Consider the following 46300-nt stretch of genomic DNA (forward strand, 5'->3'; position numbering starts at 1 on the left):
GGTAAGTGGTGCGAACACCCGTTCGGTGCGTGAGTTTTTACAAAGTGGGTGTGAGCCGTTGCAAAGTGCGCGTGAGACGGCACTGTTCGACACCTCGCGCGCGGGTCTGTCACGGTGGTGAGAGTCGTGTCGTCGACCCGCCGTCCCCCGTCCTCGAGCTCCGCGGCGAGCCGCCTCCGGCTCGCGCTCGTCGCCGTCATCGCGCTGGGCGCGATCGCGTTCGTGCTGACGCAGCGCGGCGGCGACGGGGCCGGCGAGCGCGCTGACGGCGGCCGCGCCGCGCCGCCGCCGAGCACCGACAGCGCCCCCGCGAGCAGACGCGACCCGTTCGCGTTCGACCCGTCGCGCGCGCAGCTGTTCGAGCAGCGCGCGGCGTTCGGCAGCGCGCACCCGCTGTACGCGATGAGCCCCGGAGGCGCACCCGCGACCGCGGCGCGCGTCGTGCAGCTGCGCCCGCTGATCGAGGCGGCGACGCGCGGCAGCGACGTCGACCCGGCGACGCTGGAGGCGATCGTCGTGCTGGAGAGCGCCGGACGGCCGGACGCGATCGCCGGGACCGACCTCGCCGGCGCCGTCGGGCTGACGCAGATCCTCGCCGAGACCGGCACGAGCCTGCTCGGCATGCACGTCGACGTCGCCGCCAGCACGCGGCTGTCGCGCCGCCTCGGCCGGGCGCTCGCACGCGGCGACCGCCGCGACGCCGCGCGGCTGGAGGCGCGCCGGCGCCGCGTCGACGAGCGCTTCGATCCGCGCAAGGCGCTGACGGCCACCGTGAGATACCTGACGATCGCGCGCGAGCGGCTCGGCCGCGACGACCTCGCGGTCGTCTCCTACCACATGGGGATCGGCAACCTCGAGCAGGCGATCGCGGCGTTCGGGCACCGCGCCGGCACGCCCAACCCCAGCTACACGGAGCTGTTCTTCGCCAGCAGCCCGACCAGCCACGCGGCGGCGTGGAGAGTGCTGTCCGGGTTCGGCGACGAGTCGTCGCTGTACTACTGGAAGATCCAGGCCGCACGCGACCTGATGGCGCTGCAGCGCAGCGACCCGAGAGCGCTGCGACAGCTGTCGGCGCTGCAGACCGCGAAGGCGTCGAGCGAGAACGTGCTGCACCCGCCCGGCGCCGGCGAGGCGTTCGCCGACGGCGACGCGCTGCGAGCCGCCTACGCCGACGGGACGCTGGAGCGGCTGCCGCGCAACGCGGCCCAGCTGGGTCTGCGGATCGACCCGCAGATGGGCGAGCTGGCGCCGCGCCTGCACGAGCCGAAGGCGCTCTACCGCGGACTGCGCCCGGACGCGCTGCGGCTGCTCGTCGAGCTGGCCGCCGGCACGCGCCGGATCTCCGGCGTCGCCGCGCCGTTGACGATCACCAGCACGGTCCGCTCCGAGCGCTACCAGGAGCGCCTCGCGCGCAGCAACATCGAGGCGACGCACGCCTTCTCGATCCACACGACCGGCTGGACGTTCGACATCCTGCGCCGCTACGCGAACGGCGACCAGGCGCAGGCGCTGCAGTTCATGCTCGACCGCCTGCAGCTGCTCGGCGCGATCACGTGGGTGCGCGAGCCGGCCGCGATCCACGTCACCGTCGCGGGCGACGTGGATCGCTTCCTCGGCCGGTAGCGCGTCCTACAGCAGCCCGCGCACCTTCGCCGCGACCGCCTCCGGCGTGATGCCGTACTCGCGCAGCATCACCTCGCCGGCCGCCGAGGCGCCGAATCTGTCGACCGAGACGGAGGCGTCGACCCAGCGGTCCCAGCCCATCCGCGTGCCGGCCTCGACCGACACCTTCGGCTGGTTGGGCGGCAGCACGCTGTCCTGGTAGGCCTGGTCCTGCGCCTCGAACAGCTCCCAGCTCGGCATCGCGACGACGCGCGCGACGACGCCGTCCTCGGCCAGCAGCTCCGCGGCGGCGATCGCGACGCCGACCTCGGAGCCGGTGCCGACGATCGTCGCGACGGCGCCATCGGGGTCCGTCAGCGCGTAGGCGCCTCTGTCGAGGCTGCGCGCCGGCGGATAGACGCCGCGGTCGAGCGTCGGCACGTTCTGACGCGTGAGGATCAGCACGACCGGGCCGTGGATCTCCTCGATCGCGACGCGCCACGCCTCGGCCGTCTCGTTCGCGTCGCTGGGACGGATCACGGTCAGGTTGGGGATCGAGCGCAGCGACGCTATGTGCTCGACCGGCTGGTGCGTCGGGCCGTCCTCGCCGAGCGCGATCGAGTCGTGCGAGTAGACCCACAGCGTGCCGATGTTCATCAGCGCGGAGAGGCGGATCGGCGCGCGCATGTAGTCGGAGAACTGCAGGAACGTCGCGCCGAGCGGCTTGACGATGCCGCCGTGCAGCGCGAGGCCGTTGACGGCGGAGCCCATCGCGTGCTCGCGGATGCCCCAGTAGACGTTGCGCGTCGCCTGCTCGCGGCTGTAGGGGCCGTCCGCGTCGATGCCGGTCTTGACGCTCTCGTTGAGGTCCGCGGAGCCGCCGACCTGCGTCGGCAGGAACGGCGCGATCGCCTGGATCGTCGCGTGGCTGGCGGAGCGCGTCGCGACCGCCGGCTGCTCCTTCGCGTCGTAGACCGGCAGCGCCGCGTCGAGGCCGGGCAGCGGCGTGCCGGCCCACGCCAGGTCCCACTCGGCGGCGCGGTCGGCATCGGCGGCGCGCCAGGTCTGGAAGCGCTCCTCCCACTCGGCCTGCAGCTGTGCGCCGCGCTCGACGGCGCTGAACTGCTCGTAGACGCCGTCCGGGATGAAGAAGTTCTTGTCCGGATCCCAGCCGAGCACCTCCTTCGTCGCGCGCACCTCGTCCTCGCCGAGCGCGGCGCCGTGGGCCTTCGGCGTGCCGCCCTTGTTCGGCGCCGGGTAGCCGATCGTCGATCTGACGCGGATCAGCGACGGTCTGCCCGTCTCCGCCTGGGCCGCGGCGACGGCGGCGCGCAGCGCGGCGAGGTCGTTGACGTCGTCGACGTCCTGCGTGTGCCAGCCGTACGCGTCGAAGCGCTTGTTGACGTCCTCGGTGTCGAACGCGAGCGAGGTTCTGCCGTCGATCGAGATGTGGTTGTGGTCGTAGAAGAAGATCAGGTTGCCGAGCCCGAGATGGCCGGCGATCGAGGCGGCCTCGGCGCTGACGCCCTCCATCAGGTCGCCGTCGGAGCAGATCCCGTAGATGTGGTGGTTCTGCACCTCGCTGCCGTACCTCTCGCGCAGGAAGCGCTCCGCGAGCGCGAAGCCGAGCGCGTTGCCGAAGCCCTGGCCGAGCGGCCCCGTCGTCGTCTCGACGCCGACCGTGTGGTGGTACTCCGGGTGGCCCGGCGTGCGCGAGCCCCACGTGCGGAAGTGCTCGATGTCGTCGAGCGAGACGCTGTCGTAGCCCGACAGGTGCAGACAGGCGTACAGCAGCATCGAGCCGTGACCGGCGGACAGCACGAAGCGGTCGCGGTCAGGCCAATGCGGATCCTTCGGGTTGTGCCGCATCACCTCCGAGAAGAGCAGGTAGCCGACCGGCGCCATGCCCATCGGCATGCCGGGGTGGCCGTTGCCGGCATGCTGCACCGCGTCCATCGCGAGCGTGCGGATGGTGTCGACGGCGAGCTGCTCGGAGGTGGACTGGGGCGCGGTGGTGGCCATTGGCATCCAGAAGGTCGGCGCGGACGGAGGAAAGGCGTGCACCGATGGGCGGGGCACGCCAGCCGGAAGCGTATCCCGTCGCGGTACTGGATTCGGCCCGATCTGGACGCGACCGGCGCCCGTGCGCGCGGGGGCGGTTAGCCTGCGACGTTCGACGGAGGCGAAATCAGGGGCGCTGCGAGTCGTGAGCACTGGGACGGGCGAAGTCGTACGGACGCCGGAGGAGCGCTTCGAGGCGCTGCCGGACTTTCCATGGAGACCGCACCACCGCGAGGTCGGCGGGCTGCGGCTGGCGCATGTCGACGAGGGCGACGGGTCGCCGATCGTGCTGCTGCACGGCGAGCCGACCTGGTCGTTCCTGTGGCGCCACACGCTGCGCGAACTGCGCGCCGCCGGCCACCGCGTGATCGCGCCCGACCACGCCGGCTTCGGCCGCTCGGACAAGCCGACGGCGCTGGACTGGTACTCCTACGACCGTCACACGACGCTCACGGGCGAGCTGCTGGAGCGCCTGGACCTGTGCGACGCGACGCTCGTCGTGCACGACTGGGGCGGACCGATCGGCCTGCGGCTCGCGGCCGAGCAGCCGCACCGGATCGGCCGGATCGTCGTGACCGACACGGGCCTCTTCACCGGTCACCAGAAGATGACGGCCGCGTGGGAGGCGTTCCGCGGCTTCGTCGAGCAGACCGAGGACCTGCCGGTCGGAATGCTCGTGCGCGCCGCCTGCCACAGCGATCCCGGCGACGCCGTGATCGCCGCCTACGACGCGCCGTTCCCCGATGCCGCGTCGAAAGCGGGGGCGCGCGCGTTCCCGCTGCTGATCCCGCGCACGCCGGACGAGCCGGGCGCCGCCGCCGGGCAGCGGACGCTCGACGCGCTCGCCGCCGACACGCGCCCGCTGCTGGTCATGTGGGCCGACTCGGACCCCGTCATCCCGCTCGCGACCGGAGAGAAGTTCGCGGCCGCGCTCGGCGGCGAGGTCGGCCACGTGCTGCCGCAGGCGGGCCACTTCCTGCAGGAGGACCAGGGCGCGCTGCTCGGGCGGCTGATCGCGGACTGGCTCGCCGCATGAGCGCCGTCGCCGCCACCGACCTCGGCTTCGCGATCCGCTTCCACGACGCCGCCAACGCGCTGCCGGGAATCCGCGCGCTGAAGCCGGTGATGCTGGAGCAGCTCGCGCTGCGACGCGACATGCAGGTGCTGGAGATCGGCTGCGGCGCCGGTGACGACGTGCGCTCGTTCGCGAGGCGCGTCGGCCCGGGCGGGCGCGTCGTCGGGATCGACAGCTCGCCGGCGCTCGTCGCCGAGGCGGCGCGCCGCTCGGGCGGTCGCAATCTGCCGGTCGCGTTCCACGTCGGCGACCCGCTCGCGCTCGAACTGCCCGACGGCGGCTTCGACCGCGTCCGGATCGAACGGGTGCTGATGCACGTCGACGGGGCGCCGGCGCAGGTGCTCGCGGAGAGCATGCGCGTGCTCGCGCCCGGCGGGCGGCTCGTCGTCTTCGACTTCGACTGGGACGCGCTCGTGGTCGAGGGCGCCGACCGCGAGCTGACGCACCGGATCGTGCGCTCCTACGCCGACGCGATCCACAACGGCCAGGTCGGCCGGGCGCTGCCGCGGCTGCTGCGCGACGGCGGCTTCGCCGACGTCAGCGCGCTCCCGCATGGCGTCGAACTGCCGTACGACTTCTTCAGCTGGCTCGTCTCCAGCCACCTCGACGCCGCGCTGGCCGCCGGCCTCTTCACGCCCGAGGAGCTGATCGCGTGGTGGGACCAGCTCGACCGCGCGCACGCCGCCGGCGGCTACTTCGCGGCGCTGCTGGGGTTCGTCGTCGTCGGCACCAAGCCGCAGGCGCGGCCGCGCGGATCGGACGTCGCGGCGATGCCCTCGCAGGATCCGAGCGCCTGACCGCCGAGATCGCGGCGTTCGTGGGCTGCACGCGATCGTGCGAGAGCGCAGCGTGCGGCGTGGGAACGTGTTCTGGCTGTGATGCGCCGTCTGGTCGTTCTCGCCTCGCTCCTGCTGCTCTCCTCAGCCGCACCCGCATTCGCGAGCGGCGTGGGTGACTTCGAGCAACCGGTTGCGGTCGGTGGTTCCGCCGCGGCGGCAGTGGCAGGAGTTCGTACGACGCCGGTGCTGCGCGCGCCGCATGCGTTCGACCTGCTCGGTCTGCGCTGGCGCGGCGGCGGCGCGGATCCGCACGTCGCCGTGCGCGTGCAGCGCGCGAGCGGGCGCTGGAGCCGCTGGGGCGAGATCCCGCCCGCGGAGGACGCGTCCGCGGACCCGCGCGCGAACGCGGGCGTCAGCGGGCCGCTGTGGACGGGGCGCGCCGTGCGCTACCAGCTGCGCGCGCGGGCCTTCCCGCGCGGTCTGCGGGTCCACTTCGTGACGGTGCCGCGGACGCGACTCGCCCGCACCGCGCAGGCCGCTCCCGGCGAGCGGCCCGAGATCGTGCCGCGCTCGGCGTGGGATCCGACGAACGCCTGCCCGCCGCGCGCGGCGCCGCGCTACGGCCGCGTCGACTTCTCCGTCGTGCACCACACCGAGTCGCTGACGAGCTACAGCCGGGCGGGCGCGGCCGCGATGGTGCTGGCGATCTGCCGCTTCCACCGCAACGGCAACGGCTGGCTCGACATCGGCTACAACCTGCTCGTCGACCGCTTCGGGACCGTCTACGAGGGGCGCGCGGGCGGTGTCGAGCAGCCCGTCATCGGCGCCCAGGCGGGCGGCTGGAACAGCGTCTCGACCGGCGTCGCGGTGATCGGCAGCTTCTCCAGCAGACCGCCGCCGGCCGCCGCGCAGGAGGCGCTGACGCGCGTGCTCGCGTGGAAGCTGTCGCTCGCCGGCGTGCCGGCGACGGGGACGATCGCGCGGACGTCCTCCGGCGGCGACGAGAACCGCTGGCCCAGCGGCACGAACGTCCGCTTCGCGCGCGTCAGCGGGCACCGCGACGCCGACAGCACCGACTGCCCAGGCGGCGCGCTCTACGCGCTGCTGCCGCGGCTGCGGGCCGAGGTCGCCGCCCGACTGCCGGCGCCGGCCGATCTGCTGACGAACTCGCCGTTCGGCGGCCCGCTGCCGCAGGGCGGCCCGGCGTATCTGACCGGCCGCCTCGCGCTCGCCGACGGCCGCCGGCCGGCGGGCGTACGGCTGTCGCTGCAGCGACGCACGAACGAGACCACCGATTGGACCGAGATCGGCACGCTCAGGACCGCCGCCGACGGAGTCTGGTCGGCGACCGTGCCGGTCAGCGTCGACGGCAGCTTCCGCGTCGTCGGCGAACAGCTCGGGCTCGCCTCCCCGACCGCCCGGGTCCAGGTCGCGGCAGGTGTCAGCCTGCGCCTCTCGCCGCAGCTGCTGCGCCCTGGAAGAACGGTGAGGTTGAGCGGCGCGACGCGGCCCGCAAAGGCGCGCGTCACCGTCGTGGTCGAGCGCCAGCTGCCGAGCAGCCAGCGCTGGACGCGTGTGCGGCGGTTGACGCTCGACGCCGTCGCGGGCCGCTACGAGACCGTCCTGCCGCTCGCCGCAGCCGGCACCTACCGCTTCGTCACGAGCGTGCCCGCCGACGGCGACAACGCCGCGGGTACCGGGCCGGTCCGCACCGCGAAGGTGCTGCCGGCCCGGTCGCGCTGACGCGCCCGAGCGGCCGGGCCTAGTCGAACTGCGGGATCCGCACGACGCTCGGCGACGGGGACGCTCTGTCGAAGGTCAGCCGGAAGCTGTCGCCCGGCATCGCCGGATACGCACCGGCGCCGGCGCCGATCGTCGTCCATGTCGTGCCGCCGTCGCGCGACAGGTCGACGGCGGTGAACGCTGTCCCGCCCGTCATCGCGTAGCCCGCGGGGTAGACCTCGGCGTGCGTGACGATCGTCTGATCTCTGGCGAGCACGATCGGCACGGGACTCGTGTACGCGCCGCCGCCGGGCGGCACCAGGCCGCGCGCCACGACCTGGGCGCTCCCGGCGGTGCCGCCGAGCACCACGCTCGACGGGCCCATCGCCGCCAGGTCCCAGTCGTTCATCCAGACGCGGCCGTCGATCGGGCCGAGGATGCTCAGCGCGGTCGCCTGCGGGTCGCTCATCGCGATCACGCTCGTCGTCGCGATCGTGCCCGAGACCGGCGCGGCGCTCGCCTCGAACAGTCTCACGCGGCCCGGCCCCGAGTTCTCGAAGGCGACGTCGAACGTCACGCCCTGGATGTCGAGCCACAGCCGTTCGTCGGGGTGGCCGACGGTGTCCGGGTTGAACAGCTGGAGCCCGCGCCACTGCACGTTGCCCGTGCCGGCTCTGACGGCGTCGAGCACGATCTGCAGCCCGTCGATCTCGATCTGCACGTCGGCGTCGGCGATCGGCGCGAAGCGGCAGCCGGCGAGCGTGAGGTTCGTGGTGGCCCTCGACGTGAAGCGCTCGACGATGACGCAGTCGCGCAGCGTCACGCGCGGCGGCGCGCCGGAGATCGCGAACGCCGCGTCGCCGGAGATCGGCGGCAGACCGTCGCGGCTGGGCGAGACCGCGACGCAGCGGACGTACTCCAGCGGGCCGTGCGGTCTGCCGGTGATCGGCTCGCCCTCGGCGGGCGCGAGCCCGCCGACGCCGCAGCCGAACCCGCGCATGACCTTCGTCAGCGTCGGCGTGCGGATCGCCGTGCAGTCGACCCAGCGCAGCAGCTGGGCGTCGGCGTCGAGCGGCTCGTTGTAGTTGTTGTGCGTGTAGCCGATGTTGAAGGCGCCGTCGATCGTCGCGCGCGAGACGACCGCGTCGGTGACCGCGTTGACCTCGATCCCGACGTCGGCGCTGTTGCGGCCGATGAAGCCGTCGACCGTCAGCTTCTCGATCCGCACGCGGCCGCCGACCTGGAGGTTCGCCGAGCCCAGCGTGGCCGTCGGCGCTTCGAGGCGGTCGTGCGAGCAGCGCTCGATGCGGATCTCGCCCGCGGTGAGGTTCGGCGGGAAGAAGCGGTCGTCGCCGCCCGTGTTGCTCTCGAAGCCGCCGATGTAGAAGCCGTTCGCCCCGCCGAGCGCGTGGCAGTCGGCGGCGTAGAAGCTGTTCAACCGCACCGTGTCGTCCAGCTCCGCGACGGCGAGCGCGAGCCAGACGAACGGCCGGTGCAGTCTTCCCTCGACCCGGCCGGGCGGGAGGTTGATCGCCTCGCAGCGCTCGAGCCTGACGTCCCCGAAGCTGATGTTGCGCTGCTGCCCCGACGCGATCGTGCCCAGCAGCGCCGCGGCGGAGCCGACTCTCTGCGCGCCGTCGATCAAGATGTCGTGGACCCACAGGTCACCCACCGCCACCCCTCTGGTGGGATCGGCGTTCGCTGCCAGCAGCAGCGACTGCGCGGCGGCGGTGAACTGGATCTGAGACCCGGCGCCGTCGATCTCCAGCAGGCCGCTGTGGCCGAGCGGCAGCGTCACGGCGGTCGCCCCGACGCTCGACTGCCACAGCGTCAGCGTCGTGAAGTCGATCACCACGCGCGCCCGTTCACCGGGCGTCAGCCAAGCGGCGGCGGCGTCGACCGCCTCCTGGACCTTGTCGATGCTTCTCGTCGCTGCGGTAGCACTTACGAGGAAGGTTCTCATGGTGCGACGACCGTAATTTGGCGCGCAAACCTCCAGGTGTGGAAGTTGTTATGCGTCGATGGTCGGTAACAAGCGGCGCTCGGTCAGCGCCAGCCGCCGGTCTCGCCCTTGTAGAGGCCGTCGCCTCTGAGCACGAGCCGCCAGGTGCGCGAGAGGATCCTCAGGTCGAGCTTGAGCGACTGATGCTCGACGTACCAGAGGTCCAGCTCGATCCGCTCGCTCCACGGCAGCGAGGCGCGGCCGTTGATCTGCGCCCAGCCGGTCAGTCCCGGCTTGACCTTCAGGCGGCCGCGCTGGCGCTCGCTGTACTGGTCGACCTGCACCTGCACGGTCGGGCGCGGGCCGACGATCGACATCTCGCCGCGCACGACGTTCCACAGGTTCGGCAGCTCGTCGAGTGAGGTGCGGCGCAGGAACGCGCCCATCCGCGTGATGCGGTCGTCGCCCTCCTGCACGGCCAGCCCGGCGCCGGTGAACTCGGCCCCTCTGACCATCGTGCGCAGCTTGTAGATCTCGAACGGTCTGCCGTCCCTGCCGACGCGGCGCTGGGTGTAGATCGGATGGCCGGGCGACTCGAGCCGGATCAGCAACGCGGCAAGCGCCACCAGCGGCGCGCCGACGAGCGTGCCGATCAGGCCGAGCAGGAGGTCGAGCGCGCGTTTCATCGAGCCGCCCACCGCGAGTTCTGAGCCGCGCCACGCCGTGCGCGCGCCTGCCGGGGAACTCGCAGTTGAACGCGCGCCAGGCGAGTGTTCAACGTGTTCCCTCCGGCGGTTCCCAGCCGGCCTCGGTCGGCTCGCGCAGGACGTCGAAGAGGCCGGCGCCGAGCGCGGCGGTCGTCAGCACGTAGTAGCGCGCGACCAGCAGCGGACGGGCGGGGATCGCGCGTGCCAGCAACGCCGCGGCGACGATCACCAGCTGCGCCGCGAGCGCGAGCGCGTACGGCCGGCCGCGGCGGGCGAGCACGACGCTCGTCGACAGCAGCGCGGCGTGCAGGAACGGCGTCGCGTAGCGCAGCAGGCGGTGGGAGAAGATCATCAGGCCGTAGCGCGGGCCGTAGCCCTTGAAGTCGAGCATCCCGCCGTGCAGGACGATCGGCCAGCCGTGGGTCATCATCCGCCGCTTGCGGGCGAACTCGCCCTCGATCGACGGGACCATCTTCTCCGTCGCGCGAGCCTCGGCGGCGTACAGCGCGCGCCAGCCGTTCTTGACCATCTTGAACGGGAACGAGAGGTCGTGGCCCATGATCGGGTCGACCTCGATGTACGCCTCGCGGCGGGTCGCGTAGATCGCGCCGTTGCCGCCGGTGACGGAGGCGAGCCGCGACTCGAGCCCGCGCAGCGCCATCTCGTAGCGCCAATAGAGCCCCTCCTGGTTGGTGCCGCCCTCGTTCACGAACGCGACCTGCCCGCAGACGTAGCCGACCTCGGGCGCGCCGGCGAACGGCGCGACGAGCTTGCGCAGCGCGTCCGGCTCCCAGAAGGCGTTCGCGTCGGAGAAGGCGACGATTCGTCCGCTGGCCGCGCGCACGGCGGCGTCCTGCGCGCGGATCTTTCCCCCGCGCGGCAGCTCCAGCACCTGGTCGGCGCCGGCTTCGCGCGCCCGCTGCGGCGTCGCGTCGGGCGAGCCGTCGCAGGCGACGACGATCTCGAGCAGATCGGCCGGGTAGTCGAGCGCTCGCAGGTTGGCGACCTTGTCGGCGATCACCGACTCCTCCTGGTACGCCGCGACGATCACGGTGACGGAGGGCAAGGTTGCATCGGCCGAAGCCGCTCCCGTCCGCGCGAGCGGCTTCGGCAGCAATTTCGCCAGCAGCGCGAGCACGACGCCGTAGCCCGCCTGCGCGTAGACCACGAGGGCGGCACAGAGCCAGAAGAGGAGCTTCACGAGCGGCACGGCGGGGATTCTTGCGGACCGCGCCCGCCGCCGCCCCGTCGCACCGTCTCGGAGCGCCCGCTGACCGCGTCCCGTCACCTCCGCGGGAACGCTCGCAGGCGTATGCGTGTCGCCGAGGACGATCTCTTTCGCCGCGCAGCCGTCATCTGGACAACAAGGACCTGTACACGCTCAATGTTTGCTGGCCGATGGCGTCCCACGAGTACTGCCCGGCGGCGGCTGTGCGAGCGGCGGCGGCGAGGCGGGCGCGGGCCGCCGGATCGGCGAGCAGGCGCACGAGCGCGGTGTGGAGGGCGGCGGGATCCCCGGGCGGGACCAGCTCCGCGGCGCCGGTGGCGGCGACCTCCGGGAAGCCGCCGACGGCGCTCAGCAGCAGCGGCGTGCCGAAGCCGAGCGCGGTGAAGAGGACGCCCGACTGGTCGATCTCGCGGTACGGCAGCACGACCAGGTCGGCGCGCTGGAAGAAGGCCGCGATCTCGTCGTCGGCGACGAAGCGGGAGACGAAGCGGACGTTCGGCGGCGCGACGGCGCGCAACGGCGCGAGGTCCAGCTTCGGCAGGCCGACGACCCACAGCTCCGCGTCCTCGATCCCGCGCCACGCCTCCAGCAGCACGTCGAGACCCTTGTACGGCCGCAGCAGCCCGAACATCAGCACGACCGGCCGCTCGCGCGGGACGGCGGCGAGCTCGGGCGGGAGCGGGCGGGCGGGAGCGGCCACGGACTCGCGGGTTGTGGACGCCACGGCCGGCTCGGCCCCGGACGCGGCGCCGGCCGCGGGCGCAGCGGCTGGAGGCGGACCCGGGACGAAGTGCGTGAACGCCCCGTGCGGGATCACGTGGACCTTGGCGGGGTCGACACGCAGCTCGTCGCGCAGGCGGGCGGCGCCGTGCTCGGAGTGGACGACGACGGCGTCGACGCGCTCGTAGAGGCGCCGCTGCGCGTCGAGCTGCCCGGGCCGCGGCTCGCGCGGGAGGACGTCGTGCGCGGTCAGCACCAGCGGACGGCCGCCGCCGTGCCGGCCCGCGCCGCGCCGCAGCAGCGGCAGCAGGTGGACGTCGACGGGCTGGACGCTGAGCCACTGGAAGTGGACGACGTCGGCGGCGCGCGCGTGGCGGGCGTAGCGCAGCATGTCCGGCACGTGCTGCGCCAGTTTCGCCAGCATCCGCGACCGCGAGCCGGCGGCGCCGGGCGCGATCCGATAGAACGCCTCGTTGACGACGTAGCCGTCGCCGCGCGGGACGGTCCCGTAGGCGAAGCGGCTGGTCACCAGCTCGACGTCGGCGCCCGCGCGAGCGAGCGCAGCGGCGAGCGCATGGTCGTACGGCGGCGTGAAAGCCGACGGGTCGACGAGCTGCACGCGCACTGACGAGGACATACCGCCATCATCCACCACCACGCATGAGCATCGAAGTCTCCTACTGCATCGTCAACACCGAGCAGCGCGCGCTGCTTGAGCGCTGCCTCGACGCGATCCAGCGCGAGCAGCGCGACCTTCCATTCGCGACCGAGGTGCTGGTGCTCGACAACACGAGCCGCGACGGCTCCGTCGGGATGGCGCGCGCGCATCCGGTCACGACCGAGCTGATCAGACGCGAGCAGCGGCGCGGCAAGGCCGAGAACGACTCGACGCTGATGCAGCGCGCACGCGGCCGCTACTGCCTGCTGCTGAACGAGGACTCGGAGCTGATGCCGGGCGCCACGAGAGCGCTGCACGACGCGCTCGACACGACCGAGAGAGCGGCGACCGCCGGCGCGAAGCTGCTGCGCCCCGACGGCGGCCAGTATCCCTCCGCGTGGCGCTTCCCAACCCCCCGCACGGCCTTCTACGGCGCACTCGGCCTGCATAGGCGGCTGACCGTGCAGAGCCACGGCGACGTCGTCCGCGAGGTCGACTGGGCGCAGTCGGCGGCGCTGCTGGTGCGGCGCGAGGCGGCCGCGCGGATCGGCTGGATGGACCCGGCCTTCTTCGTCTACTCCGACGAGGTCGACTTCTGCAAGCGCCTGCACGACGCCGGCTGGAAGAACCTCTACGTGCCGCAGGCGGAGGCGATCCACCACGAGCAGCTGTCGACCGGCAGCGTCCCGAAGCGGCGGATCGTCGAGCTGTCGCGCAACCGCGACCGCTACATGCGCAAGCACCACTCGCGTCTCTCGGCGATGCTCGTGCGCTGGCTGACGGCCTGGACGTACGCGCTGCGCGCGCTCGCCGCCTACCTGCTGCCGCGCCACGACCCGGCGCGCTACTGGCAGCACGTGCGCGCGACGCTGCACCCCGAGCGCGGCGAGGGTCTGCGCGAGGCGGCCGCCGACTACAACCGCGGCGGCACACGGCTCTAGCCGACGGAGGAGCGCCAGTCTGCTGCTGAGCGGTAGTGGACCTTCGGTCCTCGCGCGCGCAGGCGGCGACCACGACGCGCCGCTACGCCGAACGGCTGCCGCGCCGTCGCGCGGCAGCGACCGCGTCGCGCACCAGCGCGCGTTCCTCCGGGCGGAAGAAGCGCAGCGCGACGAGCGGCAGCGGCAGCACGACGAAGACCGCCGCGCGCGCGACGAAGCCGGCCGCGCCGGACGTCGGCAGCAGCAGCTCGCCGAGGGCGGCGCCACCGCCCAGCACGAGCGCGAGCTGGGCGATCCGCATCCATTCGAACGCGACATGGAACAGCCTGCGCGTCAGCAGGCGCATCACGACGAGCATCGCGACGTAGGCGCCGCTGAGCGCGAGGCCGGCGCCGGCGATCCCCAGCGACGGCGTCAGCACCAGCAGCAGCACCACGTTGACGGCGAGCCCGACGGCCGCGGCGGGGAAGTTGCGCGTCGTCACCTCGGCGCGGCCGGCGATCACGACGAAGATCACGAACAGGCCGTAGAGCGCCCAGCCGAGCGCCAGCCACGGGATCGCCGTGTGCGCCTCGTAGAACGACGGCGCCGCCAAGAGTCTCGTCATCCAGCGGCCGAGCAGCAGCAGGCCCGCGACCGCCCAGCCGGTCAGCAGCAGGTAGTAGGTCGCGATGAAGGCGTAGAAGCTCGCGGCCTCTCTGTCGTCCTTGATCGAGTACGCCAGCGGCGGCCACGAGTACTGGAACGCGCGCACGACGAACGCGACCGTGCCGGCGAGCTTGACCGCGAGCGAGTAGACGCCGGCGGTCGCCGCGCCGTACCTGTGGAACAGGTAGTAGCGATCGACGAGGTTGAGCGCGTAGACGGATGCGTCCGCCGGCACCGTCGGGAAGCCGAATCTGAGCAGGTCGCGCAGCGAGTGCAGGTTCGGGTGGTCGGCACCGCCGCGGCGCGGGCGCAGACGGTGGCGCATCGTCCACCACAGCCCCAGCAGCACGACGGTCGAGGCGCCGTAGTTGCCCAGCAGGAGGCCGAACGCGCCCTCGTCGCGCGCGACGACGAGGTAGACCGTCAGCGCGATCGTCAGCAGCACGTTCGACAGCGTCGTCAGCGCGTACGCCCGTGCACGCTCGTCGACGCGCAGCAGCGCGTACGCCAGCTCGAGGTTCGTGAACGTCCACAGCCCGAGCACGGCGATCCGCATCACGCTCGCGTCGTGGTAGCCGAGCACGAGGTCCGACAGCGGCGCGGCGAAGATCGCCAGCGGGATCGCGACGATCGTCGTCGCGGCGAGCAGGAAGCCGACCGCGCGGCGAGCCAGCGCGTCGCGCCGCGCGCGGTCCTCGTCGACGTAGTGGTAGCGCACGAGCGCCTCGCCGATCCCGAGCCGCACGAGGATGCTGAACAGCACGATCGCCGTCATCATCAGCTCGGCGACGCCGTAGTCGGCCTCGCTGACGTGGCGCGTGTAGATCGGCAGCAGCGCGACCGCGAAGACCTTCGAGACGATGTCGCCGACCTGGTAGGCGACGGTCGTCGTGAGGAGGCGCTTGATCAAGCTCTGCACGGCGCAGGACGGTACTCGGTAGCGTCCACGGACCGTCATGCCCGAGCCTGCCGACGACCCGCTCGCACTGCTGCTGCTGCCGGTCCCGCTGGAGCAGTTCGAGCACGCCGAGCACGCGCGCGACCTGCTGCGCGCGCCGCGCGTGGTCGCGCTGGAGCCGCCGCGGATGTCGTGGCAGCGGATCGCGCGGCTGCCCGGCACGCTCGCGCTCGGCGTCGGCGTGCGGCAGGCGAAGCGGCTGCGGCTGCCGGGCCCCGTGCGTGTCGTCGTGCTCTACGACGCGCTCCAACTGCCGCTCGCGCAGGGGTTGCAGCTGCGCCACGCGGGCGCCGAGCTGTGGCGCGCCGAGGCCGTCGCGGAGGCGACGGCGCAGGCGACGTTCGCGTTCGACCCCGCCGACGCGGCCGCGCTCGGCGACGATCCTGGCGCCGACGCGTTCGATCGCAACGGCCCGCTGTGGGACCGGCTGGAGCGGCTCGGCGTCGCCGCGTTCAAGGACTGAGCCACCTCGACCACAGATAGCTGTGCAGTCGTCCAACCCGGCCTGGATCGTCGCGCGAGGTGCGCCACAATGAGCTGATGGACTCGCTGAAGGGCAAGCTGCTGCTCGCTTCGCCGGCGCTGGAGGATCCCAACTTCGCGCGCACCGTCGTGCTGATCGCGGAGCACAACGAGGACGGGGCGATGGGCCTCGTGCTGAACCGCCCCGCGACGACCACGGTGGCCGAGAGCGCGCCGGAGCTGGAGGAGCTGGTCGACGCGCAGGAGCCGATCTACATCGGCGGCCCGGTGCAGCCGTCGGCCGTGATCGTGCTCGCGACCTTCGAGCAGCCCGACGCCGCCGGCCTGCTCGTCAACGACGAGGTCGGCTTCCTCTCCGCCGAAGCCGACTTCGAGACCTCGCGCGCCGCGACGCGCGAGCTGCGCGTCTTCGCCGGCCACGCCGGCTGGGGACCCGGCCAGCTCGACGAGGAGCTCGACAGGGAGGACTGGATCGTCGAGCCGCCGCTGCCGCAGGAGCTGTTCAGCGAGGACGCCGAGGAGCTGTGGGCCGACGTGCTGACGCGCAAGGGCGGGGCGTTCGCGCTCGTCGCGCGGATGCCGCTCGACCCGTCGGTGAACTAGCGCCCCTGCTCCGCGCGCGGACACCCGCGGCGCCGGCGTGCCCGGTGCGGCTCAGGCCGCCAGCGTCGCCCAGATCGACCTGATCAGCTCGGCCGCGCCGCTGTCGCCGTCGACGGCGAGCTGGGCCAGTTGCGGCAGACCGGTGTGGACGGCGAAGCCGTCGCCGAGTCTCCAGGAGGCGATCACGGGGGTGTCGGCGTCGGGACCGGCGGCGGCCGTCAGCTCGGCGTCCGGCACGACCGAGGCGAGCGCCTCGTAGCGGTCGAAGCCGGAGAAGTAGCCGCCGGTCTCGGCGAAGATCGGGCCGTTCAGGTAGGTGCTGAGCGGATCGGGCGACTCGACCAGCGGCTGGCGCGGGCGGGCGCCGAGCGCGTCCGTCGCCGCCGCCGGGCCGGGCGGCGAGAGGACGCCGTCGCGCAGTCTCGTGCCGGTCCGCAGCGCGTCGGTGCCGAGCGACCAGACGCGGCCGCCCTCCTCCACGCGTCTGCGCAGCGCGCGCCGCAACTGCGGCGTGATCCAGCGCGAATCGCCGGCGAAGACGGTGCCGCGGTAGCCGTCGAGGCGCGGGCCGACGCCCGCCGCGAGCGCGGCGTCGGTCGTCAGCTCGTAGCGCATCAGGTTGTCGTCGAGGAAGCGCAGCAGCGCGCCCTCCTGGTTCGCGACGCTCGCCGGCATCCCGTCGGCGAGCGGGCGCCCGAGCCGCACGCTGCCGTCGCGGCCCTCGCCGGTCAGCAGGTTCGGCATCCCGTCGCCGTCGTCGTCGACCGGGTTGAGCCCCTCCCACGTGATCGCGGGCAGGACCACCAGCACGCGGCGGTCGACCGGCGCGGAGACGACGAGCGGGACCTGCGTGCGATGTCCCTTCGACGCGATCGTCAGCACGTGCAGGCCGGCCTGGCCGCGCGGCGCTCTGAGCCGCAGTCTCGAGTCGCTGCCTCTGCCGCGCGCGAGCACCTGCGGATCGCCGAGGCGACGCAGCGCCCACGTGTATCTGCGGCCGCGCGAGTCGACGCGGACGGTCGTGATTCTGCCCGCGACGACCGGTCTCAGCGGCGGCGCGGCGGCGAGGTAGCGGACGGTCACGCCGGCGCGGCCTCTGACGCCGCCGGATCTCGGCGGCAGCTGCGCCGGGAACGTGCCGACGTTGCCGGCGCGGTCGGCGACTCTGATGCCCATCAGGTAGGTGCCGGCGGGCGCCGGCCTGCCGCCGATCGTGCCGTCCCATGTCACCGACGGCTGGCGCGCGGCGATCGGGATCGTCTCCGTCGCTCTCGCAGGCGTCACGTCGGTGCGCCATATGACGAGATCGGCCTTGCGGCCCTCGGTCCCTCTCACGGAGACCGTGATGCCGTCGACGCCTCTCTGCGGCAGGAACGCGGGGCCGACCGCCTCCTTCGGCTCGACCGAGACGACGCGCGGCTTCGGCGGCTTGGTGTCGAGGCCGATCTCGACGTCCGGCAGGTCGGCGGTGCGACCCTGGCGCAGCAGCGCGACGCGCACTCTGTAGTAGCCGTCTGGCGCGAGTCTGCCGTCTCTCGTGCGGCCGTCCCACCACCACGTCTTGCGGACCTTGCGCGGAACGCTGACGCCGTCGGCGACGGTGTCGACGATTCTGCCCTCGTCGTTGACGATCGAGATCGAGACGTCGTCGGCGTTGACGATCCAGAAGGAGATCTTCGCGCGGTGACCCTTCGTGTCGGAGACCGGCGAGAAGACGGAGTAGACGTCCGGCCGCACGATCAGCGGCGGCCCCGACTTCAGCTTCTGCGTGACGACGAACGCGCCGAGCGTCGCGACGACGAGCAGCGCGAAGACGATCCGGGCTGCGCGCGTCACACGCGGTCTACTGGCTGTGGTCGGCACCGACGGTGACGACGACCTGTGCCGTGCACGGGTCCTGGTATCTGCACGCCGCAGATTCGGTGTCGGTGTCGATCTCCGTGACCGCGTCGGTCGAGATCCCGAGCGTTCTGGCGACCTCTCTCGCGGCCGCCTCGGCGCCCGGTCTGAACGAGACCGCGGTCGACGGGCGGTTCGAGCTGGAGGCGTCGCCGATCGGGCCCGCCGGGTAGCCGGCGTTCGTCAGCTCGGTCATCACTCTGCCGGCGAGGCCGGTCAGGCCGGTGCCGTTGAGGACCGCGACGCTGGTGTCGCCGTGCGGCGGCGCGGGCGTCTCGGCTCTCGTCGTCGCCTGTCTTCTCTGCGCCGCTCTTCTCGTTCTGGTGGCGCCGCTGGGCGTCTCGACGCGCACGGGGTCTCTGGTCGCGTCGTCTCTGCCGCCGAGCAGCAGGTACGCGGCGCCGGCGATCACGACGAGCGCGAGGATCACGAGCAGGATCGCGCCGAAGCGGCGACGGCCGTGCGGCTCCTCCTGCGGCTCCTGCGGGCCGCCGCGGGCGCCGTTGCCGCCGCGTGCGGCGGCGGCCGACTGCGGCCGGCCGCCGGGACGGGGGCGGGCGCCGGCAGGACCGGCGGGACGACGCGGCGGCCCGCCGGCTGCGGGCCGCGCGGAAGCGGGTGCCGGCGCCGGGGTCGCGCGCAGCGGCGGCGGGACCTCGGTCGGCGGGTCGTCGTGGTAGCCGTTGGAGCCGCTGTCGGGGACGACGCGCTCGCGCTGGTCGATCGCGGCGGCCGCGGTCGTCGCGCCGCCGACGCCGACGGCCGGGCGACCGGCCGGCGTCGCGGCGCGCATCGGCACGGACGGCTCGGCCGTGCTGGAGGGCGCGCCTGGCAGCGGGATCAGGACGGTCGCGGACGCCAGCGGCGGGCCGGCGAGGCCGACGGGCGCGGCCGGCAGCAGCTGCGGCCGCACCGGCGCGGAGGTGCTTGCAACGCGCGCGGCCGCGGCGCCGCCGGCTGCAGCGGCGGCCCCCACGGGCCCGACGGCGCGGCGCGAAGCGACGCCGCGAGCCGGCTGCGCCGGCGCCTGAGCGGGCGCGGCGGGGCGCGCAACGGCGCGGCGGGCCATGTCGAGCGCGGCCGCGACGCTGCGCTCCAGCTCGCCGATGCGGTCGTGCGCCTGCGAGCCCCACTCGCGCAGGCGCTTGATCTCGCGCGCCTGGGCGAACAGCAGCAGCGCGAACAGCGCAAGCGCGATCACGGAAGCGAAGCCGGCGTACGAGCCGACGTCCTTGATGAAGTTTCTGGCGGAGAACGCGAACGTCAGAAGCATTGAAGGCCGGGCAGTCTAGGGACTCACGCCGTCGGCCACGGCGCTGGAGCGTTTCACGAGGGTACCTGGGGACCCGGAGCGGTCCGCACGGCGGCCAGCTCGGCGACCTTCGCGGCGAGGCCCGCGGCGTCCCCTTCGAGCACGAAAAGGTTGATCTCGGCAAAGGTCGACTCGACCCACGCCTGGTTCAGCCGCGCCCGGTCCGCGCGCAGGATCTTCTCCGCCGCGGTCTGCTGCGGACGCTCGTACGGGTTGAACAGCTCCTCGTGGAACTTCTCGCCCGCACGCGCGCCGATCACCTCGATCGCGATGTCTCTCTCGGGGTCCAGGCCGGACAGCCGGATCATCTCTCTGGCGAGGTCGAGGATCTTCACCGGCTCGCCCATCTCCAGCACGAAGACCTCGCCGCTTCTGTCCGTCAGCGAGCCGGAGCGGATGATCAGCTGGACCGCCTCCGGGATCGTCATGAACCAGCGCTGCATGCGCGGGTCGGTGATCGTGACGGGGCCGCCGGCGGCGATCTGGCGACGGAAGATCGGTACGACGGAACCGGAGGAGCCGAGCACGTTGCCGAAGCGGACGGTCGAGTAGCGCGTCTGCGGATGGCGCGCGGCGGCGGCCTCGACGGCCCACTCCGCCAGCGCCTTGGAGGCGCCCATCACGGTCGCCGGCTTGACCGCCTTGTCAGTCGACACGAGCACGAAGCTTCTGACGCCGCTCTCGCCCGCGATCCGCGCGACGAGGCGCGTCGCGAGCGCGTTGTTGCGGACGGCCTCGACGGGGTTCTGCTCCATCATCCCGACGTGCTTGTACGCGGCGGCGTGGAAGACGACCGCGGGGCGGTGCTCGCGGAAGACCTCGCGCATCCGCTCCTCTTCCTTGCAGTCGGCCAGCACCGGCACGGCGGTGCGCACGTGGCGCTCGCCCTCCAGCTCGCGCAGGATCTCGAAGAGGTTGTCCTCGGCGTGGTCGACGAGCACGATCCGGCGCGGGTTGACGCGCGCGATCTGGCGGCACAGCTCGCCGCCGATCGAGCCGCCGGCGCCGGTCACCATCACGACCTCGCCTCTGAGGTACGCGCCGACGCGCTCCAGCTCCATCCGGATCGGCTCGCGACCGAGGATGTCCTCGATCGACAGCTCGCGCAGCTGGCGCATCACCTGCATGCCGCCGGATTCGCTCTGCAGCAGCTCGAAGACGGTCGGCAGCGTCCGCACCGGGATGCCGCGCTCGCGGCACGCTCTAACGACGCGGGCGCGCAGCGTGCCGGGGGCGGACGGGATCGCGATGATCACCTCGTGCGGCTCGACGTTGTCGAGCACGCGCGCGAGGTCGGCCTCGGAGGTCGTGCCGAGCACCTTCAGGCCGTGCTCGTCCTTCATCCCGCGCTTGCGCGGATCGTCGTCGAGGAAGCCGACCGGGTGCAGCCGCAGCGTCGGGTTGCGGACCAGCTCGCGCACGAGCAGGCGCCCGCCGTCGCCGCCACCGATCACCAGCACGTCGCGGGCGCCCTTGACGACGCGCATGCCGCGCTTGCGGCCTTCGAAGACGAGGTGCACGACGAACCGCACGGCCGCCATCGAGACGCCCATCAGCAGCACCCACATCGCCGCGACGCCGGTTGGCATGCCGACGGCGACCTGCACGTGGTTGCGCGTCTCGACCTGGACCGGGTGCAGCACCGCGATCCCGCCGATCACCAGCACGGCCGCGACGACGACGGCCTGAGCGACCGCTTGGTAGTCGCGCTGCCCGACGTAGGTCCACAGCCGCTGGTAGAGGCCGAAGACGACGAAGACGACGATGCAGACCGGGACGACCCAGTAGATCGTGTCGTCGCGCAGCAGCTCGTAGCGATGCGGGATGCCCGAGTCGAACCGCAGCTGGAAGGCGAGCACGTAGGCGAGGGCGACCAGCGCACCATCCACGACGAGCTGTATCAGCGAGTGGCGGTGAACTGGGAACGCTCCGGAGCGGTACCACCGGCGCATTGGTGAGGATTGTACGGGTCGGCGCCAGCGGCCGGCGGAACGCAGGTCCAGGACGGGCGTGCGCGCCGCGATCGGCCCGACCGCGGCGACGCGGCCGCGCTCAGGCCGGCGTCCTCGCCGCGTCCAGCTCCGCGCGGCGCACCGCGACGCGCCCGCGACGCTGCTGCAGCTCCGCGTCCAACGCGTCCAGCGCGCTGCGGCGGCGGTCCGCCAGGCGCTGCGTGCGCTCCAGGATCGCCTCCAGCTCGTCGAGGATGCGCGCGCGGCGATCGCGCGGCGTGCCCGGCGCGAGGAACTCCTCGCGCAGGACCGTCCGCGCCTCCTGGTCGGCGACCAGCTCGCGCAGCTCGTCGAGCGTCACGCCGAGCAGGTCCTTCAGGCGCAGGATCTCGGCGAGCTGCTCGACGTCGTCCTCGCTGTAGGTGCGGTGCGCACCCGAGGCGCGGCCGCTGACGCCGGGCATCAGCCCGATCTCCTCGTAATAGCGGATCGTGCGCGGCGTCGTGCCGACCGCGGCCGCGACCTCACCGATGCGCATCGGCCACCGCCAGATCGGCCTGCAGGAGCTCGTGTGCCTGCTCCTGCTTGCGGGTCGGGCGCAGCAGCGAGATGCCGGCGCCGACGAACGAGGTCGCGGCGAGCACCCACATCGCGACGTGCAGGTTGTGGATGAAGGGATCGAGCGCGGCGCTGGAGAGGCCGGTCGTGAGGCCGGAGAAGATCGACAGCAGCGTCTCCTTCGGGACGGCGCTCGTGACGATCGCCAGCAGGATCGCGATCGACAGCACGGAGCCGGTGTTCTGCAGCATCATCCGCGTCCCTGCCGCGATCCCGCGACGGTGGACCGGCACCGCGCCCATCATCGCGGCGGTGTTGGGTGAGTTGAACATGCCGGAGCCGATCCCGGTCACGAACAGCAGCGCCGCGGTGATCGCGTACGCCGTCTGCGTGTCGAGGATCGTCATGCCGGCCATCCCGAGGCCGGAGACGACGAGACCGCCCGCGGCCAGCGTGCGGGCGCCGTGCTGGTCGGCCCAGCGGCCGGCGAGCGGGGAGCTGATCAGCATCCCGACGGCGAGCGGCGCGAGCTTGACGCCGGCAAGGATCGGGTCGTCGCCGAGCGCGCCCTGGAAGTAGAGGACGAAGACGAAGGTGAGCGAGAAGCGCGACAGGCCGGCGACGAACGAGGCGGCCGTCGCGGACGAGAAGCCGCGGTCGGCGAACAGGCTGAGGTCGAGCATCGGCGAGCGCGCGTATTTCTCGATCACGACGAACAGCGGCAGCAGCACGACCGCGACGGCGATCGGCACGAGCGTCAGCGCGTCGCCCCAACCGACGAGGCCGCCGCGCGAGATCCCGTACGTGAGGCCGGTGAGGCCGACGACGAGCGCGATCGTGCCCCACCAGTCGAAGCCTCTCTCGGCCTCGGGGCGAACCAGCTCGCGCAGCACGAGCGCCGCCCAGACGGTGCCGAGCAGGCCGAACGGGACGTTGAACCAGAAGACCCAGTGCCAGGAGATCTCGACGAGCACGCCGCCGAGCACCGGCCCGAGCACGAGCCCGACCGCGGCGACCATCACGTTCGTGCCCATCGCGACGCCGAGCTGCTCGCGCGGGAAGGCGTCGGTGACGAGCGCGGAGGCGTTGGCGAAGATGAGCGCCGCGCCGACGCCCTGGACGATCCGCCAGAGGATCAGGTCGGTGCCGCCGGAGGCGAAGCCGGCACCGAGCGAGGAGAGCGAGAAGATCAGGAAGCCGGCGACGTACGCCTGCTTGCGGCCGAAGACGTCGGACAGCCGGCCGAACGTGAGCACCAGCACGGTGCTGGCGATCATGTAGGCGAGAATCACCCAGACGAGCGTCAGCAGGTCGACGCCGAGCGCCTGCTCGAGGTTCGGCAGCGCGATCACGAGCGTGCCGGAGTTGACCGTCGCGAGCAGCATCCCGAGGCTCGTACAGGACAACGCCCACCACTTGTAGTGGTGATGGTCTGCGCTGACGCCGATGCTTCGCCGTGCCATCTGGGCCTTCTTCCGCCGCCGAATCTGTTTCTTACGTCAACGTAAGATAGCGCGAGCGAGGGAAGCCGCCGACATGGGGCGGCGGGGGCGGTCGAACGACGACGGGCGGTCGAACGGCGGCAGGCGCGACGGAACGACGGCGCGGGCGGCGCGGCGGCGCGCGTCAGAACCCGCCGACCGGCGCGGCCAGCAGCTCGACGAAGTCGCGCGGGTCGCGGCGGATGCGGTCGGGTGCCGGCCCGGCGCCGGCGGCGGTCATGTCGGCGGCCCGGGCGCGCTGCGGAATCACCACGTCGGCAGGGTCGGTCAGGCGCAGCAGGCGCCCCTCCGCGATCAGCTGCTCGTCGACGGCGCCGAGTCGGCCCTCGAAGCTCGTGAAGACGGGCGTGCCGAGCGCGACCGCCTCGCGGTTCATCGTGCCGCCGGCGGAGATCATCAGGTCGGCGTAGGCGATCAGCGACTGCGCGTCGATCGCGCGCTCGGGGATGACGAAGCCGCCGGCCTCCAGCAGCTGCTCGCGCTGCTGCGGCGTGCGCGGCAGCACGACCGTCTGCGCGCCGCCGTCGCGCAGCTTCGCCAGCACCGCGCCGAACGTGTCGTGCTCGAAGCGGTGGTAGAGCGACACCTCCGGCGGCGTGCGCACGACGACGAGCGGCTGCGTCGTGTCGAGCTGGAGTTCGCCGAGGATCGCCGGATCGGGCTCGAAGTCGGCGAGGTAGTACTCCTCTTTCAGCCCCTCGTAGCGCCCCAGCTTCGGCACCGCGCCGTAGCGTGCGAGGCGCTCGGGCGGGATCGCCTGCGGCACGACGACGGCCTGCGCGAGACGGCAGTTGACGGTGTGCTGGACCGTCGCCCACTCGTAGTCGAACGTCGTCGTGCAGGGGATCTTCAGCAGCGCGGCGGCGACCGAGACGTCGTTGGAGCCGTGGCCGAGCGCGAGATCGAAGCGACCGTGTCTGCGCGCCCAGCGCACCAGCGCACCCGAGCGCTGCGCGAGGCCGACCGCCTTCGCCGACAGCTTCTCGCCGCGGTGATGGCCGATCGCCGTGTGGTCGATCCCGAAGCGCGCGCACAGCTGCAGCGTCTGCGCGAAGTCGCGCGCGGTCACGTGGACCTTGTGACCCTCGGCGCGCAGCAGCTCGATCACGGGCCGCATCACGAGCACGTGCGGCGAGTTGGTGAGGTCGATCCAGATGCGCATCGTTCGTCTCCTAGACCGCGTTCGCCGCGTCGGCGCCGGCCGCGCCGCTCGCGTCCGCGCCGTCAAGCGCCGCCTGCACCGCGGCGGTGACCTCGTCCGCGTCCGCGCGCGAGAGCAGCGGGTTCATCGGGATCGCCAGGTGGGTCTGCGCCAGCGCGTCGGTCGCGGGCAGCGGGATCACGTCGCCGGCCCACGGCGTCAGCGCCCGCTGCCGGTGCAGCGGCGTCGAGTAGTAGCTGCGCGCGCCGATCCCCGCGGCCGGCAGCGCCTGCGCGAGCAGCGCCGCGTGCGGGGTGCGGACGACCTGCAGTCCCCAGCAGGGGATCGCGCCCGACGTCGCGGTCTGCGGCGTCACCAGCTCCCACAGCCCGGCGGCCTCGTAGTTGCTCCAGGCGGCGCGACGACCCGCGGCCCAGCCGTCGAGCTGGGGCAGCAGCACGCGCAGGATCGCCGCCTGCAGCTCGTCCAGGCGCGAGTTCCAGCCGATCCGCTCGAACGAGACCTTGTCGCGCGAGCCGTGGAAGCGCAGCACGCGCGCCTCCTCCGCGATCGCGTCGTCGTCGGTCACGACCGCGCCGCCGTCGCCGAAGCAGCCGAGGTTCTTGGAGGGGAAGAAGGAGAGCGTGCCGACCGTGCCGAGCGCGGCGGTGCGGCGGTCGCGCAGCAGCGAGCCGGCGGCCTGCGCGGCGTCCTCGACGACCGGCACGCCGAGCGCCTCGATCGCCGCCACGTCGGCCGGGTTGCCGAACAGGTCGACCGCGACGACGGCCTTCGTGCGCGGCGTCAGCGCCGCCTTCACGGTCTCGGCGGTGACGTTCATCGTGTCGCGGTCGACGTCGCAGAAGACCGGCGCGGCGCCGGTCGGCGGGATCGCCTCCGCGCTCGCGTAGAAGGTGAACGACGGCACGACGACCTCGTCGCCGGGCCCGACGCCGAGCGCCTGCAGCGCGATCGTGATCGCGTCGGTCCCGTTCGCGACGGAGACGACGTGCCTGGCGCCGAGGTAGTCGGCCAGCTCGCGCTCGAACGCGTCGACCTCGGGCCCGAGGATGAACGCGCCGCCGTCGAGCACGGCAGCGATGCGCGCGTCGATCTCCGCGCGCAGCGGCGCGACGGGCGTCTTCGTGTCGAACAGGGGGACGGCCATGACGGCGGCGAACGCTATCGGGCTCGGGCTTCGCCCCGTTGCGAACCCTGCCTCAGACCGCGTTCAGCCTGTCCGGGTCCGGCCCGGTTCGCTCGCCGCGGTCGAGCGTCGCGATCGACGCCAGCTCGGCGTCGCTCAGCTCGAAGCCGACGACGTCGAAGTTCTCGGCGATCCGCGCGGGCGTGACCGACTTCGGGATCACGACGTTGCCGAGCTGCAGGTGCCAGCGCAGCACGACCTGCGCCGGCGTCTTGCCGTGCGCCTCGGCGATCGCGGTGATCACGGGCGCGTCGAGCACGGCGCCCTGGGCAAGCGGCGACCATGCCTCGGTCGCGATCCCGTGCTCGGCGTGGAACGCGCGCAGGTCGACCTGCTGCAGGTGCGGGTGCAGCTCGATCTGGTTGACCGACGGCACGACGTCGGTCTCGTCGAACAGCCGGCGCAGGTGCGCGGTCTGGAAGTTGGAGACCCCGATCGAGCGCACGCGGCCGTCCGCGAGCAGTCTCTCGAACGCTCTCCAGGTCGGCACGTAACGGTCGTGCGCGGGCGTCGGCCAATGGATCAGGTAGAGGTCGACGACGTCGAGCCCGAGCTTCTGCGCGCTCGCCTCGAACGCGCGCAGCGTCGTGTCGTAGCCCTGCTCGGAGTTCCACAGCTTCGTCGTGACGAACAGCTCGTCGCGCGGGAGGCCGGCGGCGGCGATCGCCTTCCCGACGCCCTCCTCGTTGCGGTAGGCGGCGGCGGTGTCGATGTGGCGATAGCCGGCGCCGAGCGCCCGCGTCACGGCCTCGGCCGTCTCGGCCGGCGGCACCTGGAAGACGCCGAAGCCGAGCTGCGGGATCTCGACGCCGTCGTTGAGCGTCAGCTGGGGGATCTTGGACATGGGTTCGAGGCTAGTACGGGCCGACGATGGCGGCTCTCAAGCTCTTCATCGCAGCGCCGATTATCGAGATGCCGGCCACGATCCCTCGAGCGGCCGACCTCGACCCTCAAGGAGACCGCGTGCCGCACCTCGACGCACAGAGCATGGACATCCGCGCCGCCGACCGCTTCGTGACGGCTGAGGAGCAACTCGGCGAGCTGCACGACGCGTTTCCCGGCGGTCCCCGCGAGCGCCTGCACCAGCTGCCGCTGTTCCTGCCGCCGCACGTGCTGCGCCGGATCGCGTTCCTCGACGCGCTCTACCGCCAGATCGTGCCCGTGCACGGCGCGATCATGGAGTTCGGCGTGCGCTTCGGGCGCGACCTCGCGATCTTCGACTCGCTGCGGATGCTGCACGAGCCGCTCAACTACGGGCGCAAGATCGTCGGCTTCGACACCTTCACCGGCTTCCCATCGGTCGACGAGAAGGACGGCGAGTACGGGCTCGTCCACGTCGGCGGCCTGCACACCGGCGACGACTACGACGCGTACCTCGAGCAGGTGCTGGAGGCGCGCGAACAGCTCGGGACCTACGAACACCTGCGCAAGTTCGAGATCGTCAAGGGCGACGCCACCGAGACGCTGGCCGCGTACCTCGAGCGCAACCAGCACACAATCGTCGCGCTCGCGTACTTCGACTTCGACATCTACCAGCCGACGAAGGACTGCCTCGAGCTGCTGCGCGGCCACCTCACGAAGGGCTCCGTGCTCGCGTTCGACGAGCTCAACTGCCCCGACTTCCCCGGCGAGACGCTCGCGGTCAAGGAGGTCTTCGGACTGGATCGCTACGCGATCAGACGCATCCCGGGAGTGAACCCCGGAATGCCGTCCTATCTCGTGATCGACTGATCGGCATGGACTGGGGCCGCCTCGGCAGCCCCGCGCCGTTACCCTTCGTCGTCCTTTGCCGCTCGTCCTCGCCTCCGTCACAGAACCGCTGATCAACTTCGCGACCGACGTCGTGGACAAGCTCGGCCTCGCCGGCGTCTTCGTGCTGATGCTGCTGGAGAGCGCCTGCATCCCGATCCCGTCGGAGGCGACGATGCTCTTCGCCGGCTTCAACGTCTCGCTCGGCGAGTACTCGCTGCTGGCGGCGGTGCTGGTCGGCTCGGTCGCCAACCTGATCGGCTCCTGGATCGCGTACGGCGTCGGCTACTTCGGTCGCCTCGAGCTGCTGGAGAGACACGGCAGAAAGCTGCACATCTCCAGAAAGAACCTCGAACAGGCCGACCGCTGGTTCGAGCAGTACGGCTCCTGGGCGGTCTTCTTCGCGCGGATGCTGCCGATCGTGCGGACGTTCATCTCGCTGCCGGCCGGCGTCGCGCGGATGCCGTTCATCCGCTTCTCGGTGCTGACCTTCCTCGGCTGCCTTCCGTGGGTCTTCGCGCTCACCTTCATCGGCAAGCAGGCGCGCGACAACTGGACGAAGTGGAAGGACAGCCTGCACTACGTCGACTACGCGGTCGCGGTCCTGATCGTCGCCGTCGTCGTGTACTACGTGCTGCGCTGGTATCGCAAGCGCAACGACGCCGTCCCGGTCGCCGACGAACCGGCGACGACCGACGCCTCCGTGTGATCCGCGCGCTCGCGAGCGGGGCGGCAGTGCGGGCGGCGCGGAGCTGATGGCCGACGAGCCGCTGCCGGAGGGAGCGGGCGCGCTGCCGCTGCGCCACGCGGTCGCGCTCGGCCTCTTGCACGGCCCCGCCGAGCTGCTGCCGATCTCCTCATCCGGCCACATCACGCTCGTGCCGTGGCTGCTGCGCTGGCCGTACGCCGAACTGGACGCGGAGCTGCGCAAGGCGTTCGAGGTCGCGCTGCACGCGGGCACGGCGGCGGCGCTGCTGATCGGGCTGCGCGACGAGGTCGGCGACGCGGCGCGCGGGCTCGACCGCCGGCGGATCGAGCTGATCGTGCTGTCGTTCGCGCCTGCCGGGGTACTCGCGTTCGCGCTGGAACGGCCGATCGAGCGGCGGCTCGGCACGCCCGCGACGATCGCCGCCGGCCTCGTGCTCGGCTCGCTCGCGATGGCGCTCGCCGACATGGCCCCGCAGGAGCGCTCGCGCGAGGAGGCCGACTGGCGCGACGCGCTCGCGCTCGGTACCGGCCAGGCCGCCGCACTGGTGCCCGGCATCTCGCGCAACGGCGCGACGCTCGCCGCGGCCCGCCTGCGCCGCTTCACGCGCGAGGACGCCAACGCCCTCTCGCGCCACGTCGCGCTGCCGATCATCGTCGCGGCGACCGTGCTGAAGGGCGGACGGTTGGCGAAGCGCGGCCTGCCGCCGCGCACCCGCGCCGCCTTCGCCGCCGGCACGCTCGCCTCGTTCGCCTCGACGCTCGGCTCGACCTGGCTGATCCGCCAGGTCGAGCGCGACCGCTCGCTCGCGCCCTACGCCGCCTACCGGATCGGGCTGGCGGCGGTGGTGGCGCGGCGGTTGCGGCGGGGGTAGGCGTTCGCCTCGGCGGCCTGGCTCATCCCGCCGCCCATCACTCAACGAATGTTCCACGAAACTGTGAGCGCTTTGTGAAGAGCGGCGAATTCGCCCATCGGGCGCGTCGGCGCTGTTAGCGTGACCCGCAACCGGCCGCGAACCGGCTCCGGCCATGGACGAGCAGGGGCAGCGCGACCGGATCGATTCAGAGGGGTAATCCGTGAAGAGACGGTTGCATTGCGTCGCGCTCGTATGCGCGGGCGCGTTACTCGCACAGGCCGCGCCCAGCTTCGCGGCGTCCTGCGAGAACCTTGCGCTGCCGGTCAATGGCGGCCTCGCGGAAGCGTCGTCGGAGAATTCGAACGGGCTCTATCCCGTTGCTGGGGTCAACGACGGCATCGCGCAGACGTCGGGCGGCCGCGGCTTCTGGAGCGACGACACGCCGGGCGTCTTCCCCGACTGGGTGCAGATCAGATGGGACCAGCCCACGACGATCAACAGACTCGTCTTCCGCATCGCGGTCTCGTCCCCGGCACTGCCGCTCGGCGTTCGCACACAGGCGAGCACCCGGATCCAGTATTGGGACGACTCCGCCAGCGCGTGGGTGGACGTCGTCGGCAGAAGCGGCCAGGCCAACCCGATCGTCGGGTGGACCTCTCCGTTGGACGCCGCCGACGGTAGCGAGCGCCGCCAGTTCGACTTCCCGGACGTGACCACGACAAAGGTGCGAGCGCTGATCGAGGACGGCGCCAGCGACGGCGCGTCCTGGATGGAGGAGATCGAGGCGTACCGGATGACCGACGACTGCGACCAGCCGGACGAGAACCTGGCGCTCGCCAGCAACGGCGGGATCGCGACGGCGTCGACGACCAACTCCAACGGCCTCTACCCGGTCAGAGGCGTCAACGACGGCGTCGCCCAGACCTCCGGCGGCCTCGGCTTCTGGAGCGACGACACGTCGAGAGTCTTTCCCGACTGGGTCCAGATCTCGTGGGCGGATCCCGTCGTCCTCAACAGACTCGTCTTCCGCATCCCAGTCGTCTCGCCCAGCCTCCCGGTCGGCATCCGGACCCTTGCCAGAACCCGGATCCAGTACTGGGATGAGGCGAGATCGGACTGGGTCGACGTGGTCGGCAGAAGCGGGCAGGACAACCCGATCCTCGACTGGATCGCACCGCTCGCCACGGCGGACGGCAGCGAGCGCCGCGAGTTCACCATCCCCGAGATCACGACCACGAAGATCCGCGCCGTGATCGAGGACGGCGCAACCGACGGCGCGTCCTGGATGGAGGAGATCGAGGCGTACGGACGCAGAGACGCCGCCAGACCCCCGGCGCAGAACCTCGCGCTGGTCGACAACGGCGGCAGCGCGTCGGCGTCTTCGACGCACAGCAGCGGTCTCTACCCGGTGTCCGCGCTCAACGACGACAGACGCGAGTCCGGCTCCACGCGGGGCTACTGGAACGACGACACGCAGAACGACTGGAGCGACGACTGGGCCCAGATCGGCTGGACCAGACCCGTCACTCTCGACAGAGTCGTCGTGCGGATCCCCATCGCACAGCCCGACTTCCCGGTCGGTGAGATCACGCTCAGAAGCTCCCGCGTGCAGTACTGGGACGAGGCGAGATCCGCCTGGACCGACGTCGTCGGCGCCAGCGGCCAGAGCAACCCGATCCTCGACTGGACCGGACCGATCGGCACCACCGACGGCAGCGAGACGCGCACGTTCGACATCGACGCGATCACCACCACCAAGGTCCGCGTCCTGATCGAAGATGGCTCGACCGACGGCTGGTCCTGGCTCGACGAGATCGAAGCCTGGGGCTGGGACGCCTAGCGACCCAGGTCAGTACGCGGCGCCGGCGATGCCGACGCCGTGCTTGGCCTCGAACGCGGCCTTGTCGCGCAGAACCTGTCTCGAGACCCAGGCGCGCAGGGCCGGCTCGTCGCTGTTGACGGTCGCCGACAGCAGGTGTCGGATCTTCGATGTCTGTACGTGCTGCGGCGGGCGGCCGGCGCTGCGCAGGCGCTCCAGCAGGTCGGTGTCCTGGAACCAGACGACCAGCTCCGGATCGAAGAACTCGCCGTCGGCGACCGCGAACTCCTCCAGCACGTCGCGCGTGAGCGCGAAGCACCAGGCGGCGAAATCGTGGCGCATCGGGCCGTCGACGGTGTCGGGGAAGACGACCGCGGCGCCCGCGTCGAGCGCGTCGCGCAGCGGCGCCCACCAGCCGGGCAGCAGCTCGACGTCGTCGTTGAGCACCAGCAGGTAGCGGCCGCGCGCGGCGCGCAGGCCGGCGTTGACCGGGGCGCTAAAGCCCTGCGGCGGTGCACCGTTGTCGATCACGATCAGCTCGTGGGCGGCGTCGGTGTTGGCCTGCGCGGCGGCGATGCAGCGGCGCACACGCTCGCCGGCGGCGTCGAGCGTCGGGATCACGATCGACAGCTCGATCGGCTCGCCGGGCGCGCGCCGCAGCTGCGGCGTCGGCGTGGCGGCCGGCCGAGAGGCGACGCTCGCCGGGACGTTGACGACCTCGCCAGAGCGGGCGAGCAGCATGCAGAGCGCGGGCAGTTCCAGGCCGGCGGGAGCGGCGGGAAGCGTCCGCGGCAACGCGGCGCGGCGTGTCGCGAGCGCCGCCGTGGCGACGGCGGCTGTGTTCGAGCCGGCGTCCGCGCCCGCAGCGGCCGCCGCGATGCCCGGCTGCGCCAGCGCGGCGAGCAGCGGCGTGAGGAAGCTGGGCGCTACGGTCGGCGCGCCGTGCATCAGCACGACCGCGTCCCGCGTGCAGTGCTGCAGGCCCCGCGACGCAGCGGCGGCGAAGCCCTGCGGCCGCTCGGTCTTGACGACCGTCACGTCGCCGTCGAGCAGGTCGAGCAGCCCGTCCAACTGCGGCGCGCAGTCGGCGACGATCACGATCTCGTGCTCAGGCTGGTCGACGCCGAGCTGCGAGATCGCCGTCAAGCAGCGCAGCGCCTCCTGCTCGGAGCCGTCGAGCACGAGCAGGAGCGTGGCGGTCGCGACGGGGGCGTCATCGCCAGTCGACGGTTCGGACGCGGCGACCGGAGTGGCCGCAGCGTGCGCGACCGTGGTGTCCGTCGTCGCGGCGTCGGCGGCGCTGGACCGTACGATCACCGGGGTACCGGCGGTTGCCCGCGCATCGCGCTGGACCGGCGCCCCGGGCGTCGGCGTCGCGACGACCAGGTACTGGTAAGCACCGAGACGCGCCGTCACCTCGGTCAGCTCGGCACCGAGCTGGGCGGCCGCCTCGGCGAGCGGCGTCAGCTCGCCTGGCAGCGGATCGGTGACGCGCGTGACGGTGTGCGGGTCGTAACCGGTCTCCTTCAGCATCGCGCCGGCCTCGTCGAGCGTGAAGAAGTGCACGTGCGTGCGATCGAGCAGACCGGAGTCCTCGTAGGTCCAGCGATCCTGCACGACGAGCGGGAAGACGACCGACCAGTGCTTGACGTTGGGGAACGAGCAGACGAGCGCGCCGTCGTCGGCGAGGTAGCGGCGCAGCGCGCGCAGCAGCCGGTGCGGGTCGCGCAGATGCTCCAGCACGTCGCCGAAGATCATCGCGTCGAAGTGCCCGTCCGGATACGGCAGCGACTCGAGCGAGTCGAGGTCCGCGACGATCACCTCGTCGAGGCGCTCGGCCGCCTGCTCGGCGGCGTCCGGGAACAGCTCGATCCCGACGACCTCGATCCCGCGCTCCTCGCGCAGAGCCCCTCCGAGCGCCCCGGCGCCGCAGCCCACGTCGAGCACGCGCCGCGCGCCCTCCGGCACGCGGCTGCGCAGCTCCGGCCGGCTCCAGTTGAAGTAGCCGTCGTCGCTGGGCGCTGACTCGCTGGCGCGAACACCGGCCGCGTCGGAAGGTCTCATGCGCGACAGCCCTCGCGCACTGCGCGGATCACCGCATCGACAGCGGCATCGTCGAGCGTGGGATGGAGCGGCAGGCTGAGGATCTCGGCGGCGAGCCGGTCCGTCACGGGCAGCGTCTGGCCGGCCGTCGCGAACGCCCGCGTGCGATGCGGCGGGATCTCATAGTGGATCAGCGCGCCGACGCCGCGCTCGGCGAGCGCCGCGCGGAGCATGTCCCGCTGCGGGTGACGGACGACGAACAGATGCCAGACGTGGCCGTCGCCGCCAGCCGGGAGCACCAGCCCGGGCACGTCGGCGAGCGCACGCAGATACTGACCGGCGATCTCCCGGCGACGGGCGTTGTCGACCGCGAGCCGCGGCAGCCGCACGCGCAGGAAGGCCGCCTGCAGCTCGTCGAGGCGCGAGTTGTCGCCCTTGATCTCCGAGTCGCCGCGGGCGCGCCAGCCGTAGGTGCGCAGCAACCGCAGACGCTCGGCGAGCGCGTCGTCGTCGGTCGTGACCGCACCGCCGTCGCCGATCGCGCCGAGGTTCTTCGTCGGGTAGAAGCTGAACGCGGCCGCGACGCCGAGCCCCCCGACGGGTCTGCCCGCGAACGTCGCCCCGTGAGCCTGGCAGGCGTCCTCGACGAGCGCGACGTCGTGCGCCGCCGCCCAGGCCGCGATCGTGGCGAGGTCCGCCGGTCGGCCGCAGAGATGGACTGGCACGACCGCGCGCGTGCGCTCCGTCCGCGCCGCGTCGAGCAGCGCCGGATCGATCGCAAAGGTCTCGGGATCGACATCGACGCCAATCGGCTCGGCGCCGGTGAGCGAGACGGCCATCCACGTCGCGACGGCGGTGTAGCCCGGGACGAGCACCTCGTCACCGGGGCCGATCCCGAGCGCGCGCAACGTCAGCTGCAGCGCGTCGAGGCCGCTCGCGACGCCGATCGCGTGTGCCGTGCCGCAGGCGTCGGCGAACTCACGCTCGAACGCCTCCACTTCCTTCCCGAGCACCCACCAGCCGCTGTCGAGCACGCGCGCGAAGGCGGCGTCGAGCTGCGCCCGGATCGGCGCGATGCCGCCGGCGAGGTCCATGAACGGGACCTCGACGCGCTGCTCAGGCGCGGGCGGTGCCGCGGAAGTCATCGTAGTCACGGACGTAGTCGCGCTCATCGAACTCCTGCGAGGCGAGCACGAGGCAGACCGACCCCGAGGAGAAGTCGTGCAGCTCCCGCCACACCATCGGCGGCAGGTAGAGGCCGTAGTACGAGCGGTTGAGGAAGAAGCGCTCGCAGTGCTCGCCGTCGTCGACGACGACGGTGAACGATCCCGACGCCGCGATGATGAACTCCTCGAACGCCCGGTGCGCGTGACCTCCGCGGCCCTCGCCGCCCGGCACGTCGTAGAGATAGTAGACGCGACGGATCTCGAACGGGACCTGGTTGCCGGTCTCGATCGGTGTGAGGTTACCGCGCGGATCGGTGATCCGCGGCAGTCTCACCAGCTGGCAGCCGGTTCTGCTCTCTCCGACAAGGACGCCTCTAGCAGCTGGGAGGTTCGTCGCCGGCTCCGGGATAGCGCTCATGCCCACGTGATCGGATCGGCGCGCGACGAGTTGAGCGGCTTGGTGACCGCCGACGCGCCGCACCCGCGTCCACGGCGCCGCGACGGCGGCGTGGCGGGACTCAAGCAGTGCGCACGACAACCGATGAACGGATCGTGAGCACGCTCGCCATCGACGCGCATGAGGACACCTCGCGCTCGCTCTTCAACGATCCGACCTTTCACGCCCTCAACGGCGCACGGCCACTGCTGCTGCGCCACAGCGAGGACGGGCGGCTCGTCGGCTCGCTCGGCGGCGCGCTGCTGGGCACGCGCTTCGTGTCGGGACACTCGGCGCCATTCGGCGGCTTCGACGTCGTACGCGAGCGCGAGGCGCCCGCGGCGATCGCGAGGCTCGTCGAGGCGACTCGCACACAACTCGCCGAGCACGGCGTCGAGGAGATCGTCGTGCGATGCCCTCCTGCGGCGCACCATCCCGCTTCGGAGACCGTCGTCTTCTCCGCCCTCGCGCTCGGCTTTCGCGTCGCGGAGGCGGACCTCAACGCACACGTCGATCTCCGCGCGATCGACACGCCGCAGGCGTATCTCGCGTCGCTGCGCTCGCCGGCGCGACGCGCACTGAAGCATGCCGACGGCGAGCCGTGGTCATTGATCGACGCAGGCGAGGACGATGCCGCGTGGGACACCGGCTATGCGCTGCTCGCCGCGAACCGCGCTGCGAAGGGACGGCAGCTGAGCCTCAGCCGCGACTACGTCGAGCGCGCCCGCCGCGCGTTCCCCGGGCGGGTGCGGATCGCGCTGCTCGCCCATCGCGACGACCCCGTCGCCGCCGCGCTCAGCTACCGCGTCCGTCCCGCCGTCGAGCTCGTCGTGGCGTGGGGCGACGCGCACCACGAGCTGCCGCGCTCGCCGATGAACCGGCTCGCCTACGAGGTAGTCGCGCGTGCGCTCGACGAGCGGGTCTCGATCGTCGACCTGGGCACTTCCACGCTGCTCGGCGAGGACGGCGTACGGCGCGCCGACGACGGGTTGCTGCAGTTCAAGTCGAGCATCGGCGCGACGCTGCAGACGCGGCTGGTGCTGAACGGAGCGGTGACGCGATGAGCGGACAGAGTCCTTCGATCGGCACCGCGACCGTCGACTACACGAGCGTCTACGACCCCGACACGGACTTCGACGTCGTGTACACGCACGCAACCGGACGGCGCATCGCCGCGACGCTGGCGCCCGGTCAGCGGATCCTCGAGCTCGGCTGCGCAACCGGTGCGATGACCGCGCAGCTTGCCGGCAACGATCGCGAGATCGTCGCCGTCGATCGGTCCGCGCCGTACCTTGCGCGCTTGGAGGCACGCGCGCTGCCGGGCGTGACGATGATCCTGGGCGACATCGAGCACGTCCGTCCCGACGGGAGCTTCGACCACATCCTGCTCACCAACGTGCTGCACGAGGTCGGCGATCCGACCGTCGTGCTGCGACGGTCGGCCGACTGGCTGCGTCCAGGCGGGCAGATTCACGCGACGCTGCCGAATCCGCGCTCGCTGCACCGGCTCATCGCCCTCGACCTCAGGTTGATCGAGCGAATCGACGAGCTGTCGGAGCGGGGCACGCGCTTCGGTACGCGCCGGATGCTCGACGCCGACGCGCTCGCCGCCTGCGCGCGCGAGGCCGGCCTGCGCATCATCAGCCGCGGCGGCGTGCTGCTGAAGCCCCTGCCGAACGCCACGATGGCGGCACTCTCCCCCGCCGCGCTCGAACTGATGGAGCAGCTCGCCGACCAGCTGCCGGAGCACTGCGCGATGAGCTACCTCACGCTGGAGCGCGCAGGTGGCTGAGCGGCGCGTCGTCGTCGGCGGCACGATCGCGGCGCTCGTCGCCGCGGACGCGCTCGGTGCCGCCGGCACGCCAACGCGGCTGCTCGCCCCCGCGAACGGTCTCGGCCGCGGATTCACGTCGATCCCGGACGGCGAACGGCGTCTCTCGCTCGGCGTCCGGCTGCTCGAGCTCTCCTATGAGGACGACCCCGCACCGCCGCCGCTGTCCGCCTACGCACCGGGGCTCGACGGGCACCGCCCGTATGCGCGCACGATCCGGCGCTGGACCGAGCAGCTGCTCGGCGAGCACCTGCGCGAGATCGCGCCGCCGCGCGTCGTGGTCGACGGCAGGCTCGTCGACGACTACCTCTTCACCGTCGACCTGCTTCCACTGGCGACGGCGGCCGCGCCCGCGGAGCGCGAGCGCATCGCAGCCGAGGCCGAGGCCGCGACAGCCCGTGGCGGGAGCGCCGGCGTGCTGTCCACGGAACTCGGCGAGACGACGCTCGCGACGGCGTCGCTCGCCAACCACGGGCAGACGTTCCACGATCGCTTCATCGAGCCACTGGCACGCAAGTTCGTCGCCCGCGGCTCCTCCTCGATCCTCGCCGCATGGCGGCGCAAGGCGTGGCTGCCGCTGTTCTGGCCCGAGACGGTCGCGGAGGCGTTCTCCACCGGCAGCGTGCGCTTCCGGCCCCGGCGGACCTTCCACGAGGTCGCGCCGGGAGGAGTCGGCGGATTCGTCGACGCGCTCGTCGCGCGGGTGCGCTCGCACGCGTCCGTCGAATTCGTGCAGGTGGGGAAGCTGACCGCGATCGAATCGCGCCCCCGCGCGGTGACGCTGCGGTTCGACGACGGGCATGCCGAGCGGGCGGCTCGGCCCGCCGTCGGCGTCCCGCCGGCCGAGCTGTACGCCGCCGCGGCCGTGCCGTTCGAGCTCGCCCGGATGCGGACGGTGCTCGCCTGGATCGAAGGCGACCGCGAGACGCTCGCCCCCGGCGTCGACCTCGCGCACGTGCTCGACCCAGGCAACCCCGTCGTCCGCTTCAGCGGCGGATCGACCACACCGGCGCCCGGTCGGCGGATCGTGTGCGTCGAGCTGCGCCACGACCTCCCGCAGCAGGACGCCGCGGCCGCGGCGATCGCAGGGTTGCGGGAGGCCGGCGTGCTGACGGGCGAAGCCGAGGCGGTCAGAGCGAGCGCGGCGCAGATGCTGCCGGTGCCCGACGGTGCGACGCGCGCGCAGATGACCGCCGCGGCGGTCGCGTTCGCCGCCCGTGGGCACGACCTTCGCCTGCTCGGCGCGGCGGTCGCACCGGGTGCAGACAGCCTCAACGAACAGATCGTCCAAGGACTGCAAGCCGCAGAGGAGCTTCGATGACGGGCACGACCACCGCGGATCTCGACACGTTCGCGCGCGACTACTACCTCGGCCGCGGCGCCGACGATCTCGATCTCGAGGAGCGCCAGCAGGAGCTGAGCCTGGAGCGCCTGCGGCCGTTCCTGCAGGGGCGGGTGCTCGAGCTGGGCTTCGGAACCGGTCGCATGGCCGCGACGCTGTTGCGCGCGGGCGTCGACACGTCGGTCGTCGAGGGCTCCCCGCTGCTGGTCGAGGAGGCGCGCCGGCGCCATCCGCACCTGGACGTCTACGAAGGGATGTTCGAGTCGTTCGTGCCGCCCGGCCCCGTCGACACGCTGCTCGCCGCCCACGTCTTCGAGCACGTCGACGACCCGCGTTCCCTGATGGTCCATCTGCGGTCGTGGCTGCGTCCCGGCGGCACCTTGATCGCTGTCGTGCCGAATGCCGAGTCGCTGCATCGCCGGCTCGCGGTGCGGATGGGCCTGCAGCCCGAGCTCGACACGCTCTCGCCGCGCGACCACCTCGTCGGCCACCAGCGCGTCTACACGATCGCCGGCCTCGGCGACGACATGCGCGCGGCCGGGTACGACGTGCGCGAAGCGACCGGGTGGTTCCTCAAGACCGTGCCGAACTCGATGATGCTCGGCTGGCCGCAGGAGCTGATCGACTCGCTGTTCGGCATCTCCGAGGAACTCGACCCGCGCCAGCTCGCGAACATCGCCGTCGTTGCGACACGCGAGTGACGATGCCGGACGACGGCGTGACCAGCGGCATGCAGCGGTCCAGCCTGCTGCGCGCCGGCACCAACGAACAGGCGCTCGATCGCGCACGCGTCGGCATGGCGCGCAACGCGACCCTGTTCGCGGCGTTCGAGGCCGAGGCGATGCGGATGCATGCGGCGGGTGATGAGCTCGCCTCCGCCGCGTGGGCGCAGATCGCGTTCCACATCGGCTGGGCGTTTCCGAGCGGAACGTTCATGTCGCCGCGACTCGAACGGCTCCTGTTGGAATTGGGACGAAGACACGTGCCAGGTGGCGAGACGCAGGCCGCAAGCGCAGCGCCCGCGAGCGTCCTGCACGTGATGACGGAAGCCTATCCGTCCGGCGGGCACACGCGGATGGTCGAGCGGTGGATCGAACGGGACCAGCGCACGGCCACGATCGCGCTGACCGCGCAGACTGCCGAGGTTCCGACGGTCCTGACCGAGACCGCGGCCGCGAACGACGTGCCGATCGTCTCGCTGGAGCAGGACGGCGACCTCTTCGCGCGTGCACGACGACTGCGGCAGCTCGCCTGCGCGCATGATCTCGTCGTCCTGCACACGCACATGCACGACGTGGTGCCGGCACTCGCGCTCGCCGATCCGGTCGGCCGCCCCGCGACGGTGATGTTCGAACACGCCAGCCACATGATCAGCGCGGGCATCGGCGTCTCCGACGTCGTCGCGTGCATGCGCCCGATCGACGCCCGCGTCTCCCGCAGCCGGCGCGGTCTCGACTCCGAGCGAGTCTGCGTGCTGCCGCTCTTGGAGGGGAGACGCCACCTCCCGCCGCGGGCGCTGGCGCGCGCGGAGCTTGGGCTTCCCGCCGACGCGCCGGTGTTCCTCACGATCGCGGCCGCTTGGAAGATCCACGCGGTCATCGCGCCGACGTTCGGCGACATCTCATCGGCGGTGATGGACGCGGTTCCCGGCGCATACCACCTCGTCGCGGGACCGCAGATGAGCCCGCAGTGGCGGCGCGTGATCGAGGATCACGGCGATCGCGTCCGCGTGCTCGGCGGCGTGCTCGAGATCGAGCCCCTGCTCAGCGCCGCCGACGTCTACCTCGACGCGTGGCCGGTGAGCGGCTCGACGACGATCCTCGACGTCGCGGCTGCGCAGCTGCCGATCATCGCGTTCGGTGACGGCAGCGCCGGCCTCGCGATGGTGAAGGCGCTCGAACCACTCGGGTCAGGCGCGATCGAAGCGTCGACGACGGCGGCGGTTGGACAGCTCGCCGCCGCGCTGATGGCCGATCCCGCGCGTCGACGAGCGATGGGCCAGGCGGTCACCGACGCCAGACAGCGCGACCACGGGCGCGGCTGGAACAGACACCTCGAGGCCGTCGTCGAGCGTGCCGTCGAACTGCGGGGCACCGCGCGCGTGCCGGAAGCGATCCATGACACGCTCGTCGCCGACTGGGAGAGCGTCATCCACCTGCAACTCGGCGACAGTGCCGGCTACACCGCGCAGTCGCTGATGTGGCTGCACGCGAGATTGCTCCCGGCCCCGCTGCAGCCACCGAACGCGGTCGCTGCCGCCGTGCAGGTCGAGCGGCTGGTCGCCGAACACGCGGCCAGACCGCGACGGCGCGCGGTGGCCGCGCCGGCGCTCACGAGCACGGCCGTGCGTCAGACGCTCGCGCAGCTGCGGGGGCTGCTGGCCGCCGGCGAGATCGACGCGTGCATCGTCGCGCTTCCGCCCGACCGGCTCGATGAAGGGCTGGAGCTCCTGCAGGCCGCGATCGACACCGACGGCGATCTCGCGATCGACCTCGACGTCCTCCCCGCCTCGCTGTCCGACGTCGCGCGCTGCGAGGATCTCGTGCTCACGTGAGGCGCACGCGACGCGAAGCGCGCTGAACCCCGCGAACGGGAGCGCCCGACACCACCCCACCGCTTCCGCGACAATGCGGGCATGAGCGACTCCTACGCAGCCGCGGGCGTCGACATCGCCGAGGCGGACGCGGGCGTCCGCGCGCTCGTCGACGTCTTGCGCACGATCGATCCGGGCCGGCCCTCGCTGTCGGTGCTGCCCTCCGGGCACTACGCGAACGTGCTGAGAGTCGCGCCGAACCTCGGCATCGCGGTCGGCGCCGACGGCGTCGGCACGAAGGTGATCGTCGCCGAGCAGACCAGTCGCTACGACACCGTCGGGATCGACTGCATCGCGATGAACGTCAACGACATCATCTGCGTCGGTGCGGAGCCGATCGCCGTGCTCGACTACCTCGCGGTCGAGCAGGCCGACCCGGAGGTGCTCGCCGCGATCGCGCGCGGGCTGAAGGCCGGTGCCGAGCAGGCCGGGGTGGAGATCCCCGGCGGTGAGCTGGCGCAGCTGCCGGAGCTGGTGAAGGGCCACCCGTCGCCGCACGGCTTCGACCTCACGGGCGCGTGCTTCGGCACGATCGCGCTCGACGCGATCGTGACGGGCGACAAGATCGCCGCCGGCGATGCGCTGATCGGACTGCCGGCCTCCGGCGTGCACTCCAACGGCCTCACGCTCGCGCGCCGCGCGCTGCTGGAGCAGGGCGCGCTCGGCCTCGACGCCAAGCCCGCGGAGCTGGGCGGCGCCTCGATCGCCGACGCGCTGCTGGAGCCGACGGTCATCTACGTGCGCGCGATCCTTGACCTGCTGCGCAGCGAGATCCCGGTCCACGGCCTCGCGCACATCACCGGCGGCGGCGTGCTGAACCTGCTGCGGCTCGGCAAGGGGATCGGCTACAAGATCGACGCGCCGCTGCCCGTGCTCGGCGTCTTCGAGCTGATCGCGCGTCTCGGCGAGGTCGCCCCCGCCGAGATGTGGAAGGTCTTCAACATGGGCTGCGGCTTCGTCGCGACCGTCCCGGCGTCGCACGCCGACGCCGCGATCGAGCTGCTGTCGGCCCGCCACCCGGGCAGCGCCCGGATCGGCACCGTCACCACCAGATCCGGCACCGTCACGCTGCCCGGCCTCGGCCTGACCGGCAACGCCGACGGGCTCGCGGCGCGGCCCAGCTGACCTGCGCGGCGCGGCACGACTGACGCCTTGCGCTCGCGGCACGGCAGTGCCGGCGCACCCGTGCGCTCGGCGAGCTACCGCGGCAGCAGGCTCGGCGCCGCGCTCGCGACGCGGCTGTCGCCGACGGTCGCGACCGTGCCGAAGCGCTCCAGTTCGGCGCAGATCGCGCTGAAGCCCGCGGTGGCGCCGTCGTCGGCGGCAGCGAGGCGGCCGAGCATGCCGCTGAGGTCGCTCCGACGCGCGGCGAGGACCATGGCGTCGCCGGGGTTGGCATGTGCGTCACCGTCGGTCGCACTGGTCGCGCCGGCGACCTGCTCGAACTGCAGCGCGCGGCAGAGCGGCGCGAGGAAGCCGGCGTCGACGCGCGGCAGTCCGCGCAGGACGACGACGATCTCGCCGGGGCATCGGGCGACGAGCGGGGCGATCGCGCGGTCGACGCGGTCCGCCGGCTGATCGGGGCGCAGCACGACGACGTCGCCGTCGAGCTGATCGAGCAGCGGGTCGAGGGCGCGGGCGCGGGCTTCCGCGACGATCGCGACGCCGTGGCGCGGCTGCTCGGCGTCGAGCTCGGAGAGGCTCTCCAGGCAGCGCGCAGCCGCGGCGGCATCGCCGTCCTCGTCGTGCAGCACGACCAGCAGCGTCGCCGCGACGCGCACCAGCGTGGGCGGAGCGTCCGCGCCGTCCGCGGTTGACCTGGGCGCGCCGGCGTCGTCCACAGCGGAGTCGTGACCGACGGCCGGCGTCAGCAGTGGCAGCGACCACTTGCGGCGCAGCGCCATGTCGCAGGCATCCCACGCGGCTCTTTCGCCGAAACCGCCCTTCGTGTGGTGGATCACTCTCAGGTCGGCGGCGACGACGGTTCTGCCGGCGGCGCGCGCGCTGAAGCAGTAGTCGACGTCGTAGCCGTGGAAGCCGCTGAAGGCGTCGGTGTCGAAGCGCAGGTTGCGGACCGCCCACGGCGACAGCACCATCAGCATCCCGTCGACCGCGTCGGCCTCGCCCTCCGTCCCGGGCGTGCCGAGGTACCCGCGCGACTCCAGCACGTACCCGCGCGGCTCGCCGGCCCACCACGCGAGCGAGTCGACACCTGCCGCGCCGATCGTGCCGAGCACGGCGACCTGCGGATCGGCGAAGCGTCCCCGGATCCAGCCGCAGAAGCCGGGGTCGGCCAGCTCGATGTCCTGGTGCATCAGCACCAGCGCTTCCAAGTCGTCGCACGCGGCGAAATGGTCGAGCGCCTCGTTGTAGGCAGCGTGGATGGACCCATCCGCCGTCAGCTCGCCGAGCTGGCTGTCCGGCTCCGCCACGCGGCGGTAGCTTCTCGCCGCGTGCTCGGCGAAGACCTCGTCGTCACCGACGCAGACCACGAATCCGATCATTCGCTCAGACGGGGATCGCCTCTTCGCGGATCGCGATCGCGACCGCGTGGGCGCGGCTGGAAGCCTCGAGCTTGCGCATCACGTTGCGCAGGTGGGTGCGGACCGTGTGGGGGCTGAGCGAGAGCTCGTCGGCCATCGCCTCGGTCGAGCTGCCCTCGGCGACGAGCGCGAGCACGCGCAGCTCGGCGTCGGAGAGCGTCGCGGTGCGGCGGTCGCAGAGGGTGGCGAGGAGCGGGACCTGGGGGCGCGGCGAGGTCGGCATCGGCTCGGCGTCGCCGGCCTCGTTGAACCACAGGCCGCCGCCGGCGACCTGGCGCACCGCGGCCGCAAGCTCGACGATCGAGCGCCGCTTGGCGATCACGCCGGCCGCTCCCGCGTGGACGGCGAGCGCCGCCTGCTGCGGATCCTCGTCGTCGGTGTAGAGCACGACCGCGCTGCGCACGCCGCGCTGCACCAACCGTCGCAGCAGGACGATCCCGTCGGCGTCGGCGAGCTCCATCGCGACGAGCGCGACGTCAGGCTGGTATTTGCCGATCACCGCCTCGCCGCCGTCGCCGGTCGCCGCGCAGGCGACGACGTCGATCTCCTCAGGCTCCAGCAGCAGCGGCAGACCCTCACGCACGGGCGCGTGAGCATCGACGACGACGAGCGAGATGCCGCCGCGACGGGCGCTGATCGCGTGGCCGTCCTCGCCCGGGATGCGGCCCAGGCCGAGGCCGTCCGGATGTTCGTGGTGGAGCATCGAGTGCGCTATTCGCCGCCGGCCGCTCAACTCATGCGCACGTACCCGAGCGCAGAACCCTGCTCGTGCACGTTGCGTTTGACCTGGTCGGACGAGTTGCCTTCGATCGTCTGGATGCGACCGTCGGGCAGCACCTGCTCGACCATGCCGATGTGCTCGTCCCAGACGATCAGGTCGCCCGGGTTCGGGACGACACCGGGACCGTTGGGGACCGCGCGGCCGACGCGCTGCGCCCACGCGTAGACGTCGTCGACGCGGCCGAAGCCCTGGCCGTTGTCGCCCAGCGGCGTGCCGGCCTGCTCGCCCAGCCACGAGGTGAAGTATGCGCACCACGGACCGACGCCGCTGCCGGCGGTCGCCTCGCGGTAGGTCGCGATCCGAGGCGAGTCGTTGGAGCCGGGCGGGAACTCGGCCTGGCCGACCTCGCCCTGGGCGAGCGCGACCATCGCCTGCGCTCCGGCGGGAGCGCCGCCGTTGCTGGTCACCGGCACGGTCGCGTTGACAAAGCCGCCCGGACCGGAGATCGGGACTGCGGGCAAGGTGTTCGACATCGCGCCGTTGAGCAGGTTGGAGAACCCGTTCGCCGAGGAGGCGGTCGCGGTGACGGCGGTCGGAGCGGCTGTGCCCGCCGGAGCGGCGGCACCGCCGTTGGAGGGGACCGGGATGAGGTCCGGAGTGAAGGTGCTCTTGATCTCGTCGATCCGAGCGATGGCGGCAGCGAGGGACATCTCGCCTCCTTAATCGGCAGCGCTCACGATCCCTTGACCAATGCATGTGCGCCAAGACGAAAAGGGGCGGGCGGCCACCGGCCGCCCGCCCTCTCCGCGTTGCCCCGAAGGGCGGAACTTCGTGGTGCGTGTCTTAGCGCAGGAGCGAGAGGACGGCCTGCGGCGCCTGCTGGGCCTGCGCGAGCATGCTCGTGCCGGCCTGCTGCAGGATGTTGTTCTTGGTGAAGTTCACCATCTCCGCAGCCATGTCCACGTCACGGATCCGCGACTCGGACGCCGACAGGTTCTCCTGATACACGGACAGGTTGTTGTACGTGTGCTCCAGACGGTTCTGCACAGCGCCGAACGACGCACGCTGATCCGACACGGAGTTGATCGCTCTGTCGATGTCCGCCAGCGCCGTCGCGGCCGAGATCGTGATCGCCGGGACAGCCGTGTTGAGGTCGGATGTCGTCGCGTCGATCGTCTCTCTGTCGTTGGCGCCGACCTGGAACGTGATTCTGGTCGTGGTGCCGTCGAGCAGTCTGATGCCGTTGAACTGCGCGGTGTCGCGGATGCGTCTGATCTCGTCGGTCAGCTGCGTGACCTCGGAGACGATCGCCGCTCTGTCGGTCGTGGCCAGCGTGCCATTCGCGTGCTGGACCGCCAGCTCGCGGACGCGCTGCAGCATGCTGTGGACCTCAGTCAGCGAACCTTCCGCCGTCTGCACCAGCGAAATGCCGTCCTGGACGTTGCGCCGGGCCTGATCGAGGCCGCCGATCTGACCACGCAGCTTCTCCGAGATCGCCAGGCCGGCAGCATCGTCGGCAGCGCGGTTGATGCGGAAACCCGAGGAGAGGCGCTCCATCGACTTCGCCAGCTTGTTGCTCGTGCCCTCGAGGTTACGGTGCGCATTGAACGCCTCGACGTTCGTGTTGATACGAAGGGACATGCTCGATCTCCTTGATCGCCCTGAGCGACTCCATGTCGCCCTGCTTGTTGACGTACTCCAGACGGGCCGGAAGACGCCGGCCCCGTCTCACTGCGGTTCCCGTGCTAGCGCAGGAGCGAGAGGACGGCCTGCGGCGCCTGCTGCGCCTGCGCGAGCATGCTCGTGCCGGCCTGCTGCAGGATGTTGTTCTTCGTGAAGTTCACCATCTCAGCCGCCATGTCCACGTCACGGATCCGCGACTCGGACGCGCTCAGGTTCTCCTGGTAGACCGAGAGGTTGTTGTACGTGTGCTCGAGACGGTTCTGCACCGCGCCGAACGACGCACGCTGATCCGACACGGCGTTGATCGCTCTGTCGACATCCGCAAGGATGGTGGTCGACGTGAGGTCGATTCTGCCGACCGCTCTGCCGAGCGAGATCGTCGACGCGGAGATCGTCTCTCCGTCGTTGGCGCCAACCTGGAACGTCACCGTCGCGACGGTGCCGTCGAGCAGCTTGATGCCGTTGAACTGCGCAGTCGTACCGATCCGCTCGATCTCCTGCGTCAGCTGCGTGACCTCGGAGACGATCGCGCCTCTGTCCGTCGTCGCCAGCGTGCCGTTGTTGTACTGGACCGACAACTCGCGCACGCGCTGCAGCATCGAGTGAACCTCGGTCAGCGAACCCTCCGCCGTCTGCACGAGCGAGATGCCGTCCTGGACGTTACGACGCGCCTGATCGAGGCCGCCGATCTGACCACGCAGCTTCTCCGAGATCGCCAGGCCGGCAGCATCGTCCGCGGCACGGTTGATACGGAAACCCGACGACAAACGCTCCATCGACTTCGCGAGCTTGTTGCTGGTGCCCTCGAGATTCCGGTGCGCGTTGAACGCCTCGACGTTCGTGTTGATGCGAAGGGACATGTGCCCATCTCCTTGATGTCGTCCCAGGCAACTCCATGTCGCCCGTGGTCAACCCAGGGAATCGGCCCCGCCCTGAGCGTCTTGAGCGAGAGAGGGCGGCAACTGGACGGAGGTACGAGAAGAGGCGGGCGCAGTGCTGCCGCCCGCCCCTCGTTCGACCTGCTTGGACCTGCTCCCGCTTGCTTCTTGCTCTAGCGCAGGAGCGAGAGGACGGCCTGCGGCGCCTGCTGCGCCTGCGCGAGCATGCTCGTGCC

General features: G+C 72.1%; 39 protein-coding genes. 17 read left to right on the forward strand and 22 right to left on the reverse strand.

Annotated elements, in window-relative coordinates; genetic code table 11:
• The first annotated feature begins 126 nt into the window (after positions 1 to 126).
• A complete protein-coding gene (locus Q7L65_RS13055) occupies positions 127 to 1623 on the forward strand; it encodes a DUF5715 family protein (protein ID WP_304721778.1) in 1497 nt (498 codons plus the stop codon).
• A 6-nt stretch (positions 1624 to 1629) separates the two neighbouring features.
• Here the strand turns inward: Q7L65_RS13055 and tkt are convergent, their stop codons facing one another.
• On the reverse strand, positions 1630 to 3624 hold the full coding sequence (tkt, locus tag Q7L65_RS13060) for a transketolase (protein ID WP_304721780.1): 1995 nt from the start codon (positions 3622 to 3624) through the stop codon (positions 1630 to 1632).
• Between the two features lie 184 nt (positions 3625 to 3808).
• Between tkt and Q7L65_RS13065 the strand changes: the two genes are divergently transcribed.
• From Q7L65_RS13065 to Q7L65_RS13075, 3 genes are all read left to right on the forward strand, one after another.
• Positions 3809 to 4699 (forward strand): haloalkane dehalogenase, encoded by an 891-nt coding sequence (locus Q7L65_RS13065; RefSeq protein WP_304721782.1) that lies wholly within the window; start codon positions 3809 to 3811, stop codon positions 4697 to 4699.
• Complete coding sequence (locus Q7L65_RS13070) at positions 4696 to 5535, forward strand: methyltransferase domain-containing protein (RefSeq protein ID WP_304721783.1); 840 nt, start codon at positions 4696 to 4698, stop codon at positions 5533 to 5535. Before Q7L65_RS13065 ends, Q7L65_RS13070 begins: the two co-directional genes overlap by 4 nt.
• Positions 5536 to 5616: 81 nt before the next feature.
• Positions 5617 to 7260 (forward strand): N-acetylmuramoyl-L-alanine amidase, encoded by a 1644-nt coding sequence (locus Q7L65_RS13075; protein ID WP_304721784.1) that lies wholly within the window; start codon positions 5617 to 5619, stop codon positions 7258 to 7260.
• 19 nt (positions 7261 to 7279) lie between these two features.
• Here the strand turns inward: Q7L65_RS13075 and Q7L65_RS13080 are convergent, their stop codons facing one another.
• The 4 genes from Q7L65_RS13080 to Q7L65_RS13095 all read right to left on the reverse strand — a co-directional run bounded on the left by Q7L65_RS13080 (position 7280) and on the right by Q7L65_RS13095 (position 12473).
• Positions 7280 to 9202, reverse strand: a complete 1923-nt coding sequence (locus tag Q7L65_RS13080) for a hypothetical protein (RefSeq protein WP_304721786.1) — start codon at positions 9200 to 9202, stop codon at positions 7280 to 7282.
• An 83-nt stretch (positions 9203 to 9285) separates the two neighbouring features.
• Positions 9286 to 9867: a sugar transferase gene (locus Q7L65_RS13085; protein ID WP_304721787.1), complete on the reverse strand. Its 582-nt coding sequence runs from the start codon at positions 9865 to 9867 to the stop codon at positions 9286 to 9288.
• Positions 9868 to 9955: 88 nt separating this feature from the next.
• Positions 9956 to 11098, reverse strand: a complete 1143-nt coding sequence (locus Q7L65_RS13090; protein WP_304721788.1) for a glycosyltransferase — start codon at positions 11096 to 11098, stop codon at positions 9956 to 9958.
• A gap of 142 nt (positions 11099 to 11240) precedes the next feature.
• Positions 11241 to 12473, reverse strand: coding sequence for a glycosyltransferase family 4 protein (locus tag Q7L65_RS13095; RefSeq protein WP_304721789.1), 1233 nt, complete (start codon positions 12471 to 12473; stop codon positions 11241 to 11243).
• Positions 12474 to 12496: 23 nt separating this feature from the next.
• Here Q7L65_RS13095 and Q7L65_RS13100 point away from each other — a divergent pair, with 23 nt between their 5' ends.
• Positions 12497 to 13435 (forward strand): glycosyltransferase, encoded by a 939-nt coding sequence (locus tag Q7L65_RS13100; RefSeq protein ID WP_304721790.1) that lies wholly within the window; start codon positions 12497 to 12499, stop codon positions 13433 to 13435.
• An 82-nt stretch (positions 13436 to 13517) separates the two neighbouring features.
• Here the strand turns inward: Q7L65_RS13100 and Q7L65_RS13105 are convergent, their stop codons facing one another.
• A complete protein-coding gene (locus Q7L65_RS13105) occupies positions 13518 to 15002 on the reverse strand; it encodes a lipopolysaccharide biosynthesis protein (RefSeq protein WP_304721791.1) in 1485 nt (494 codons plus the stop codon).
• Positions 15003 to 15039: 37 nt separating this feature from the next.
• Between Q7L65_RS13105 and Q7L65_RS13110 the strand changes: the two genes are divergently transcribed.
• Together Q7L65_RS13110 and Q7L65_RS13115 are read left to right on the forward strand one after the other, a co-directional pair.
• Positions 15040 to 15504, forward strand: a complete 465-nt coding sequence (locus Q7L65_RS13110; protein ID WP_304721792.1) for a hypothetical protein — start codon at positions 15040 to 15042, stop codon at positions 15502 to 15504.
• 77 nt (positions 15505 to 15581) lie between these two features.
• The gene (locus Q7L65_RS13115) at positions 15582 to 16127 is read left to right on the forward strand and encodes a YqgE/AlgH family protein (protein WP_304721793.1); all 546 of its coding nucleotides are present in this window, start codon (positions 15582 to 15584) and stop codon (positions 16125 to 16127) included.
• A gap of 51 nt (positions 16128 to 16178) precedes the next feature.
• Here Q7L65_RS13115 and Q7L65_RS13120 read toward each other — a convergent pair whose 3' ends face one another.
• The 8 genes from Q7L65_RS13120 to Q7L65_RS13155 all read right to left on the reverse strand — a co-directional run bounded on the left by Q7L65_RS13120 (position 16179) and on the right by Q7L65_RS13155 (position 26542).
• Positions 16179 to 17963 (reverse strand): N,N-dimethylformamidase beta subunit family domain-containing protein, encoded by a 1785-nt coding sequence (locus tag Q7L65_RS13120; protein WP_304721794.1) that lies wholly within the window; start codon positions 17961 to 17963, stop codon positions 16179 to 16181.
• A gap of 7 nt (positions 17964 to 17970) precedes the next feature.
• Positions 17971 to 19299, reverse strand: coding sequence for a LytR C-terminal domain-containing protein (locus Q7L65_RS13125; protein ID WP_304721795.1), 1329 nt, complete (start codon positions 19297 to 19299; stop codon positions 17971 to 17973).
• Positions 19300 to 19352: 53 nt separating this feature from the next.
• Positions 19353 to 21290 carry a nucleoside-diphosphate sugar epimerase/dehydratase gene (locus Q7L65_RS13130; protein WP_304721796.1) on the reverse strand — a complete coding sequence of 646 codons (1938 nt, stop codon included), beginning with the start codon at positions 21288 to 21290 and terminating at the stop codon, positions 19353 to 19355.
• 100 nt (positions 21291 to 21390) lie between these two features.
• Positions 21391 to 21828: a MerR family transcriptional regulator gene (locus Q7L65_RS13135; RefSeq protein WP_304721797.1), complete on the reverse strand. Its 438-nt coding sequence runs from the start codon at positions 21826 to 21828 to the stop codon at positions 21391 to 21393.
• Positions 21815 to 23311, reverse strand: coding sequence for an MFS transporter (locus Q7L65_RS13140; RefSeq protein WP_304721798.1), 1497 nt, complete (start codon positions 23309 to 23311; stop codon positions 21815 to 21817). The genes Q7L65_RS13135 and Q7L65_RS13140 overlap by 14 nt, the downstream gene beginning before the upstream one ends.
• Positions 23312 to 23474: 163 nt before the next feature.
• A complete protein-coding gene (locus Q7L65_RS13145; RefSeq protein WP_304721799.1) occupies positions 23475 to 24512 on the reverse strand; it encodes a DUF354 domain-containing protein in 1038 nt (345 codons plus the stop codon).
• 10 nt (positions 24513 to 24522) lie between these two features.
• Entirely contained in the window at positions 24523 to 25659 is a 1137-nt protein-coding gene (locus Q7L65_RS13150) for a DegT/DnrJ/EryC1/StrS aminotransferase family protein (protein WP_304721800.1), read from the reverse strand.
• Positions 25660 to 25711: 52 nt separating this feature from the next.
• Positions 25712 to 26542: an aldo/keto reductase gene (locus Q7L65_RS13155; protein WP_304721801.1), complete on the reverse strand. Its 831-nt coding sequence runs from the start codon at positions 26540 to 26542 to the stop codon at positions 25712 to 25714.
• Positions 26543 to 26661: 119 nt separating this feature from the next.
• Here Q7L65_RS13155 and Q7L65_RS13160 point away from each other — a divergent pair, with 119 nt between their 5' ends.
• The 4 genes from Q7L65_RS13160 to Q7L65_RS13175 all read left to right on the forward strand — a co-directional run bounded on the left by Q7L65_RS13160 (position 26662) and on the right by Q7L65_RS13175 (position 30849).
• Positions 26662 to 27429, forward strand: a complete 768-nt coding sequence (locus tag Q7L65_RS13160; RefSeq protein ID WP_304721802.1) for a TylF/MycF/NovP-related O-methyltransferase — start codon at positions 26662 to 26664, stop codon at positions 27427 to 27429.
• A 55-nt stretch (positions 27430 to 27484) separates the two neighbouring features.
• Entirely contained in the window at positions 27485 to 28156 is a 672-nt protein-coding gene (locus Q7L65_RS13165) for a DedA family protein (RefSeq protein ID WP_304721803.1), read from the forward strand.
• A gap of 46 nt (positions 28157 to 28202) precedes the next feature.
• Complete coding sequence (locus Q7L65_RS13170) at positions 28203 to 29027, forward strand: undecaprenyl-diphosphate phosphatase (RefSeq protein WP_304721804.1); 825 nt, start codon at positions 28203 to 28205, stop codon at positions 29025 to 29027.
• Positions 29028 to 29229: 202 nt separating this feature from the next.
• Positions 29230 to 30849, forward strand: a complete 1620-nt coding sequence (locus Q7L65_RS13175) for a hypothetical protein (protein ID WP_304721805.1) — start codon at positions 29230 to 29232, stop codon at positions 30847 to 30849.
• A gap of 9 nt (positions 30850 to 30858) precedes the next feature.
• Here the strand turns inward: Q7L65_RS13175 and Q7L65_RS13180 are convergent, their stop codons facing one another.
• From Q7L65_RS13180 to Q7L65_RS13190, 3 genes are read right to left on the reverse strand one after another with little or no spacing between them, the layout of a single operon-like run.
• The gene (locus Q7L65_RS13180) at positions 30859 to 32892 is read right to left on the reverse strand and encodes a glycosyltransferase (RefSeq protein WP_304721806.1); all 2034 of its coding nucleotides are present in this window, start codon (positions 32890 to 32892) and stop codon (positions 30859 to 30861) included.
• Positions 32889 to 34016 (reverse strand): DegT/DnrJ/EryC1/StrS aminotransferase family protein, encoded by a 1128-nt coding sequence (locus Q7L65_RS13185; protein ID WP_304721807.1) that lies wholly within the window; start codon positions 34014 to 34016, stop codon positions 32889 to 32891. Before Q7L65_RS13185 ends, Q7L65_RS13180 begins: the two co-directional genes overlap by 4 nt.
• Complete coding sequence (locus tag Q7L65_RS13190; RefSeq protein ID WP_304721808.1) at positions 33988 to 34455, reverse strand: FdtA/QdtA family cupin domain-containing protein; 468 nt, start codon at positions 34453 to 34455, stop codon at positions 33988 to 33990. Before Q7L65_RS13190 ends, Q7L65_RS13185 begins: the two co-directional genes overlap by 29 nt.
• A gap of 134 nt (positions 34456 to 34589) precedes the next feature.
• On the opposite strand from Q7L65_RS13190, the gene Q7L65_RS13195 reads away from it, so the two are divergent.
• The 6 genes from Q7L65_RS13195 to purM all read left to right on the forward strand — a co-directional run bounded on the left by Q7L65_RS13195 (position 34590) and on the right by purM (position 41364).
• Positions 34590 to 35537 carry a GNAT family N-acetyltransferase gene (locus Q7L65_RS13195; RefSeq protein ID WP_304721809.1) on the forward strand — a complete coding sequence of 316 codons (948 nt, stop codon included), beginning with the start codon at positions 34590 to 34592 and terminating at the stop codon, positions 35535 to 35537.
• Positions 35534 to 36265, forward strand: coding sequence for a trans-aconitate 2-methyltransferase (locus Q7L65_RS13200; protein WP_304721810.1), 732 nt, complete (start codon positions 35534 to 35536; stop codon positions 36263 to 36265). Before Q7L65_RS13195 ends, Q7L65_RS13200 begins: the two co-directional genes overlap by 4 nt.
• Positions 36258 to 37625 carry a hypothetical protein gene (locus tag Q7L65_RS13205; protein ID WP_304721811.1) on the forward strand — a complete coding sequence of 456 codons (1368 nt, stop codon included), beginning with the start codon at positions 36258 to 36260 and terminating at the stop codon, positions 37623 to 37625. The genes Q7L65_RS13200 and Q7L65_RS13205 overlap by 8 nt, the downstream gene beginning before the upstream one ends.
• Positions 37622 to 38347 (forward strand): bifunctional 2-polyprenyl-6-hydroxyphenol methylase/3-demethylubiquinol 3-O-methyltransferase UbiG, encoded by a 726-nt coding sequence (locus Q7L65_RS13210; RefSeq protein WP_304721812.1) that lies wholly within the window; start codon positions 37622 to 37624, stop codon positions 38345 to 38347. The genes Q7L65_RS13205 and Q7L65_RS13210 overlap by 4 nt, the downstream gene beginning before the upstream one ends.
• A 2-nt stretch (positions 38348 to 38349) precedes the next feature.
• Complete coding sequence (locus Q7L65_RS13215; RefSeq protein ID WP_304721813.1) at positions 38350 to 40200, forward strand: hypothetical protein; 1851 nt, start codon at positions 38350 to 38352, stop codon at positions 40198 to 40200.
• A gap of 81 nt (positions 40201 to 40281) precedes the next feature.
• On the forward strand, positions 40282 to 41364 hold the full coding sequence (purM, locus tag Q7L65_RS13220) for a phosphoribosylformylglycinamidine cyclo-ligase (protein ID WP_304721814.1): 1083 nt from the start codon (positions 40282 to 40284) through the stop codon (positions 41362 to 41364).
• A gap of 74 nt (positions 41365 to 41438) precedes the next feature.
• On the opposite strand, the gene Q7L65_RS13225 is transcribed toward purM, so the two are convergent.
• From Q7L65_RS13225 to Q7L65_RS13245, 5 genes are all read right to left on the reverse strand, one after another.
• Positions 41439 to 42743: a glycosyltransferase gene (locus Q7L65_RS13225; RefSeq protein ID WP_304721815.1), complete on the reverse strand. Its 1305-nt coding sequence runs from the start codon at positions 42741 to 42743 to the stop codon at positions 41439 to 41441.
• 4 nt (positions 42744 to 42747) lie between these two features.
• Positions 42748 to 43485, reverse strand: a complete 738-nt coding sequence (locus tag Q7L65_RS13230) for a response regulator transcription factor (protein WP_304721816.1) — start codon at positions 43483 to 43485, stop codon at positions 42748 to 42750.
• Between the two features lie 26 nt (positions 43486 to 43511).
• Positions 43512 to 44213, reverse strand: coding sequence for a CHAP domain-containing protein (locus Q7L65_RS13235; RefSeq protein ID WP_304721817.1), 702 nt, complete (start codon positions 44211 to 44213; stop codon positions 43512 to 43514).
• Between the two features lie 133 nt (positions 44214 to 44346).
• Positions 44347 to 45144 carry a flagellin gene (locus Q7L65_RS13240; RefSeq protein WP_304721818.1) on the reverse strand — a complete coding sequence of 266 codons (798 nt, stop codon included), beginning with the start codon at positions 45142 to 45144 and terminating at the stop codon, positions 44347 to 44349.
• 104 nt (positions 45145 to 45248) lie between these two features.
• The gene (locus tag Q7L65_RS13245) at positions 45249 to 46046 is read right to left on the reverse strand and encodes a flagellin (protein ID WP_304721819.1); all 798 of its coding nucleotides are present in this window, start codon (positions 46044 to 46046) and stop codon (positions 45249 to 45251) included.
• Positions 46047 to 46300: the final 254 nt, after the last annotated feature.

Source organism: Conexibacter sp. CPCC 206217 (genome assembly GCF_030646165.1).
Taxonomy (GTDB): domain Bacteria; phylum Actinomycetota; class Thermoleophilia; order Solirubrobacterales; family Solirubrobacteraceae; genus Conexibacter.

Coding starts and splice junctions, on each gene's coding strand:
- tkt (WP_304721780.1), bottom strand. CDS start 3,624: ATGGCCACCACCGCGCCCCAGTCCACCTCCGAGCAGCTCGCCGTCGAC.
- Q7L65_RS13070 (WP_304721783.1), top strand. CDS start 4,696: ATGAGCGCCGTCGCCGCCACCGACCTCGGCTTCGCGATCCGCTTCCAC.
- Q7L65_RS13075 (WP_304721784.1), top strand. CDS start 5,617: ATGCGCCGTCTGGTCGTTCTCGCCTCGCTCCTGCTGCTCTCCTCAGCC.
- Q7L65_RS13080 (WP_304721786.1), bottom strand. CDS start 9,202: ATGAGAACCTTCCTCGTAAGTGCTACCGCAGCGACGAGAAGCATCGAC.
- Q7L65_RS13085 (WP_304721787.1), bottom strand. CDS start 9,867: ATGAAACGCGCGCTCGACCTCCTGCTCGGCCTGATCGGCACGCTCGTC.
- Q7L65_RS13095 (WP_304721789.1), bottom strand. CDS start 12,473: ATGTCCTCGTCAGTGCGCGTGCAGCTCGTCGACCCGTCGGCTTTCACG.
- Q7L65_RS13100 (WP_304721790.1), top strand. CDS start 12,497: ATGAGCATCGAAGTCTCCTACTGCATCGTCAACACCGAGCAGCGCGCG.
- Q7L65_RS13110 (WP_304721792.1), top strand. CDS start 15,040: ATGCCCGAGCCTGCCGACGACCCGCTCGCACTGCTGCTGCTGCCGGTC.
- Q7L65_RS13115 (WP_304721793.1), top strand. CDS start 15,582: ATGGACTCGCTGAAGGGCAAGCTGCTGCTCGCTTCGCCGGCGCTGGAG.
- Q7L65_RS13125 (WP_304721795.1), bottom strand. CDS start 19,299: ATGCTTCTGACGTTCGCGTTCTCCGCCAGAAACTTCATCAAGGACGTC.
- Q7L65_RS13130 (WP_304721796.1), bottom strand. CDS start 21,290: ATGCGCCGGTGGTACCGCTCCGGAGCGTTCCCAGTTCACCGCCACTCG.
- Q7L65_RS13135 (WP_304721797.1), bottom strand. CDS start 21,828: ATGCGCATCGGTGAGGTCGCGGCCGCGGTCGGCACGACGCCGCGCACG.
- Q7L65_RS13140 (WP_304721798.1), bottom strand. CDS start 23,311: ATGGCACGGCGAAGCATCGGCGTCAGCGCAGACCATCACCACTACAAG.
- Q7L65_RS13145 (WP_304721799.1), bottom strand. CDS start 24,512: ATGCGCATCTGGATCGACCTCACCAACTCGCCGCACGTGCTCGTGATG.
- Q7L65_RS13150 (WP_304721800.1), bottom strand. CDS start 25,659: ATGGCCGTCCCCCTGTTCGACACGAAGACGCCCGTCGCGCCGCTGCGC.
- Q7L65_RS13155 (WP_304721801.1), bottom strand. CDS start 26,542: ATGTCCAAGATCCCCCAGCTGACGCTCAACGACGGCGTCGAGATCCCG.
- Q7L65_RS13170 (WP_304721804.1), top strand. CDS start 28,203: ATGGCCGACGAGCCGCTGCCGGAGGGAGCGGGCGCGCTGCCGCTGCGC.
- Q7L65_RS13180 (WP_304721806.1), bottom strand. CDS start 32,892: ATGAGACCTTCCGACGCGGCCGGTGTTCGCGCCAGCGAGTCAGCGCCC.
- Q7L65_RS13185 (WP_304721807.1), bottom strand. CDS start 34,016: ATGACTTCCGCGGCACCGCCCGCGCCTGAGCAGCGCGTCGAGGTCCCG.
- Q7L65_RS13190 (WP_304721808.1), bottom strand. CDS start 34,455: ATGAGCGCTATCCCGGAGCCGGCGACGAACCTCCCAGCTGCTAGAGGC.
- Q7L65_RS13200 (WP_304721810.1), top strand. CDS start 35,534: ATGAGCGGACAGAGTCCTTCGATCGGCACCGCGACCGTCGACTACACG.
- Q7L65_RS13210 (WP_304721812.1), top strand. CDS start 37,622: ATGACGGGCACGACCACCGCGGATCTCGACACGTTCGCGCGCGACTAC.
- Q7L65_RS13215 (WP_304721813.1), top strand. CDS start 38,350: ATGCCGGACGACGGCGTGACCAGCGGCATGCAGCGGTCCAGCCTGCTG.
- purM (WP_304721814.1), top strand. CDS start 40,282: ATGAGCGACTCCTACGCAGCCGCGGGCGTCGACATCGCCGAGGCGGAC.
- Q7L65_RS13225 (WP_304721815.1), bottom strand. CDS start 42,743: ATGATCGGATTCGTGGTCTGCGTCGGTGACGACGAGGTCTTCGCCGAG.
- Q7L65_RS13230 (WP_304721816.1), bottom strand. CDS start 43,485: ATGCTCCACCACGAACATCCGGACGGCCTCGGCCTGGGCCGCATCCCG.
- Q7L65_RS13235 (WP_304721817.1), bottom strand. CDS start 44,213: ATGTCCCTCGCTGCCGCCATCGCTCGGATCGACGAGATCAAGAGCACC.
- Q7L65_RS13240 (WP_304721818.1), bottom strand. CDS start 45,144: ATGTCCCTTCGTATCAACACGAACGTCGAGGCGTTCAATGCGCACCGT.
- Q7L65_RS13245 (WP_304721819.1), bottom strand. CDS start 46,046: ATGTCCCTTCGCATCAACACGAACGTCGAGGCGTTCAACGCGCACCGG.